The organism is Comamonas aquatilis, assembly GCF_965139575.1.
Classification (GTDB): Bacteria; Pseudomonadota; Gammaproteobacteria; order Burkholderiales; family Burkholderiaceae_C; genus Comamonas; species Comamonas aquatilis.
Genome location: NZ_CBCSIW010000007.1, coordinates 1 through 40,835, shown reverse-complemented (window position 1 = coordinate 40,835; position 40,835 = coordinate 1). Strand labels below are relative to the sequence as shown.

34 protein-coding genes, 5 tRNA genes and 1 other RNA gene are annotated in these 40,835 nt (G+C 59.3%); 23 read left to right on the top strand and 17 right to left on the bottom strand.

The genetic code is table 11. From position 1 onward, the window contains the following. The first annotated feature begins 20 nt into the window (after positions 1–20). The 10 genes from ACNAZA_RS10870 (at position 21) to ACNAZA_RS10825 (ending at position 7,868) form a co-directional block, all read left to right on the top strand. Positions 21–96 (top strand) — tRNA-Glu (locus ACNAZA_RS10870). Positions 97–144: 48 nt separating this feature from the next. Further along, positions 145–221 (top strand) — tRNA-Asp (locus ACNAZA_RS10865). Between the two features lie 301 nt (positions 222–522). Then, positions 523–915 (top strand): hypothetical protein, encoded by a 393-nt coding sequence (locus tag ACNAZA_RS10860; protein ID WP_415796588.1) that lies wholly within the window; start codon positions 523–525, stop codon positions 913–915. Positions 916–1,269: 354 nt separating this feature from the next. Beyond that, complete coding sequence (locus tag ACNAZA_RS10855) at positions 1,270–2,574, top strand: TolC family protein (protein WP_415796587.1); 1,305 nt, start codon at positions 1,270–1,272, stop codon at positions 2,572–2,574. A 23-nt stretch (positions 2,575–2,597) separates the two neighbouring features. Further along, the gene (locus tag ACNAZA_RS10850) at positions 2,598–3,818 is read left to right on the top strand and encodes an efflux RND transporter periplasmic adaptor subunit (protein ID WP_415796586.1); all 1,221 of its coding nucleotides are present in this window, start codon (positions 2,598–2,600) and stop codon (positions 3,816–3,818) included. Between the two features lie 4 nt (positions 3,819–3,822). Further along, on the top strand, positions 3,823–6,912 hold the full coding sequence (locus tag ACNAZA_RS10845) for an efflux RND transporter permease subunit (protein WP_415796585.1): 3,090 nt from the start codon (positions 3,823–3,825) through the stop codon (positions 6,910–6,912). A 123-nt stretch (positions 6,913–7,035) separates the two neighbouring features. Then, positions 7,036–7,371 carry a P-II family nitrogen regulator gene (locus ACNAZA_RS10840; RefSeq protein WP_415796584.1) on the top strand — a complete coding sequence of 112 codons (336 nt, stop codon included), beginning with the start codon at positions 7,036–7,038 and terminating at the stop codon, positions 7,369–7,371. 175 nt (positions 7,372–7,546) lie between these two features. Next, a tRNA-Ala gene (locus tag ACNAZA_RS10835) sits at positions 7,547–7,622 on the top strand. A gap of 45 nt (positions 7,623–7,667) precedes the next feature. Continuing rightward, positions 7,668–7,743 (top strand) — tRNA-Glu (locus tag ACNAZA_RS10830). 48 nt (positions 7,744–7,791) lie between these two features. Next, positions 7,792–7,868: transfer RNA gene (locus ACNAZA_RS10825), tRNA-Asp, on the top strand. Between the two features lie 109 nt (positions 7,869–7,977). Here the strand turns inward: ACNAZA_RS10825 and ACNAZA_RS10820 are convergent. Both ACNAZA_RS10820 and ACNAZA_RS10815 read right to left on the bottom strand, forming a co-directional pair. Next, entirely contained in the window at positions 7,978–8,736 is a 759-nt protein-coding gene (locus ACNAZA_RS10820) for a 3-hydroxyacyl-CoA dehydrogenase (RefSeq protein ID WP_415796583.1), read from the bottom strand. Positions 8,737–8,995: 259 nt separating this feature from the next. After that, entirely contained in the window at positions 8,996–9,550 is a 555-nt protein-coding gene (locus tag ACNAZA_RS10815) for a phasin family protein (protein ID WP_120966942.1), read from the bottom strand. A gap of 383 nt (positions 9,551–9,933) precedes the next feature. Here ACNAZA_RS10815 and ACNAZA_RS10810 point away from each other — a divergent pair, with 383 nt between their 5' ends. From ACNAZA_RS10810 to ACNAZA_RS10780, 7 genes are all read left to right on the top strand, one after another. After that, positions 9,934–10,404: an acyl-CoA thioesterase gene (locus tag ACNAZA_RS10810; protein WP_415796582.1), complete on the top strand. Its 471-nt coding sequence runs from the start codon at positions 9,934–9,936 to the stop codon at positions 10,402–10,404. A 227-nt stretch (positions 10,405–10,631) separates the two neighbouring features. Further along, positions 10,632–11,846 carry a nicotinate phosphoribosyltransferase gene (gene pncB / locus ACNAZA_RS10805; RefSeq protein ID WP_415796581.1) on the top strand — a complete coding sequence of 405 codons (1,215 nt, stop codon included), beginning with the start codon at positions 10,632–10,634 and terminating at the stop codon, positions 11,844–11,846. Between the two features lie 67 nt (positions 11,847–11,913). After that, positions 11,914–13,335, top strand: a complete 1,422-nt coding sequence (locus ACNAZA_RS10800) for a sodium:proton antiporter (RefSeq protein WP_415796731.1) — start codon at positions 11,914–11,916, stop codon at positions 13,333–13,335. 25 nt (positions 13,336–13,360) lie between these two features. After that, a complete protein-coding gene (locus tag ACNAZA_RS10795) occupies positions 13,361–14,350 on the top strand; it encodes a 2-hydroxyacid dehydrogenase (protein ID WP_415796580.1) in 990 nt (329 codons plus the stop codon). A 179-nt stretch (positions 14,351–14,529) separates the two neighbouring features. After that, a complete protein-coding gene (locus tag ACNAZA_RS10790; protein WP_120966947.1) occupies positions 14,530–14,937 on the top strand; it encodes a tautomerase family protein in 408 nt (135 codons plus the stop codon). Positions 14,938–15,410: 473 nt separating this feature from the next. Beyond that, complete coding sequence (locus ACNAZA_RS10785; RefSeq protein WP_415796730.1) at positions 15,411–16,910, top strand: DNA recombination protein RmuC; 1,500 nt, start codon at positions 15,411–15,413, stop codon at positions 16,908–16,910. After that, a complete protein-coding gene (locus ACNAZA_RS10780) occupies positions 16,907–18,100 on the top strand; it encodes an MFS transporter (protein WP_415796579.1) in 1,194 nt (397 codons plus the stop codon). Before ACNAZA_RS10785 ends, ACNAZA_RS10780 begins: the two co-directional genes overlap by 4 nt. Before the next feature lie 98 nt (positions 18,101–18,198). Here ACNAZA_RS10780 and lapB read toward each other — a convergent pair whose 3' ends face one another. The 9 genes from lapB to gyrA form a co-directional block, all read right to left on the bottom strand. Then, positions 18,199–19,356 (bottom strand): lipopolysaccharide assembly protein LapB, encoded by a 1,158-nt coding sequence (gene lapB / locus ACNAZA_RS10775; protein WP_415796578.1) that lies wholly within the window; start codon positions 19,354–19,356, stop codon positions 18,199–18,201. Then, the gene (locus ACNAZA_RS10770; protein WP_415796577.1) at positions 19,346–19,690 is read right to left on the bottom strand and encodes a LapA family protein; all 345 of its coding nucleotides are present in this window, start codon (positions 19,688–19,690) and stop codon (positions 19,346–19,348) included. The genes lapB and ACNAZA_RS10770 overlap by 11 nt, the downstream gene beginning before the upstream one ends. A gap of 109 nt (positions 19,691–19,799) precedes the next feature. Continuing rightward, on the bottom strand, positions 19,800–20,126 hold the full coding sequence (locus ACNAZA_RS10765) for an integration host factor subunit beta (protein WP_415796576.1): 327 nt from the start codon (positions 20,124–20,126) through the stop codon (positions 19,800–19,802). 107 nt (positions 20,127–20,233) lie between these two features. Further along, positions 20,234–21,919 (bottom strand): 30S ribosomal protein S1, encoded by a 1,686-nt coding sequence (gene rpsA / locus ACNAZA_RS10760; protein WP_120966952.1) that lies wholly within the window; start codon positions 21,917–21,919, stop codon positions 20,234–20,236. A gap of 183 nt (positions 21,920–22,102) precedes the next feature. After that, on the bottom strand, positions 22,103–24,163 hold the full coding sequence (locus ACNAZA_RS10755) for a bifunctional 3-phosphoshikimate 1-carboxyvinyltransferase/cytidylate kinase (RefSeq protein ID WP_415796575.1): 2,061 nt from the start codon (positions 24,161–24,163) through the stop codon (positions 22,103–22,105). Positions 24,164–24,257: 94 nt separating this feature from the next. Continuing rightward, entirely contained in the window at positions 24,258–25,142 is an 885-nt protein-coding gene (locus tag ACNAZA_RS10750; RefSeq protein ID WP_415796728.1) for a prephenate dehydrogenase, read from the bottom strand. 41 nt (positions 25,143–25,183) lie between these two features. Beyond that, entirely contained in the window at positions 25,184–26,284 is a 1,101-nt protein-coding gene (gene pheA, locus ACNAZA_RS10745) for a prephenate dehydratase (RefSeq protein WP_415796574.1), read from the bottom strand. Positions 26,285–26,413: 129 nt separating this feature from the next. Next, positions 26,414–27,523 carry a 3-phosphoserine/phosphohydroxythreonine transaminase gene (serC, locus tag ACNAZA_RS10740; RefSeq protein ID WP_415796573.1) on the bottom strand — a complete coding sequence of 370 codons (1,110 nt, stop codon included), beginning with the start codon at positions 27,521–27,523 and terminating at the stop codon, positions 26,414–26,416. Between the two features lie 121 nt (positions 27,524–27,644). Then, a complete protein-coding gene (gene gyrA, locus ACNAZA_RS10735; RefSeq protein ID WP_415796572.1) occupies positions 27,645–30,350 on the bottom strand; it encodes a DNA gyrase subunit A in 2,706 nt (901 codons plus the stop codon). A gap of 229 nt (positions 30,351–30,579) precedes the next feature. Between gyrA and ompA the strand changes: the two genes are divergently transcribed. From ompA to ACNAZA_RS10710, 5 genes are all read left to right on the top strand, one after another. Next, positions 30,580–31,230, top strand: coding sequence for an outer membrane protein OmpA (gene ompA, locus ACNAZA_RS10730; RefSeq protein WP_120966957.1), 651 nt, complete (start codon positions 30,580–30,582; stop codon positions 31,228–31,230). 85 nt (positions 31,231–31,315) lie between these two features. Beyond that, the gene (gene ubiG / locus ACNAZA_RS10725) at positions 31,316–32,029 is read left to right on the top strand and encodes a bifunctional 2-polyprenyl-6-hydroxyphenol methylase/3-demethylubiquinol 3-O-methyltransferase UbiG (RefSeq protein WP_415796571.1); all 714 of its coding nucleotides are present in this window, start codon (positions 31,316–31,318) and stop codon (positions 32,027–32,029) included. 5 nt (positions 32,030–32,034) lie between these two features. Continuing rightward, positions 32,035–32,700, top strand: a complete 666-nt coding sequence (gene gph / locus ACNAZA_RS10720; RefSeq protein ID WP_415796570.1) for a phosphoglycolate phosphatase — start codon at positions 32,035–32,037, stop codon at positions 32,698–32,700. Positions 32,701–32,712: 12 nt separating this feature from the next. After that, positions 32,713–33,089, top strand: a transfer-messenger RNA (tmRNA) gene (ssrA, locus tag ACNAZA_RS10715). Positions 33,090–33,307: 218 nt separating this feature from the next. Then, positions 33,308–34,558 carry a tyrosine-type recombinase/integrase gene (locus tag ACNAZA_RS10710; protein WP_415796569.1) on the top strand — a complete coding sequence of 417 codons (1,251 nt, stop codon included), beginning with the start codon at positions 33,308–33,310 and terminating at the stop codon, positions 34,556–34,558. Between the two features lie 49 nt (positions 34,559–34,607). Here the strand turns inward: ACNAZA_RS10710 and ACNAZA_RS10705 are convergent, their stop codons facing one another. The 6 genes from ACNAZA_RS10705 to ACNAZA_RS10680 form a co-directional block, all read right to left on the bottom strand. After that, entirely contained in the window at positions 34,608–35,303 is a 696-nt protein-coding gene (locus ACNAZA_RS10705) for a hypothetical protein (RefSeq protein WP_415796568.1), read from the bottom strand. A gap of 158 nt (positions 35,304–35,461) precedes the next feature. Then, positions 35,462–35,761 (bottom strand): helix-turn-helix domain-containing protein, encoded by a 300-nt coding sequence (locus ACNAZA_RS10700; RefSeq protein WP_415796567.1) that lies wholly within the window; start codon positions 35,759–35,761, stop codon positions 35,462–35,464. A 157-nt stretch (positions 35,762–35,918) separates the two neighbouring features. Further along, positions 35,919–37,097: a recombination directionality factor gene (locus tag ACNAZA_RS10695; RefSeq protein ID WP_415796726.1), complete on the bottom strand. Its 1,179-nt coding sequence runs from the start codon at positions 37,095–37,097 to the stop codon at positions 35,919–35,921. Between the two features lie 88 nt (positions 37,098–37,185). Beyond that, positions 37,186–38,247 (bottom strand): YqaJ viral recombinase family nuclease, encoded by a 1,062-nt coding sequence (locus ACNAZA_RS10690; protein ID WP_415796566.1) that lies wholly within the window; start codon positions 38,245–38,247, stop codon positions 37,186–37,188. Between the two features lie 135 nt (positions 38,248–38,382). Next, a complete protein-coding gene (locus ACNAZA_RS10685; RefSeq protein WP_415796565.1) occupies positions 38,383–39,366 on the bottom strand; it encodes a DUF932 domain-containing protein in 984 nt (327 codons plus the stop codon). Positions 39,367–39,467: 101 nt separating this feature from the next. After that, positions 39,468–39,839, bottom strand: coding sequence for a hypothetical protein (locus ACNAZA_RS10680; RefSeq protein ID WP_415796564.1), 372 nt, complete (start codon positions 39,837–39,839; stop codon positions 39,468–39,470). A gap of 519 nt (positions 39,840–40,358) precedes the next feature. On the opposite strand from ACNAZA_RS10680, the gene ACNAZA_RS10675 reads away from it, so the two are divergent. Next, positions 40,359–40,739, top strand: a complete 381-nt coding sequence (locus tag ACNAZA_RS10675) for a helix-turn-helix transcriptional regulator (RefSeq protein WP_415796563.1) — start codon at positions 40,359–40,361, stop codon at positions 40,737–40,739. The last annotated feature ends 96 nt before the right edge of the window (positions 40,740–40,835 follow it).

Here is a 40,835-nt window from a genome sequence, read left to right as displayed (position 1 = left end):
ATCAGAATCGTTCTAGGATTGACCCTATCGTCTAGAGGCCTAGGACATCACCCTTTCACGGTGAGTACCGGGGTTCGAATCCCCGTAGGGTCGCCAAGTTTGAGGCACTTGTAGCTACAAAGTAGCGAGCAAAGCTTCCTGCCAGGAGTGGTAGTTCAGTTGGTTAGAATACCGGCCTGTCACGCCGGGGGTCGCGGGTTCGAGTCCCGTCCACTCCGCCACAGTTTTCTTGAAGAAGCAAAAAGCCACCAGTATTCTGGTGGCTTTTTTGTTTTTGCTTCGCTTAAGTGCTGCAATGCAGCATATTTGCACTATGCTATCGACTTGCTAGCAGATTCCCCTGACTCTGCAAATGCTTTGGGCTATGCGATATCGTCACGATTCGTATCGGCCGGCGACAAAATTTTTCTTTTTGAGGAACTTTTACCGCTGTCGAAAGCACCATCAGTAGCAGGTTTTAGCGTCTGCAGGTTTCACTCTTTTAGGGCTTGTCCTTTCTTTTAGCGCTCACTCCTAGATTTCATGCGTTCGGCTCCGTCTTTTTTGCTGTCATTGCTGTTGTTTGTCGCCATAACCGGCGCACAGATCGTGGCTTTGTGGCCGACGGCTTCGCAGGAGGAGTTGGCTCCCATGCAGGTGGTCCAGTTGATGGAATCCGGAGTGGATGTGCTGCAGGAATTTGAGGACGATGTGGAGCTCGATTCCACCGAGTTCTCCATTCATCGCATTCCGCGCACGGTCGAAGTCAATCCAGCCCAGGAAGACAAGAACGAATTATTTGGCCCGCCAGAGCAAATTGCTGTGGCCGTGGCTGATGCCCAGGTCACGCCACAAGCGCATGTGGTGCACCTAACGACCCCTTGGCCCGACAGCATGTTGCGCCCGCCCATATCGGGCCTGCCAACGGCAGGCTAGCCCCGTATGCCTGAGTTCTGCCAGCCAGCGTGTTCGCTGGGCGGAACCCTCTAGGCGGCTTCAGGGCAAATCTCCTTTCTGATCACCAGCTTGTGGCGTTTGACGCCCGGGTCTGCGTCGTCTCGCTGTGCTGCGTTTGCGTCAGCAAGACCCAAGCCCGTCGGCTTTCCCCCGTCCTTTGTGGATTCTCAAGCAAGCGTTCTGCGTTTTGTTTCGAGCGCGGAAGTTGGCTCACTTCAATGTTTTCTCACTTTGTCTGCCATTTACGGGCAGCTATGTTCTATGTCGTATAGATCGATAGCGCCGGGTGTATTACCGGCCGAATCTTGTTTTTCCCCTTCAGGCGCAGGACGCTTGCAACGCTTGAATCGCATTGCGCTGCTCTGTCTTGCCATGGGCGCCTCGCAGTGGGCTCTGGCCCAGGATGTCCAAACCACATCGCCAGGCAATGCCACAGCGGTGCTTGGTGCCGCCAGCACACCGGCTGCTGTTCCTCAGCTCAGTCTCGATCAGCTGGTGCAAACCGTGTTGGATCACAACCCCGAGCTGCGCTCGGTTCAGCAGTCGAGCGTGACCGCACAGGCGGCGGTGGTGACGGCCGGTGCTTTGCCCAATCCCAAGCTCGAATGGAGTCAGGGCCAGAACAGCGCGCGCATTCCTTCCGGTACGCCAGGAAACGTCAGCACCATGGGCGTTTCCCTGCCCATAGAAATGCCATCGGTGCGTGCTGCTCGCGTGAATGCGGCCGAAGCCGGTCAACGTGCCTCGGTGCAGCAGATTGCGGCCTCGCGCAATGCGCTGGTGGCGCAAGTCAAGCTGCGGGCGTATGAAGCGGTGCTGCGCAATGCACAGGCCGATGCGGCCCATGACGCCGTCAAGCTGCTGGAGCAGGCCCATGAGCGCGTGCGTGTGCGCGTCTCCAGCGGCGAGGCGGCCCGCTACGAAATCATCAAGGCCGACGCCGAGCTGATCAACGCCCGCCAGCAGGAGCAGTCTGCCAAGCTGCTGGCCGAGCAGTCGCAGCTCACGCTCAACCGCATGGCCGCTGGTCAGTTGCCGGCGCGCTTCGATCTGAAGCTGTCCTTGCAGGACCCGGTGAGCAAGACGGGTTTGCAGAGCATCAACTGGCAGGCTCACCCCGAGCTGCTGCAGCTGCAATCGGAAGTGGACAAGGCCGAAGCCCAGAAGCAGGGTGCCAAGGCCAGTCGCTGGCCTGGTCTTGAGCTGCGTTATGCCCAGACCCGCGAGCCCGATATCCGCAACAACACCGTCGGCGTGACGGTGCAGATTCCGCTGTTTGACCAGCGCCGCGGTCCTATCGATGAAGCTGCCTCCGAGGCTGAACGTGCCCGGCTGCGCCTGGAAGGGCGCCGTGCCGAGCTGGAGCAGCAAATGCAGCAGGCCTGGAAGGTGATGGAAATGGCCCAGGTGCGTACCAAGGCCTTGAGCGAAGGTGCAGTGCGTCAGGCCGAAGCGGCCCTGCGCGTGGCTGAAGCCGCTTACCGCTTTGGCGAGCGCGGAATTCTGGATGTGCTCGATGCTCAGCGCGTGCTGCGCACCGTGCGCGCCGACCTGCTGGAAGCCCGCTACCAGCTGCAATCCGCTCGTATCGAGCTGGACTTCCTGGCCGGCCGCTATGCAGCGCCCGCCGCAATCTGATTCCAGTTTTTTGAATATTGCTTATGTCCTCCCATTCTTCTTTTTCTCAGACCGGCCGCAATCGCCCTGCATCCCTGGTCGCTGCGCTGGCACTGGCTGGCCTGGTGTCGCTGACCCTGACCGCCTGCGGCAAGGATGAGCAAAGCAGCGCCGCACCGGCGGCCGCTGCTTCGGCCCAGACCGAGCTCGATCCCATGGAGGTGGTGGTTTCGGCCGCCATGGCCAGCAACTTCAAGACGGCAGCCGTGGCACTGGCCGAAGTGGCCAGCGTGCAGGAAATCTCGGGCCGTATCGAAGCCAATGAGCGCAAGGTGGTGCGCATCGGTGCTGCCGTGACAGGCCGCGTGACCGAAGTGCTGGCCGAGACCGGCGACCGCGTCAAGTCGGGTCAGGTGCTGGCGCGTGTGGCCAGCCCCGAATTGACCACGGCCCAGCTGGCCTATATGCGTGCCAGCGCCACGGCCACCTTGGCTGAGCGGGCGGCTGAGCGCGCACGCCAGCTGATTGCTGCCGATGTGATTGGCTCTGCCGAACTGCAGCGCCGAGAATCCGAGGTACAGATTGCCCGCGCCGAATTGCGTGCAGCCGGCGATCAGTTGCAGCTCATGGGCATCTCGGGCGATGCGCTGACGCGGCTGCGCGGTCAGGGCAGCATCGCGCCCAATGCGGCCGTCACCGCTTCATCTGCAGGCATCGTGATCGAGCGCCAGGTCAGCCAGGGCCAGGTGGCACAACCCGGCGATCCACTGTTCACCGTGGCTGATCTGTCCAATGTCTGGGTAGTGGGGGCCTTGCCTGAGCAGATGGCCCGCAGCGTGCAGGTCGGTCAGAGCGTCCAGGTTGATGTGCCCGCCTTGGGATTGACGCCTGATGAAGGGCCGCTTTCCGGCAAGATCATTTACGTGGGCGATACGGTTTCGTCCGAAACCCGCACCGTCACCATCCGTACCCAGGTGGATAACAAGGACCATGCCTTGAAGCCGCAAATGCTGGCCACCATGCGTATCCAGGGTGCCATGGAAAAGACGCTGGCCATTCCCGCTGCCGCCGTGGTGCGCGAGAACGACAAGGACCATGTGTACGTGAAGAAGGCTGAGAACCATTACCGCCTCACGCCCGTGGATCTGGGTGGCGCCAGCGGCGGTCTGCGTCCGGTGCTCAAGGGTTTGAGCGAAGGCGTGCAAATCGTGGTCGAGGGCTCGTTCCATCTGAACAACGAGCGCAAGCGCGCTGAGCTGGAGTAAGCCCATGATTGCTTCCATGATTCGAGCTGCGCTATCGCAGCGGCTGGTGGTGATCGTGCTTGCGCTGGTGGTTTGCGGCTTTGGCCTGCGTGCTGCCATGAATCTGTCGGTGGATGCCTTCCCCGATGTGACCAATGTGCAGGTGCAGGTGGCGACTGAAGCGCCGGGCCGCTCGCCCGAGGAAATCGAACGTTTTGTGACGGTGCCGCTGGAAATCGCCATGACGGGCTTGCCCGGTGTGGTGGAGATGCGCTCGCTCAACAAAAGCGGCTTGTCCATCATCACCCTGGTGTTCACGGACGAGACCGATGTCTACTTTGCCCGCCAGCTGGTGACGGAGCGCCTGATTGAAGTCACTCCCCGCATGCCCGAAGGCATCGTGCCCGTGCTGGGCCCGGTGTCTACCGGTCTGGGCGAGGTCTATCAGTACACGCTGGACCATCCCGACGATGGTCAGCGCGAGCTGACCCAGGCCGAGCTGACCGAGCGCCGTACCATCCAGGACTGGGTGGCACGGCCGCTGCTGCGCTCCATCCCCGGTGTGGCTGAAATCAACTCCCAAGGCGGTTACGTCAAGCAGTACCAGGTGCTGGTCGACCCCGGTCGTCTGGCTCACTATGGTCTGTCCGTGCGCCAGGTGGTGCAGTCGGTGGCCGATAACAACGCCAATGCCAGCGGCGGCATCTTGCCCCAGGTGACGGAGCAGTATCTGATCCGCGGCGTGGGCATGATCCGCTCGCTGGAGGATATCGGTAACATCGTGCTCAAGGAGCAAGGTGGCGTGCCGGTTTATGTGCGCGATGTGGCGACGGTGCAAATCGATGCCGAGGTGCGTCAGGGCGCCATCATCAAGGGTGGTTATACCGAAAGCGTGTCCGGCATTGTGCTGATGATGCGTGGCGGCAATGCCAAGGAAGTGGTGACGCGCGTCAAGGAGCGCGTGGACGAAATCAATACCAAGGGCATGCTGCCCGGCGGCTTGCAGATCGTCTCCTTCTACGACCGTACCGATCTGGTGGATTCGGCTCTGTGGACCGTGGGCAAGGTGCTGATCGAAGGCATTTTCCTGGTGGTGGTGGTGCTGTTCATCTTCCTGGGTGATGTGCGCTCTAGCCTGATCGTGGTGGCGACGCTGATCATCACGCCGCTGACGACCTTCATCATGATGAACCGCTATGGCATCTCGGCCAACCTCATGTCTTTGGGAGGGCTGGCGATTGCCATCGGCTTGATGGTGGATGCTACCGTGGTGGTGGTGGAGAACGTGTTCCACAAACTCGGCCAGGCTGGCAACAGCATGGGCGAGCGGGTGCGCACCGTGCTGTCTGCCACGACGGAAGTGGCAACTCCCACCATCTTCGGCATCGCCATCATCATCTTGGTGTTCCTGCCCTTGATGACCTTGCAGGGCATTGAAGGCAAGATGTTTGCGCCTCTTGCGTTGACGATTGTGATTGCGCTGGCCGTGTCCCTGGCCGTGTCGCTGTTCCTGTCGCCCGTGCTGTGCTCGTACTTCCTCAAGGGCGGTGCCGACCACGACACCAAGCTGATCGCCTTCCTCAAGCGCCACTATCTGAAGCTGCTGGATGGCGCCACAGCGCGTCACCGCCTCACGCTGGCTGTATCCGTGGCTTTGCTGATTGCGTCGCTGGGCCTGTTCCCGCTGCTGGGCAAGTCCTTCATGCCCACCATGAAGGAAGGTGCGCTCACGCCGCAGATCAATCGGGTGCCCAGCATTTCCCTGGATGAATCCATCCGCATGGAAATGGCGGCCATGAAGGAAGTGGCTCAGGTGCCGGGCGTGAAGTCCGTGGTGTCCAAGCTGGGTCGTGGCGAATCGCCTGCGGATCCCGCCGGTCCCAACGAGTCCGACCCCATCGTGCTGCTGGATCCCGAGTCCGAGCGCAGCCAGGATGAGATCGACGAAGACATCCGTCAGCGTCTGTCCAAGATTCCCGGTGTACAGATCGTGCTGTCTCAGCCGATTTCCGAGCGCGTGGATGAAATGGTGACGGGCGTGCGTTCGCAGCTGGCTATCAAGGTGTTCGGCGATGAACTGGGCGAGTTGAAAGACATCTCCGAGCAAGTTGCCCGTATCTTGAAGAGCGTGAACGGCAGCACCGATATCCGTATCGAGCGCCTCTCGGGGCAACAGGCATTGACGGTGGACATTGACCGCAAGGCCATTGCCCGTCACGGGCTGAATGTGGCCGATGTGCAAAGCCTGCTGGAGTCGGCCATTGGCGGCAAGGATGTGACTACCTTGTATGAGGGCGAGCGTCGCTATGCCGTGGTGGTTCGCTTCCCCGAGGCTTTCCGTGGATCGCAGCAATCGATTGGCGCCACTCTGCTGACGACAGCGAACGGTGCGAAGGTTCCATTGAGCAGTTTGGCAAAGATCGAGCTGGTGGACGGTCCTGCGCAGATCAGCCGCGAAGGCGGCAAGCGCCGTGTGGTGGTGGGTGCCAATGTGGAAGGCCGAGACCTGGGAGGCTTTGTGACCGAGGTGGAGCAGCGTCTGGCACAGGAAGTCAAACTGCCCGACGGCTACTACTTCAAGTTCGGCGGGCAGTTTGAAAACATGGAGCGCGCCATGGGCACGCTGCAGGTCATCGTGCCGCTGACCATCGTGGCCATCTTCTTCCTGTTGTTCCTGCTGTTCAATTCCGTCAAACTGGCCAGTCTCATCATCTTGGTGCTGCCTTTTGCTTCGGTCGGCGGCCTGATCGGTCTGTTTGTCACGGGTGAGTACCTGAGCGTGCCGGCCTCTGTGGGCTTTATTGCGCTGTGGGGTATTGCCGTGCTCAACGGTGTGGTGCTGGTCACCAGCATCCGTCGTCTGCGCGAAGATGGCATGGCGGTGGCTGCTGCCGTGCGCGAAGGTTGCGTGCAGCGTTTCCGCCCGGTGATGATGACGGCGACCGTGGCCTTGCTGGGTCTGGTTCCCTTCCTGTTTGCCACCGGCCCGGGCTCTGAAGTGCAGCGTCCGCTGGCGATCGTGGTGATCGGCGGGCTGATCTCGTCCACCTTGCTGACTCTGGTGGTGCTGCCCACGCTGTACCGCTGGTTTGATGAAAAGCCGGTTGAGGCTTGATGGAGTGCCGCCCCCTGAACCGCTTTGCGGCTTCCACAAGGGGGACGATCCCATCGCTGCGGGGCGGCCCTGGCTCGATATCTCTGGCTTGGGTCGCCTGTGCGGCGAGAACTTTAGGAGATTGTGATGATGAAAGAAATCCGTGCCATCGTGCGACCCAGCCGTTTGGATCGTTTGCGTGCTGCGTTGCGCGACATTCCCAATTTCCCGGGTGTGACCATCTTCAAGGCCGAAGGCTTTACGGCGCCGGCGGCTGTGGACAAGCGAACGGTCAAGGACGAATTGACCGATTTTTCGGACAAGCTCATGGTCTGCGTGATCGTGGAAGAGTCCATGGTCGAGCCGGTCCGCGAGGCCATTGTGAGCGCCTGCCGCACAGGTCAGATCGGCGACGGTCTGGTCTGGACGGTAGATATTGGCGAGATGCACCGCATCCGCGATGGCGGCGCGGTGAGCTAATAAGCGCACTGTCGGCGTGATCTGAGGGATGCTCGGCAATATGTCTGGCATCCTTTTTTTCTGCCTGGGGGCGAAAAATCTGCCGACTTCGGGGAAAGGCCCGAAAAGCCTGTGCTACAATTTTTGTATTGCAGCAACAAGCTGATGTTTGAGAAAACACCGGTTTGCGGTTCAAGGGGGTATAGCTCAGCTGGGAGAGCGCTTGCATGGCATGCAAGAGGTCATCGGTTCGATCCCGTTTACCTCCACCAAAATTTAATGACGGCTGATTGAAAAATCAGAATCGTTCTAGGATTGACCCTATCGTCTAGAGGCCTAGGACATCACCCTTTCACGGTGAGTACCGGGGTTCGAATCCCCGTAGGGTCGCCAAGTTTGAGGCACTTGTAGCTACAAAGTAGTGAGCAAAGCTTCCTGCCAGGAGTGGTAGTTCAGTTGGTTAGAATACCGGCCTGTCACGCCGGGGGTCGCGGGTTCGAGTCCCGTCCACTCCGCCAGATTTAAAAGCCGCAATCAAGCAATTGATTGCGGCTTTTTCTTTGCCTGAAAAGCAACGGACGAAAAACAGGCCCTGTGAAGAGCCTGTTTTTTAATTTTGCGACCGGCTTATTTGGGGGGCATGCGGATGGCGCCATCCAGGCGAATCACTTCGCCGTTGAGCATGTCGTTTTCCAGAATGTGTTTGACCAGCTTGGCATAGTCTTCCGGTTTGCCAAGACGGCTGGGGAAGGGGACGCCGGCCGCCAGGGCATCCTGAACTTCCTGGGGCATGGTGAACAACATGGGCGTGCCGAAAATGCCGGGGGCAATCGTCATGTTGCGAATGCCGTTGCGAGCCAGATCACGCGCAATCGGCAAGGTCATGCCCACCACGCCGCCTTTGGAGGCGGCGTAAGCGGCCTGACCGATCTGGCCGTCATAGGCGGCCACGCTGGCGGTGGAAATCAGCACGCCACGCTCGCCCGTGTTTTCGGGCTCGTTCTTGGACATGGCGTCTGAGGCCAGGCGAATCATGTTGAAGGTGCCCACCAGATTGACCATGATGGTCTTGGTATAGACGGCCAGGTTGTGGGGGCCGTTTTTGCCCACGGTTTTTTCGGCAGGGGCGATGCCGGCGCAGTTGACCAGACCCGCAAGCTTGCCCAGGCTCAGCGCTTTCTCGACCACGGCTTGGCCGTCGGCCTCATTGCTCACATCGCAGCGCAGGTACACGCCGTCTATTTCGCGCGCTACGGCTTCGCCGCGTTCTGCATTCATGTCGGCAATCATCACCTTGCCGCCGTTGGCTGCCAGCATGCGGGCCGTGCCTTCGCCAAGTCCTGAAGCGCCGCCGGTCACAATGAATACGCGATCCTGAATCTGCATGAGCTGTCTCCTGTAGTTTTTGAGTTACGTTAACGTAAACGTCAATTATGCATGGTGAGCATCCATTCGTGATGGCGAAAAAAGCACAAAAAAAAGCCCGATCCAAAGAGATCGGGCTTGTAAGGGATCCGTGAAACGGGGGTTTCAGGAGGATCCAAGGAGACAACTTGTGCAGAGTCGAGAGTGAACTCGACCTGACATGTTTGCAATTATAGGGGTAAACCCTTGGTCTTGCAAATCATGTCATTTCGCCATGTTCTTAGCGCTTGGCGCCGGGGTTTGTGCTGGCCTTGACGGCTTCGGTTGCTGTGTTGGCAGCAGCGTTGAAGTTGGTTTCAGCCAGGTCGGAAGCTTGCTTGACCGCTTTTTGCACGGATTCAAAAGCGCCGTTGGCCGTGGAGACTGCGCTCTTCAGGATGGCCACAGCAGATTCGGTACCGGCTGGAGCGTTCTTGGCAGCGTTGTCCAGCAGAGCGTTGAAGTTCTTGCGGGCTTCGGCAGTCTGGTTTTCCAGAGTCTTGCCGATTTCCGTGCTGGTGCCGCTGGCGATGTCATACAGGTGACGGCTGTAGGAAGCAGTCTTTTCAGCCAGGGGCTGGAACAGGCTGGCTTGCAGGTTCAGCAGCTCTTGAGCATCCTTGACGCTCAGCACGGCTTGGGTGTGTTGGGCAGCTTCGGTCAGAGCGGCGCGCGAGGCGGTCACGTTCAGTTCCACCAGCTTTTCCACGCCTTCAAAGGCTTTGCTGGTCAGGCCAAACAAAGTTTCGAAGTTGGCTTTGTGGACGCTCAGGATTTGGTCAGGGGTCAGGCTCATAACTATCTCCAAAATTACAGATCTAAAAACAAAGGATCGACCGGAGGAAACATCTGCGCTGACATGATCATCTGGGCGTTAACCCGATATGTTGCAGTGCAGCATGGGTGCATTGTATGAACAGTTGTTTGAGAAATGCAAGCGATTTTTTGTTGCACTGCAACAAAATAGAGATGCAGGCCTAGATTGTTGCTAAGTTCATGATTTGTATTTGATTTTTATGTCTGCAATATGACATTAAAGTAGGGCGCAGCGCGTTTTTCCAGTTCGCCAAGGGTGTTTTCCTACACCCGGATCAGCGCTGCTTTGACCTGAAAGCAAGCCTGCACCCATGTCTCGTGGGTGCTGGTCGTCGTCGGCCCGCATTTGCACAATGCGGTTTCATGAATGCCACTCCTGCCTCCTCTCCCGCTCCGGTGCGTGCCCAGCCTCAGGCCAGAAGCAGTTACCCGGTCTTTCGCCAGATCGGCACACGCTGGTCTGATAACGATGTCTATGGCCATGTGAACAACGTCATCTACTACAGCTGGTTCGATACGGCGGTGAACGCGCACCTGATAGAGAGCGGGGCGCTGGATATTCATGCCGGGCAGACCATAGGCCTGGTGATAGAGACGCAGTGCAACTACTTTGCTTCGCTGGCCTTTCCGCAGACGGTGGAGGCCGGGATTCGCATGGCACATATGGGCAGTTCCAGCGTGCGCTATGAGATAGGGCTTTTTGCCCAGGGCGAGCCGCTGTCGGCGGCCGCCGGGCATTTTGTTCATGTGTATGTTGACAGCCAGACCCGCCGGCCCGTGCCTTTGCCGTCCAGGTTGCGCACCGTGCTGGAGTCTTTGCGCACTGGCGTTTAGATGATTTTTTGATTAATTTGATAGCTTCAAGCGCTTATGTATATTGGAATTAAGTTCGATTTAACCAATATTTTGGCTTTCACCGCATTGACGGGCGGGGCAGCCGTATGTAGCGTCAGGCAGGCATGGGGTTCAAGAGGGCGCCGCCCTGCGGAATCGCCTACACTCAAAGTCCGGCGGGGGCTTGTGAAATCCCTCGCTTTTCTCGACTCCTCGGACCGCTGTCCATGATCATCACCAGCCTGCTTGATACCGACCTGTACAAATTCACGATGATGCAGGTGGTGCTGCACCAGTTTCCCGGTGCGCAGGTGGAATACCGCTTCAAATGCCGCAACCGGGGCATGCAACTGGCGCCGTTTGTCAGCGAGATCCGCGAGGAAATCCGCTTTCTGTGCCAGCTGCGCTTTCAGGATGCCGAGCTGGCCTATCTGAATTCACTGCGCTTCATCAAAAGCGATTTTGTGGATTTTCTGGGGCTGTTCCAGCTCAATGAAAAATACATCACGGTGACGGCTCTGCCCAATGGGGAGATTGACATCACCATCAAAGGACCGTGGCTGCACACGATCTTGTTCGAAATCCCGGTGCTGGCCATTGTCAACGAGGTGTATTTTCGCAATACCCAACCGGTGCCCGCTTATCCCGAAGGCCGCAAGCGGCTGGACGAAAAAATCGCCTTGCTGCAGCAGCCCGGGCTGGAGACGCTCAAGATCGCCGACTACGGTACGCGCCGCCGCTTTTCCAGGGCCTGGCATGAAGAGGTGCTGCGCGTACTCTGTGCCCGCCTCGGAGCCGACCGGCGCCGGGGCCAGCTGGCAGGTACCAGCAATGTGCTGTTTGCCATGAAGCTGGGGCTGGTGCCGCTGGGCACGCTGGCCCATGAATACCTGCAGGCCTGCCAGTCGCTGGGCCCACGCCTGCGCGACAGCCAGATTTTCGGTTTCGAGACCTGGGCACGCGAGTACCGGGGCGATCTGGGGATTGCGCTGTCCGATGTCTATGGCATGACGGCTTTTCTGCGCGACTTCGACCTGTATTTCTGCAAGCTCTTCGATGGTGCCCGCCATGACAGCGGCGATCCATTCGACTGGGGCGAGCGCCTGATTGCCCACTACAAGGCCAACAAGATCGACCCACTGTCCAAGGTACTGATCTTCAGCGACGGGCTGACGGTGCCGCGCACCATAGAGCTGTTTGAGCGTTTCAACGGCCGCTGCAAGCTGGCTTTTGGCATAGGTACCAATCTCACCAACGATCTGGGCAATGCTCCCGAGCATGTGCCGCTGCAGATCGTGATCAAGATGACGCGCTGCAACGGTCAGCCTGTGGCCAAGCTTTCCGATACACCGGGCAAGAGCATGTGCGACGACGAGCGATATCTGGCGTATTTGCGTCAGGTATTCAGCATCCCTCAACCGCAGACAGAGCCTTCGGTTTGAGCTATTGAATAGCGAGCGAACCTGGTCTCTGGTGGAGAAGCGCTTCGTGAACAACTGCAGGCAGGTTTTGAAAAGCGGCGCGGCGGCCGCCGGCATCTGGACAGTGACCGGCGGCGCTCAGGCGGCGCAGCTCAATGCCACCAGCCTCTCCCTGGTCTGGGGCATTCCTTTTGCGGGCATGCTGCTGTCGATTGCGCTGTTGCCGTTGCTGGCAGCCCATTTCTGGCATCAGCATTTTGGCAAGGTCACGGCGGGCTGGGCCCTGGCTTTTCTGCTGCCGTTTGCCCTGGTCTTCGGTATGGGGACGGCAGTCGAGAATCTGGTCCACGCCCTGCTGGCCGAGTATTTTCCGTTCGTCATACTGCTGGCCGCCCTCTACACGGTGGCAGGCGGCATTTATGTGCGCGGCAATCTGCGTGGCTCGCCTGGGCTCAATACCGGTGTTCTGGCGCTGGGGGCGGTGCTGGCCAGTTTCATGGGCACGACCGGAGCCTCCATGCTGCTGATTCGCCCCTTGCTGCGCGCCAATGATGACCGCCGCCATCAGGCGCATGTGGTGGTGTTCTTCATTTTCATCGTCTCCAACGCCGGCGGTGCGCTCACGCCGCTGGGCGATCCGCCGCTGTTTCTGGGTTTTCTGAAGGGCGTGGATTTTTTCTGGACGCTACGCCATCTCTGGGGGCCGGCGCTGTTCATGAATCTGGCGCTGCTGGGGATCTTCTATCTGCTGGACCGCTATCTGATGCGCAAAGCAGACGAGACCGTGCTGCCCGACCCCACGCCTACGGTCGATGTGACAGGCTCCGTCAGCCATCTGGGCTTTAAAGGCAAGATCAATTTTGCCTTGCTGCTGCTGGTGGTGGGTCTGGTGCTGATGAGTGGTCTGTGGCGTACGCCAGCCGGTGTCGAGATTTTCGGCACGCACGTGGGTTTGCCGGGCCTGGTGCGCGACCTGGGGCTGATTGTGGTGGCTTTGCTGTCGCTCAAGCTCACACCGCGCGGCGTGCATGCGGCCAACGAGTTTGGCTGGGCCCCCATGCAGGAGGTGGCCAAGCTGTTCATAGGCATCTTTCTGACCATCATTCCCGTGATTGCCATGCTCAAGGCCGGTGCGGACGGACCTTTTGGCTTCATCGTGCGGGCCGTGACCCGTAGCGATGGCTCGCCCGACGAAACCATGTACTTCTGGGTCACGGGCGTGCTTTCGTCCTTTCTGGACAACGCGCCTACCTATCTGGTGTTCTTCAATACCGCCGGTGGTGACCCCGCCCATCTGATGACCGATATGGCGCTGACGCTGATGGCGATTTCTGCCGGTGCCGTCTTCATGGGCGCCAACACCTATATCGGCAATGCGCCCAACCTCATGGTCAAGGCAATTGCCGAGGACAGGGGCGTCAACATGCCTGGATTTTTTGGCTACATGATCTGGTCGGTCTGCGTTTTGCTGCCGCTGCTGGTGATCATGACGCTGATCTGGTTTCGCTAAAACAAACGACAAGGAGTACCGCCCAATGAATGCCAAGCCGCGCATCCTGATTGCCCGCGCCATCTCGCCCGAGGTGGTCGAGCGTCTTTCGCAGCACTTTGAAGTGCAGTCCAACCAGGACGATGTGGCCTGGAGCCAGCCTGAGCTGATTGCCCAGTTGCAAGGCAAGGATGGCGTGCTGACCACGGGTTCGCAAACCATCAATGCCGAACTGCTGGCGGCCTGCCCTCAGCTCAAGATCGTGGCCAATATGGCCGTGGGCTATAACAATTTCGATGTGCCGGCCATGACGGCTGCGGGCGTGCAGGGCACCAATGCCCCCGATGTGCTGACCGAGACCACGGCCGACTTCGGCTTTGCCCTGTTGATGGCCACGGCGCGCCGCATTACCGAAAGTGAGCACTATCTGCGTGCGGGCAAATGGAACGCCTGGCGCTATGACCTGTTTGCCGGGACCGAGGTGCATGGCAGCACGCTGGGCATCATTGGTATGGGCCGCATAGGCCAGGGTATTGCCAGGCGCGCAGCCTACGGCTTTGGCATGAGGGTGATTTATCACAACCGCTCGCGCCTGTCGCCCGAGCTGGAAGCCGAATGCAAGGCCGGTTATGTGGGCAAGCAGGAGCTGCTCAAGACCGCAGACCATGTGATGCTGGTGCTGCCCTACACCCCCGAAAACCACCACAGCATTGGCGCGGCCGAGATCGCGCTGATGAAGCCCACGGCCACGCTGATCAATATCGCCCGCGGCGGCATTGTGGACGATGGCGCGCTGGCCAAGGCCTTGCGCGAGCGCCGCATTGCCGCCGCCGGCCTGGATGTGTTCGAGGGCGAGCCCGCCGTGCACCCCGATCTGCTGACGGTGGACAACGTGGTACTCACTCCTCATATCGCCAGCGCCACACTGGGCACGCGTCTGGCCATGGCCGATCTGGCGGCCAGCAATCTGCTCGCATTTTTTGAAGGGCGTGCCGTGCTGACGCCGGTGAACCAGCCGCTGCCGCGCGCGGCTTGAAATCATGGGGCCGGCCTGGGCGGCGGGCTTTGAAATCCACGGGCTGAAAGCCTGTCGTGCCGATTAGCCCGGCCCTTGTCACATCAGTTTTTCAGGCCGGTTTTGGGGTCTGCCCAGGGCTGGAACGGCTGCTTGGCTTTGATAATTGCCGAGCTTTATTCACCTATCTCGAGCACCACATGCCTTTTATTCGTACCAGCGTCCACAAAGACACTCCCGCCGCCAAGCGCCACGCCATCGTCAACGGTATTCACCAGGCGCTGATCGATGCCATCGGCATGCCTGCCGACGAGCTGTTCAACATGGTCAACGACTACGATGAGCAGCAGTTCTTCTTCAGCCGCACCTTCAACGGCTACACCCGCTCCGAGCGTGTGGTGGTGGTGGAAATCACCATGCGCCGCGGTCGCAGCGATGCCATGAAGCGCGCGCTGTACGCCAATATCGCCACCAATCTGGAAAAAGAGGCGGGCGTGGCACCGAACGATGTGTTCATCTTCACGCATGAAAACGACTACTCCGACTGGTCGGTGGGCGGCGGCAAATTTGCCATGGCCATTGCCCAGCAAGTTGGCCCGAATTCCTGAGCGCGAACGCTTGGCCTGCCGGGCATCCCGCCCGATTTCAGCCGGTTTCGGACCCGATTTCAACCCGGGCTGAGCCTTCAGCTTCCATCTGACGCGTCCAGCCCTATCTAATTGTTGCAGAGGGCTGGACGCGCTCGCTTGGGTTGCGCCACGATCTGATAGATTTCATTGACGAGGCTTCGCGCTGCGAACGCTGCTCGACGCCGCCGGAAGCAAAAGAGTCGCACAAGACGCTTTTTATAAGGCGAATCATGCTCTGGTGCTTTATTCGTAAGCACTGATAGCTATTGAAATGGTAGTGCTGCAAGCGGGCTTGCAGTCAATGAAAGAATCGGTTGGACACGGTGAACTTGTGGTGGTTAGGGGCGCTCGTGGCTGCAGGCCTTGGTTTGCAGCTGGTTTTACTTTGGTGGTTGTTGGCGCTCAGACGTGCGGCCCAGGAAGGCCCGGACGCTCTGCGTTTGCAGGCCCAGATGCTGCAAGGTCTGCAGGCACTGGATTTGCGCCTGCAGCAGCTGGAGCGCAGCAGCCAGAGCACGCAGATGGCGGTGGCCAAAAGCGACGGGGCGCTGGACCGCGTCAGCAGCCATTTGCAAACCCATCTGGCTCAGGCCCAGCAAGATGCCCAGGCCGGTCGCCGGGAACAGGGCGCGGCCCTGGCCGCCTTCAGGGATGAGGTGACACAGCTGGCTGCACGTCTGGGCTCGGACAGCCAGCAGGCGCGCACCGCCCTGGCGCATAGCAGCAGCGAGCAGTCAGCGCATATTCAGCAGCGTTTTGAGGCGCTGGCACAAACCACGCGCGGCACGCTCGATTCACTCAAGGGCGATATCCTGCAGCAGCTTACCCATATCAGCACGCAGATGGGGGCCACGCTCAAGGACCAGCTCACCGCCAACGGCGAGCAACTGCGCCACCAATTCACGGTGCTGCAGGATGCTGTCACCCAGCAGCTGGGCGGCTTGGCCCAGGGCCAGCAGACCACGGCCGAGCAGCTGCGCGGCACGCTCAATGAGCGGCTGGCCACCATCCAGAGCGATAACGCCGCCAAGCTCGAAGAAATGCGGCGCACGGTGGATGAAAAACTGCATGCCACGCTGGAGTTGCGCCTGGGCGAGTCTTTCAAGCTGGTCAGCGACCGGCTGGAGCAGGTGCACAAAGGCCTGGGTGAGATGCAGACGCTGGCCGGCAGCGTAGGCGATTTGAAGCGGGTGATGACCAATGTGAAGTCGCGCGGCACCTGGGGCGAGCTGCAGCTGGGCAGCATCATAGACAACGTGCTCACGCCCGAGCAGTACGCCCGCAATGTGAAAACCGTTCCGGGCAGCGACGAACTGGTGGAATTTGCCATCCGTCTGCCGGGTCGTGGTGACGAGCAACCCGTGTGGCTGCCTATCGATGCCAAGTATCCGGTGGAGCATTATCAGCGCCTGCAGGATGCACAGGACAGCGCGGACCGCGTAGCCCTGGTGGCGGCCGGCAATGCGTTTGAAACCTCGATTCGTGCAGAGGCCAAGAAAATTGCGGCCAAGTACCTGGCGCCGCCGCACACCACGGATTTTGCCGTGATGTATCTGCCCACCGAGGGCCTGTTTGCCGAAGTATTGCGCCGCCCGGGTCTGGTAGAGGCTTTGCAGAACCAGCACCGCACCGTGGTCACCGGCCCGGCCAATCTGGCGGCCATGCTCAGCAGCTTGCAAATGGGCTTCAAGACGTTGGCGATCGAAAAGCGCTCCTCCGAAGTCTGGGGCGTGCTCGGTCAGGTCAAGACCGAGTTTGGCAAGTTTGGCGAGGTGGTGGAGGCGGCCCGCAAATCCATTGATGCAGCGGCACGCAAGTTTGATCAGGTCGGTGTGCGCACCCGCGCCATTCAAAAGCATTTGCGCGAGGTGCAGGAGCTGCCGGCTCCCGAGGCAGGCGGCTTGCCCCTGTTTCCCGCAGCCAAGGCGGATGTTGCGGAGGACGAGGAATGAACGCGGCCTTGCTGAGGCTGATCCTGGCGCAAATCTGCATTCATGCCTGTATGACGGGCATGCGCATGGCCACCCCTTTGCTGGCGCTCAATGAGGGCTATAGCGCGGCAGCCGTGGGCATGCTGCTGGCGCTGTTTGCGCTGACCCAGGTGTTTCTCTCCCTGCCTGCGGGGCGCTATGCGGACCGGCATGGCTTGAAAAAACCGCTGCTGCTGAGTGTCTGTGCTGCGGCACTGGGCGCCGGGCTGGCGGCGGCGTTTCCCATCTTTCCCGTGCTGTGTCTGGGTGCCTTGCTGACCGGAGGTGCATCCGGTGCGGCGCTGATTGCCTTGCAGCGGCATGTGGGCCGTTCTGCCCATGACAAGCAGGAGCTGCGCAAGGTCTTCAGCTGGCTGGCCATAGGTCCGGCCATCTCCAATTTCATAGGCCCGTTTGTCGCCGGCTTGCTGATTGACTATGCGGGCGGGCAGGAGGCCAGCCTGACCGGCTTCAGGGCCGCCTTCACGTTGCTGGCCTTGCTGCCCCTGGCGGCCTGGTTCTGGGCGCGCACCGTCAAGGAGTTGCCGCCGGTCGAGGTGGCTGCTGGCGGGCCCAAGGCCACGGCCTGGGATTTGCTGCAAAACCAGGGTTTCAGGCGCTTGCTGCTGCTGAACTGGGCGCTGTCCTCGTGCTGGGACGTACACACTTTCGTGGTGCCCATCCTGGGGCATGAACGGGGGCTGTCTGCATCGGTGATCGGCACCATCTTGGGCGCTTTTGCGATTGCAGCCGCACTGATCCGTTTGCTGATACCGGTGCTGAGCCGGCATTTGAGTGAGTGGGTGGTGGTGTTGGGCGCCATGCTGTCGTCTTGCGTGCTGTTCATGCTTTATCCGCTGATGCAGGGTGCCTGGGCCATGGGCTTGTGCTCGGTGTTGCTGGGCGTGGTGCTGGGCTCGGTTCAGCCCATGGTGATGAGTATGATTCACCAGATCACCCCGCCGGAGCGCCATGGCGAGGCTCTGGGCTTGCGCATGATGGCGATCAACGGCTCTAGCGTGATCATGCCGGTGCTGTTTGGCTCGGTAGGGACGGTGGTCGGAGTGGCGGCTCTGTTCTGGGCGGTGGGAGCCATGGTTGGCCTGTCATCCAGGCTGCCCTGGCTGATAGGGCGCGAAGACATGCCTGTAGGGGAGTGGAAACAGCACTAGCTTTGACGGGCTTGAGCAAGACTTCAGCTTAGGCTGCCGTCAAGGTTTGAATCCAGTCTTTCCATGAAAAAAGAGCGCCAGGGGCGCTCTTTTTAGTTTTACAGCTCTTCCACTCTGCGGGCCGGATAGCTGTCCCAGCTCTGGCAGCCGGGGCAGTGCCAGAAGTGGGTGCGCGCCTCAAAGCCGCAGGCGGCGCAGCGGTAGCGGGTCAGCGGCTTGGCCGCATGATCCAGCGCTTTTTGCACCGCGCCGTGGTATTGCTCCTCGGTCAATGTTTCGCCTTCCAGCCATTGGGCTGCAGCCACCAGAGATTTTTCAAGCTCCAGATGTTTGACCAGGCGTGCGCGGCCCGGGGCGTCAGGGTTGCCGGACTTCTTGTCCAGCGTCACCTGCGCTTGCAGCAGATCCAGCGAAGGGGTCTGAGCATAGTGCTTGGTCAGCAGGGCTTGCACGGCGGTGATTTCGCCCGTGGCATCGGCCACTTCCACCAGCAAACTGGCGGCCAGCGGCAGCGCGGCCGGGCTTTGCGCTGCCAGTTCCTGCAGCGTCTTCAAGGCGGCAGCCGACTGGCCTTGGCGGTGCTGCAGCTGGGCCATTTCCAGGCGCGGGCGCGGTGCCTGGGGGGCTGTCTGCACCGCTTGCTGCAATTGCTGCAAGGCCGGGTCCAGCTGGCCGCGGGCCACTTGTGCATTCGCGTCTTCGCAAAGATAGTGGGCCAGGCGGGCGCTGAAGTCGCCCTGGTTGGCGGCCTGCATCTTGCGGGCAATGCTGGCGGCCTGGCTCCAGTCGCGGGAGCGCTCGTAAATGGCCAGCAAGGCCAGACGGGCTTCGGCCTCATAGGCCGTGCCTTCCAGGCGATGCAAAGCGTCTTCTGCGCGATCGAGCAGGCCGGCTTTCAGAAAATCCTGGGCAATGGCGTGCTGGGCGCGGTCGCGGTCGCTGCGCGAGAGATCGGCCCGGCTGAGCAGGTGCTCGTGCACGCGAACGGCACGGTTGTACTCGCCGCGGCGGCGAAACAAATTGCCAAGGGCAAAGTGCAGCTCCGAAGTGTCGGGGTCGTTCTGCACGGCCTCGATAAAAGCGTCAATGGCCTTGTCCTGCTGCTCGTTAAGCAGAAAGTTCAGGCCTTTGAAATAGGCTTTGGGGGCTTGCCGGTTATCGGCACGCACCTGGCGCAAATCCCAGCGGGAGGCCAGCCAGCCCAGCACAAAAGCCACGGGAAAGCCCAGCAAGATCCAAGTCAGATTAAATTCCATGCACGTCGCTCGGCACGATTACGGGAGTGGTGGCCGCGGGGCTGCTGGCAGGCGCTGCAGGCGCGGTGTCACCGGGTTGGGGGGCTGTGATGGGCGTCTGGGCTGCGGCCTGTGCGTCACGGGCAGCGGCGCGGTGCTTCCACCAGCGGGGCACCATGCCCAGCACGCCCACAATCAGGCCCATGGCAAAGGCGGCCAGGACCACGAGCACCAGCGGCGCCGTCCAGCTTGTGCCAAAGAAGAAATGCACCGTGGCATCTTGCTGATTATTGAGCGCAAACGCGAACAGCGTGAAAAAAATGGCTGCCTTGAGCAGCCACAGAAGGTATTTCATGCTTCCCCTTATACCCTTTTAGCTTTGGAGTGATGGGTAGATTTTAGAGGAGGCCAGCCGCAGTGCCGTTCAGTAAGTCTCATGCTTTTTGCGGCTGTGTGCCGGGGCCTCAGGCCTGGGCGGTAGTCGGGCCACTGTCTTGCGTCAGCGCCTCGGGCTTGAGATCCACGGCTTCGCGCAAGGCCTTGCCTGGCTTGAAGTGGGGTACACGCTTGGAGGGCACCTGCACGGACTCGCCGCTGCGCGGGTTGCGACCGATGCGGGGAGGGCGGTGGTTGATGGCAAAACTGCCAAAGCCACGAATTTCAATGCGGTGACCGCGCACCAGGGCGTCACTCACGGCATCCAGAATGGTCTTGACGGCCTGCTCGGCATCGCGTTGGTTGAGTTGGCCGAAACGGGCGGCAAGTTCTTCGACGAGATCAGATCGGGTCATCGGACGATGGGATTAAAAAGAGAAAACAACAACGGGCGCACAAGGCGCCCGTTGTCTTCGACGCATGGCGCGGTCAGCAAGCGAGCTTGCCGACCGGCTGACGTGGATTACTTGTCGGAGTTGTCCAGCTTGGCGCGCAGCAGTGCGCCCAGGCTGGTCGTGCCGGCGTTTTCCTTGGAGGATTGAGCCGACAGAGAAGCCATGGCTGTCTGCTGTTCAGCGTGATCCTTTTGCTTGATGGACAGCTGGATGTTGCGGGTCTTGCGATCCACGTTCACCACCACAGCGGTCACTTCGTCGCCTTCCTTCAGCACGGAGCGAGCATCTTCCACGCGGTCGATGGAGATTTCCGAAGCGCGCAGGTAGCCGATGATGTCTTCGCCCAGGTCGATTTCAGCGCCCTTGGCATCCACGGTCTTGACCTTGCCGGTCACGATCTGGCCCTTGTCGTTCACGGTAGTGAACGTGGTGAAGGGATCGCTGTCCAGCTGCTTGATGCCCAGGGAGATGCGCTCGCGCTCAACGTCCACGGCCAACACGATGGCTTCGACTTCTTGGCCCTTCTTGTAGTTACGCACGGCGGCTTCGCCGGTTTCGTTCCAAGACAGGTCAGACAGGTGCACCAGGCCGTCGATACCGGCAGCCAGACCCACGAACACGCCGAAGTCGGTGATGGACTTGATGGGGCCCTTCACGCGGTCGCCGCGCTTGGTGTTCTGAGCGAATTCTTGCCAGGGGTTAGCCTTGCATTGCTTCATGCCCAGGGAGATGCGGCGCTTGTCTTCGTCGATTTCCAGAACCATGACTTCGACTTCGTCACCCAGCGACACGAGCTTGGTGGGAGCGATGTTCTTGTTGGTCCAGTCCATTTCGGAAACGTGCACCAGGCCTTCGATGCCGGGTTCCAGTTCCACAAATGCGCCGTAGTCGGCGATGTTCGTGACCTTGCCGAACAGACGGGTAGCCGAAGGATAACGGCGCGAAACGCCCATCCAAGGATCGTCGCCCATTTGCTTCAGGCCCAGGGACACGCGGTTCTTTTCGGTGTCGAACTTCAGGATCTTGGCCATGATTTCTTGGCCAGCTGTCACCACTTCGGATGGGTGACGCACGCGACGCCATGCCATGTCGGTGATGTGCAGCAGACCGTCGATGCCGCCCAGATCAACGAACGCACCGTATTCGGTGATGTTCTTGACCACGCCATTGACGATAGCGCCTTCCTTCAGGGTTTCCATCAGCTTGGCGCGTTCTTCGCCCATGGATGCTTCCACCACAGCGCGGCGCGACAGCACCACGTTGTTGCGCTTGCGATCCAGCTTGATGACCTTGAATTCCATGGTCTTGTTTTCGTACGGCGTCAGATCCTTGATCGGACGTGTATCGATCAGCGAACCGGGCAGGAATGCGCGGATGCCGTTGACCAGAACGGTCAGGCCGCCCTTGACCTTGCCGGAAGTGGTGCCGGTCACGAATTCGCCAGACTCCAGAGCCTTTTCCAGCGACAGCCAGGAAGCCAGACGCTTGGCGGTGTCGCGCGACAGGATGGTGTCGCCGTAGCCGTTTTCGATGGAGCCGATGGCCACGGAAACGAAGTCACCCACTTGGACTTCGAGTTCGCCCTGGTCGTTCTTGAACTCTTCCAAAGGCACGTAGGCTTCGGACTTCAGACCGGCGTTCACCACCACGAAGTTGTGCTCAACGCGCACGACTTCAGCGGTGATAACTTCACCAGGACGCATTTCGGTGCGTGTCAACGACTCTTCAAAAAGGGCGGCAAAAGATTCAGACATGTATTTCCTTGACCGCAAACAGGTTTCCGTCAGCACTATTGCCGAGCGTTTTTAAGGTTGTCTGCGGAGGGTTGTGGGATACACCCACGGGGTTAAAAGGTGAAAAACCTCTGTGTCATGCCGCTGAAAGCGCGCTGCGACACCGAGGGCCAGTGAACCAGATGCGGGACTGGGCCTGATAAATCAAGCGCGGCCAAACGGCTGGCGTTCCTGCCACCACGAGAGCACCTGGGCAACCACATCTTCAATGGTCATCTCGGAGCTATCGAGTTGCAGAGAATCCTCGGCAGGTTTGAGAGGCGCAGTGGCGCGATTCATATCGCGGGCATCGCGTGCTTCAAGGTCTGCCAAAAGGGTAGCTATATTAGCTGAAATTCCTTTGGAAATCAATTGTTTATGGCGGCGCTCGGCGCGACACTGGGCGGAAGCCCATAAATAGACCTTCAGCGGTGCATGGGGAAAGATGACCGTGCCCATGTCGCGGCCGTCGGCCACTAGGCCGGGCAGGGTCTGAAAGGACAGTTGCAGATCGACCAGGGCCGTGCGCACGGCCGGCAGGGCCGAGACGCGGGAGGCGTTCATGCCGGCTTCTTCGCTGCGAATTGCGGCGCTGATGTCTTCCTCGCCCAGCCATACGCGCTGCTGTGCGTCAAAGCGCACCGGCAGGTCCAAGGCCATTTCGGCAATGGTCTCTTCGTTGGAGTCATCCAGCGCCAGGCCGGCGCGCGAGGCGGCCAGGCCGGTGATGCGGTACAGAGCGCCGGAATCGAGCAGCTGATAGCCCAGGGCCTTGGCCACTTCGGCGGCAATCGTACCCTTGCCCGAGGCAGTGGGGCCGTCGATGCAGATCACCGGGATGTGCTGAGTCTCGGTCTGGCAGACGGAGAACAAGGCCTCGAAGTAATCGGGGAAGGTCTTGCCCACGCATTTGGGGTCTTGAATGCGCACCGGCAGCTTGGCCGGGTTGAAAGCTGCCAGCGAGAAGCACATGGCAACGCGGTGGTCGTCATAGGTATGGATGCTGGCAGCGCGCCAGTCGGATGCCTTGGCGGGAGGCGTGATGCGGATGTAGTCCGCGCCTTCTTCCACCGTGGCGCCCAGCTTGCGCAGCTCTATGGCCATGGCGGCGATGCGATCGGTTTCCTTGACGCGCCAGCTGGCGATATTGCGTAGGCTGGTCGTGCCGTCGGCGTACAAGGCCATCACGCCCAGCGTCATGGCCGCATCGGGGATGTGGTTGCAGTCGAGGTCGATGGCCTTGAGCGGCCAGTTGCCGCGCGAAACCTCCAGCCAGTTGGGACCGCTTTCCACCTGGGCGCCCATGGCACGGGCAGCCTCGATAAAGCGGATATCGCCTTGAATCGAGTCCTGGCCCACACCCAGAATGCGGATGCTTTTGCGCTCTGTCGCGTTGTCTGCATCCGCATCATCGGTCGTACCGGTGGCAATGGCGCCAAGTGCGATGAAGTAGCTAGCAGATGAGGCATCGGCTTCCACGTGGATGTCGCCGGGCGACCGGTAGCGGCTGCCGGCAGGAATCACAAAGCGCTGCCAGCTGTCGTTTTCCACGGCAATGCCAAAGCGCGCCAGCAGCTCCAGTGTGATGTGGATATAGGGCTTGGAGATCAGTTCGCCCACCACCTCGATGGTGATGGCCTTGTCCGTGGCCTGCAGCGGCAAGGCCATCAGCAGCGAGGTCAGGAACTGGCTGGAGACATCGCCGCGCACCTGAATCGGCGCATCGCTCCAGCGGCTGAAATCGGGCTGGCCGATCTTCAGCGGCGGAAAGCCTGGATCGCGCAAATAGTCAATGCGGCAGCCCAGCTGGCGCAGCGCATCCACCAGATCACCTATGGGGCGCTCGTACATGCGGGGCACGCCGGTCATCTCGAAATGGCCGCCCAGCACGGCCAGAGCCGCCGTCAGCGGGCGCATGGCCGTGCCAGCATTGCCCAGGAACAGCGTGGCCGCCGTATCGGCAGGCAACTGGCCGCCAATGCCGGTGACGGCTATGGGTTGGCCGGGCAGCACGGTTTCAGGCGTGATGTGGCAGCCCAGCTGCTTCAGTGCCGCCAGCATGACCTGGGTGTCGTCCGAATCCAGCAGATCGTGGATGGTGGTCGTGCCGTGGCTGAGCGCCGCCAGCAACAGCACGCGGTTGGAGATGCTTTTGGAGCCGGGCAGGGTGACGCTGCCCTGGGCAGAGTCCAGCGGGGGCAGGTCTAGGAATTCGGTGGTGAACATGGCAATCCCACAACGGAGTTTGGTGCCAGGGCAGCTTGCTCCTTTTTGAGGAGCTGCTTGCGCTTTTTCTGCCTGGGCTTGAGGCTTTAAAGGTTTAAATTTTGGCCGAACGCTTGCCCAGATGCCAGTGTGCGCGGGCGTCGCTGGCCAGCGTCAGGCGGTCTTGCAGACCCTGGCCGTCTTCGGCGGCGATCAGCGATTCCAGTTGGTCCAGGGCGGCGCGGAAGTTGCGTGACTGTGACAGCACCTGCTCGCGATTGGCCAGCAGCACATCGCGCCACAGCTTGGGCTCGCCGGCCGCAATGCGGGTGAAATCTCGGAATCCGGGGCCGGCCAGGGAGAGAATTTCATCGGCAGCCGGCTGGTTGAGCACGCTTTGCATCATGGCAAACGCCAGCAGATGGGGTAGGTGGCTGACGGTGGCCAGCGTGCCGTCATGCGCCTCGGGCGACATGGCGCGCACATGGCAGCCCAGGGCCTCCCAGAGCTGCTGGGCGCGGCTCAGGTGGGCGGTCAGCGTACGCTCGGTAGGCGTCAAGATGACTTGGGCGCCCCGGTAGAGGTTGACATCGGCGTGCTCCACGCCCGCCACTTCCTTGCCGGTGATGGGGTGGGCGGGCACAAAGCTGCCCAGCTGGTCGCGCAGCGCCGAGCGTGCGGCCTGCACCACATCGACCTTGGTCGAGCCCACATCCATGATCATCATCTGGGGTGTGACCAGGTGCTTGATGGACTTGAGCGTGGCTTCGGTGGCGGCCACCGGCACGGCCAGCAGCACCAGATCGGCGCCGGCAGCGGCCAGCAGGGCCGAGGGGGCTTCCACATCGATCACGCCCATCTGGCGGGCGCGCTCGGTGGTGGAGGGAGATTTGCTGTAACCCACCACGCGCTTGACCAGGCCGGCTTTTTTCAGGGCCAGGGCAAACGAGCCGCCCATGAGGCCGCAGCCGATCAGGCCCAGCTGTTCAAACGGGACCATCTCGGCATCAGCGGTTTTCTGCGTCATGCTCAAACCCTGCATCACTTGGCCACAGGGTAGGTGCCCAGCACTTTGTAGAAAGCGCACAGGCCTTGCAGATCCTGCAGCGCGGCAGCCACATTGGACTGGGCGGGGTGGCCTTCGATGTCGATGTAGAAGTAGTACTCCCACTGGCCGGTGCGGGCCGGACGCGATTCGAAGCGCGTCATGGAGACGCCGTGCTTTTTCAGTGGCACTAGCAAATCGTGCACGGCACCGGCGTGGTTGGGCACGGAGATGATGAGGCTGGTGCAGTCATGGCCGCTGGGGGGCGCCGTGTTCAGCGTATGCGGCAGGCAGATGACGGCAAAACGCGTGCGGTTGTAGGCGTCGTCCTGAATCGCGTGGCTGACGATGTGCAGACCAAACTGCTGGGCCGCGCGCTCGCCGGCAATGCCGGCCCAGTTGGGGTGCAGAGCGGCCAGGCGTGCGCCTTCGGCATTGCTCTCCACCGGGCGGCGCTCGGCATGGGGCAGATGCTTGGACAGCCAGCTCTGGCACTGGGCCAGCGCCTGGGGGTGGGCGGCCACGACTTCAATGCCTTCCAGATCGGCGCTGGTGCGCATCAGGTTGTGGCGGATCAGCATGCTGACTTCGCCCACCACATGGCAGGGCGTGTGCAGGAACATGTCCAGCGAGCGCGTGACCACGCCTTCGTTGGAGTTTTCCACGCCGACCACGCCGTACTGGGCGCTGCCGGCGGCAGTGGCATGAAAGACTTCCTCGAAGCTGGAGCAGTACATCAGATCGGCGGCGCCGCCAAAGTACTGAATCGCCGCTTCTTCACAGAAAGTGCCGGCCGGGCCGAGCACGGCCACGCGCTGGGGCGATTCCAGGGCCAGGCAGGCCGACATGATTTCGCGCCAGATGGCGGCCACGTGGGCGCTTTTGAGCGGGCCGGGGTTGTTGGCCTTGATCTTCTCGATCACCTGGGCCACGCGGTCCGGACGGAAAAAGGCCGAGCCTTCTTTTTTCTTGAGTTCACCCACTTGCTCGGCCACGTGGGCACGCTGGTTGACCAGCTCCAGCAGCTGGCGGTCCAGCGAATCGATCTGGGTGCGAAGCGTCAGCAACTCGGGGCTGGCTTGGGGTTCTGTGCTCATGAAATCCTCAAAATTCGTAGCGGCTGGCGCAAGCATTCATTGATTTTCCCAATGAAAATTTCGCAATGTGCATGCGATACCTGCGCAAGCTGCTCACTTTTTATTGCTTCGTATGCGAACGAAGACGCATCAGGCCTGACGCTGCTCAAAGTCCTGCATATAGGCGATCAAGGCCTGCACGCCCTCGATGGGCATGGCGTTGTAGATGCTGGCGCGCATGCCGCCCACGGACTTGTGGCCCTTGAGCTGCAGCAGACCGGCTTGCTTGGCGCCGGCCAGGAAGGCATCGTTGCGCGACTCGTCACGCAGGAAGAAGGGGATGTTCATGCGCGAGCGGCAGTTCTCGGCAATCTTGTTCACGTAGAAGGCGGATTGGTCCACGTAGTTGTAGAACAGATCGGCCTTGGCGATGTTGCGCGCTTCCATGGCGGCCACGCCGGTCAGATCGCCTTCTTTCTGGCGCTTGAGCCATTGGAAAGTCAGGCCGGCCACGTAAATGCCCCAGGTGGGCGGCGTGTTGTACATGCTGCCGTTGTCGGCCACGGTCTTGTAATCAAAGGCGCTGGGGCAGATCGGCAGAGCGTGGCCCAGCAGGTCTTCGCGCACGATGACGATGGTCAGGCCGGCAGGGCCGATGTTCTTTTGCGCGCCGCCAAAGGCCAGGCCCACGCGGCTCCAATCGATGGCGCGCGAAGCCACATGCGAAGAAAAATCGATGACCAGCGGGGCGTCCGAACCCAGGGCCTTCAGATCGGGCAGCTCGTGAAACTCCACGCCATGAATGGTTTCATTGCTGCAGATGTGCACATAGCTGGCGCCGCGGCTCAACTGCCAGCCGCTCGCGGCGGGGATGGTGGTGTAGTCGCTGTCCTTGGCGGTGGCGGCGATATGGGCTTCGCTGGCGTACTTGGTCGCTTCCTTGGCGGACTTCTGGCTCCAGCTGCCGGTGACCACAAAATCCACCACGCCGGCGCGCGAGAGGTTCATGGGCACGATGGCGTTTTCGGCAATGCCGCCGCCTTGCATGAACAGGATCTTGAAGTTGGCGGGAACGGCCAGCAGCTCGCGCAGATCGGCTTCGGCCGCTTCGTAAATCGAGACGAACTCCTTGCCGCGATGGCTCATTTCCATCACGCCCATGCCGGAGCCGTTCCAGTCCAGCATCTGGGCTGCAGCTTGCTGCAAGACTTCTTCGGGGATGGCGGCGGGGCCGGCGGAAAAGTTGTAAGGGCGGTTCATCGGATTTACGCTCAAATCATGTGTCTGTGCTTGAACATCAAGCGCAGACAGCTATCAAAATCATTGCGCCACGAGCGCGAACCCGTGGCGCTGAAGCTGCGATCAGCTTCGGTGGTGGCGATCAGGCCTGGTCGCCGGAATCCTCGCTGCCGGCGTCGGCTGCGGGGGCGGCGCTGTCGCCAGCTGTCTCGTCGCCTTCAGCGACTTCGGTCTCGTTCGCATCATTTTCCACAATGCGTTGCAGACCGATCAGCTTGGCACCTTCGTCCAGGTTGATCAGCGTCACGCCTTGGGTGGCACGGCCCAGTTCGCGGATTTCCGCGACGCGGGTGCGCACCAGCACGCCGGTATCGGTGATCAACATGATCTCGTCTTCGGGCGCGACCAGGGTGGCCGCAACCACCTTGCCGTTGCGCTCGGATTGCTGGATCGCAATCATGCCCTTGGTGCCGCGGCCGTGGCGTGTGTATTCGCTGATGGCTGTGCGCTTGCCGTAGCCATTTTCGGTGGCCGTCAACACGCTTTGCGAGCCTTCGGCCACATTGCCTGTGCCGTCGTCGGCTTCGGCAACCAGCATGGCAATCACGCTTTGGTGATCTTCGATGTTCATGCCGCGCACGCCGCGTGCATTGCGGCCCATTGGGCGCACATCGTTTTCATCGAAGCGCACGGCCTTGCCGCCGTCGCTGAACAGCATCACGTCATGCGCGCCATCAGTCAGTGCCGCACCGATCAGGAAGTCGCCCTCATCCAGGCCCACGGCAATGATGCCGGCCTTGCGGGGGTTGCTGAACTCGGTCAGTGCGGTCTTCTTGACGGTGCCCATGCGGGTGGCCATGAAGACGTAGTGATCTTCGGGGAATGTGCGGTTGTCGCCGGTCAGCGGCAAGACCACGTTGATCTTCTCGCCGTCTTGCAGCGGGAACATGTTGACGATGGGGCGGCCGCGCGAACCACGCGAGCCCGAGGGCACTTCCCAGACCTTGAGCCAGTACATGCGGCCGCGGTTGGAGAAGCACAGCAGGTAGTCGTGCGTGTTGGCGATGAAGAGCTGATCGATCCAGTCGTCTTCCTTGGTCGCGGTAGCCAGCTTGCCGCGCCCGCCGCGCTTTTGCGAGCGGTACTCGGACAGGGGCTGGCTCTTGATGTAGCCGGTGTGCGAGAGCGTCACCACCATATCGGTGGGGGTGATCAGATCTTCGGTCGAGAGGTCCTGCGCGCTGTACTCGATGGTGGAGCGGCGTGCGCCCTTCTTGGACTGGCCGAATTCGGCCTTCACGGCATTGAGCTCTTCACCAATGATGGTGGAAACGCGCTCGGGCTTGGACAGGATATCCAGCAGGTCTTCGATGACCGACATGACGTCCTTGTACTCGGCCACGATCTTGTCTTGCTCCAGACCTGTCAGGCGCTGCAGACGCATTTGCAGGATTTCCTGCGCCTGGGTCTCGGACAGACGGTACAGACCGTTTTGCTGCATGCCGTATTCGACTTCCAGGCCTTCGGGGCGGTAGTCGTCGGCATTGACCACGCCGCCATCGGTGCGCGTGCGGGTGAGCATCTCGCGCACCAGCTTGCTGTCCCAGGACTTTTCCATCAGTGCGGCCTTGGCCACGGGAGGCGTGGGCGCGTTGCGGATGATGGCGATGAAGTCATCGATATTGGCCAGGGCCACGGCCAGACCTTCGAGCACATGGCCGCGATCGCGAGCCTTGCGCAGCTCGAACACGGTGCGGCGTGTCACCACTTCGCGGCGGTGCTGCAGGAAGACTTCGATCAAGTCCTTCAGATTGCACAGCTTGGGCTGACCATTGATCAGCGCCACCATGTTCATGCCAAAGGTGTCTTGCAGCTGGGTGAGCTTGTAGAGGTTGTTGAGCACCACTTCAGGCACTTCACCGCGCTTGAGTTCGATCACCAGACGCATGCCGGACTTGTCCGACTCGTCCTGGATGTGGCTGATGCCTTCGATCTTCTTCTCGTGCACCAGCTCGGCCATGCGCTCTTGCAGCGTCTTCTTGTTGACCTGGTAGGGCAGCTCGTCGACGATGATGGACTGGCGCTGGCCGCGGTCGATGTCTTCGAAGTGGCACTTGGCGCGCATCACTACACGGCCGCGACCGGTGCGATAGCCTTCCTTGACGCCATTGATGCCGTAGATGATGCCGGCGGTAGGGAAGTCAGGGGCCGGCACGATTTCCATCAGATCTTCAATGGAGGCTTCGGGGTTCTGCAGCAAATGCAGGCAAGCGTCCACCACCTCATTGAGGTTGTGCGGCGGAATATTGGTGGCCATGCCCACGGCAATGCCCGAAGAACCATTGACCAGCAAATTGGGCAGACGGCTTGGCAGCACCAGCGGCTCGCTCTCGGAGCCGTCATAGTTGGGGCCGAAATCCACGGTTTCCTTGTCGATATCGCCGAGCATTTCGTGGGCGATCTTGGACAGGCGGATTTCCGTATAACGCATGGCAGCGGCACTGTCGCCGTCCACCGAGCCGAAGTTGCCCTGGCCGTCCACCAGCATGTGGCGCAGGGAGAAATCCTGGGCCATGCGAACGATGGTGTCGTAGACCGCGCTGTCGCCGTGAGGGTGGTACTTACCGATCACGTCACCGACGATACGCGCCGACTTCTTATAAGGACGGTTCCAGTCGTTATTGAGTTCGTGCATGGCGTACAGGACGCGGCGGTGCACGGGTTTGAGGCCGTCGCGCGCATCCGGAAGCGCCCGGCCCACGATCACGCTCATGGCGTAATCGAGATAACTGCGACGCATCTCCTCTTCTAGGCTGATGGGCAGAGTTTCTTTAGCAAACTGGGTCATGTCAGGCGATACTTTGACGGCAGGAAAACAACCATTTTAGGTCGAATGGCGTGTGGCAGTAGAGCAACATAACTTAGGAATTACATAGCTGTACTACTTGTTGGTGCCTAGTTGACAACACGTCTGCATGTTACGTATGGCACAATCGTTTCAACGTTTTTGGTGATGGTCACTGATAACGTCAACAGATTCGCAGCCCTGCTGCGGCTTTTTCCCCAAGAGGAGAACCATGAAGAAACTGAACAAAGTGGCGATGTTGTTTGCCTCTGCTGCCCTCGTGACGGCCGCCGGCGCACAAGTGAAGGCTGCTGATGGTGGCAAGACTATCGACAACTGGCAAAACGGCACCAGCGAGCTGGTGTGGAAGAACGGCACGAACGAACTGTGCTGGCGCGATGCCAACTGGACTCCTGCTACCGCCGCTGTTGATTGCGACGGCGCACTGAAGGTTCAGGCTCCTGCTGTGGCTCCTGCTCCTGCTGTTGCTCCTCCTCCTGCTGTTGTTCCTGCTCCCGCAGTTGCATCCAAGGTCACTTACTCTGCTGACGCTTTCTTCGACTTCGACAAGTCGGTGCTGAAGCCCGCTGGCAAGGCCAAGCTGGATGACCTGACCGGCAAGATCAAGGACATCAACCTGGAAGTCATCATTGCCGTGGGTCACACCGACTCCGTTGGCTCTGACGCTTACAACCAGAAGCTGTCCGTGCGTCGTGCTGAAGCTGTGAAGGCTTACCTGGTGTCCAAGGGCATCGAAAAGAGCCGTGTTTACACCGAAGGCAAGGGCGAGAAGCAACCTGTTGCAGACAACAAGACTGCAGCCGGCCGCGCTCAAAACCGCCGCGTGGAAATCGAAGTTGTGGGCACACGCGCTGCTCAGTAATCTTTCGATTGCTACCCAAGAAAGCCCCGGTAACGGGGCTTTTTTTATGCCGAAACGCCTGATCAAATAGCCGACAATGAGCGCCATGAGCAACACAATCAATGCCGATCCGGCGGAACTGGAAAAGTTTTCAAGCCTCGCTCACCGCTGGTGGGACACCGAGAGTGAATTCAAGCCTCTGCACCAGATCAACCCCTTGCGGTTGGACTGGATCAATGCCCAGGCCCCATTGAGTGGCAAGCGCGTGCTGGACGTAGGCTGTGGCGGCGGTATTTTGGCGGACTCCATGGCGCGAAAGAGTGCTGAGGTCATGGGGATTGACCTGGCGACCAAGGCTTTGCGTGTGGCCCAGCTGCATGCGTTGGAAAGCGGCACGCCCAATATTCAGTACCACGAAGTCAGCGTGGAGCAACTGGCCGAGGAGCGACCGGCGTCTTTCGATGTGGTGACCTGCATGGAAATGCTCGAGCATGTGCCTGATCCGGCCTCCATCGTCCGTGCCTGTGCCACCTTGGTCAAACCCGGCGGCTGGGTGTTCTTCTCCACCATCAACCGCAATGCCAAGGCATTCGGGCTGGCCATCGTGGCGGCAGAATATGTGCTCAAGATGATCCCCAAGGGCACGCATGAGTATGCCAAGCTGATTCGCCCCAGTGAACTGGCCCGGTTCGCACGGGAAGCCCATCTCGATGTTCAATGCAGCAAGGGGCTGGAGCACAATCCGGTCTCGGGTCGCTACTGGCTGAGCAATGACACTTCGGTCAATTACATGTTGGCAACCCGCCGTCCTCAGGAGTGAATGCGATGTGGAGCGATGTGAAAGCCGTGCTGTTTGATCTGGACGGTACCTTGATAGACAGCGCGCCGGACTTGGGTGCTGCAGCCGACCAGATGCGTGTGAAGCGCGGCATGCCCTCACTGCCTCTTGAGGCTTATCGCCATATGGCGGGTGCCGGTGCGCGCGGCATGCTGGGCATCGCTTTTGGCATGACCCCGGACTCGCAAGGCTTTGCCGAGATGCGCGAGGAATTCTTCGTCAATTACGAACGCTGTATGACAGAGCGCACCTATGCGTTTGACGGCGTGCCGGAGCTCATCGCGGCGCTGGAAGCCGAGTCGCTGGTCTGGGGTGTGGTGACCAACAAATCCATGCGCTTCACCAACCCGCTGACCGAGCAGATGCCCTTGTTCAACAAGGCGGGAGCGGTGGTCAGCGGCGATACCACGGCTCACGCAAAACCGCATCCTGCCCCTCTTTTTGAAGCAGCAAAGCGCATCAATATTTCTCCGGAGTGTTGTATTTATGTCGGCGATGATGAGCGTGACATCCAGGCTGGCAAGGCTGCAGGCATGAAAACCGTGGCTGCCTGCTATGGATACCTGGGTTCTGCCGCCGAAATATCCCAATGGGGAGCCGATGCGCAAATCAATTCACCCCTGGAACTCTTGAAATTGCTGGGAAGAGGGTAAAATAGCGTTTATGGGGCTGTCCTGGTTTCGACGTGGGTTCGGGATCGGTGTGGTGCATGTCGAGCTTGAGTGACGCTCGTAAATCTCCATTCAAAAAACTAACTGCAAACGACGAACGTTTCGCACTCGCCGCTTAATCCGGTGAGCCTTGCAACAGCACGCTGATGGGCTGGGCAAGGGGGTAGCAATACCTCCAGGCTGCAAGGGAATTTTCATTAGCTGGCTGGGTATCGGGCTTCTTGGTACTTGGCGAGATTTAAGGAAGCTGGCTATTCAAGTAGCGTGCGTCTGCGCGATTTGGATGGCGAGATCTAAATCAGAACGCTAAACATGTAGATCTGCTCGACGAAGGCTTACGGACGCGGGTTCAATTCCCGCCAGCTCCACCATCCACCCGTACAAAGGGGTTCAATGAAGTTCATTGAACCCCTTTTTCTTTTTGTAGATCAATGACTTATCGTCTTTTTGTGTCTTAAGTGATTTCGCTACTGCCAATGCATACATGGGGAACAGGTGGGGGAACATGCGGGGGTAATGGTAAATTTACCCCCTATTGTTCCCCCTTTCCCCTCTGTGGAAGGCCTTTTTAAAGAGGATTTGTTCCCCTATGTTGACCGATGCACAGTGCCGAAACGCAATTTGTTCCCCCGGCGCCAAGCGAGAGCGTTTTTCCGATGCAGGTGGTCTGTATCTTGAGGTCAGCCCAGCAGGATCTCGGCGTTGGTTCTGGAAGTATCGAAAAGACGGTAAAGAGGGGCGGCTGGCGTTAGGCAGTTATCCAAAGGTCAGTTTGACTGCTGCCCGGAAAGCTAGAGACGTTGCTCGGCTGCAGAAATCAGAGGGTGTTGATCCTGCCAAAGCGCGTAAGATGGAAAAATTGGTCAACCCAACTGGAGGGGGTGACACATTCAAAGCTGTAGCGCTGGAGTGGTATGGCAAGCAGGTGCCTCGTTGGAGCCCTGGTCATGCAGAACGGATGCATCGTCAACTAGAGCGTGATTTGTTTCCGTATATCGGTGAGCGGGAAATGACGCAGATTCAGCCCATGGAATTGTTGTCGGTGCTACAGAAAGTGGAAGCGCGTGGGGCTATGGAGACCGCTGACCGTGCACTAATGCTGGCGCGGCAGGTCTGGTGTTACTGGTTGCCTACAGCTAGCAATACACAGCGTGATATCACCGAGGGTTTGAAAGCACGTTTGACTCCATATCGAGGCAAGAACTTTCCTGCCATTGTGGAGCCCCTGCGTTTTGGTGAGCTCATGCGTGCGATGTACGCCTATAAAGGCGGCCCTTTTGTGCGTACCGCGCTTTTGCTCGCTCCACTGCTTTACCAGCGCCCGATCAACCTTCGGACGATGGAATGGGGGGATCTGGATTTGGAAGCTGCGCTTTGGACTATTCCCAGCGCTAAGATGAAGCGTACCGTTCAGGAAAAAGAAAACGGTGAGCCGCATGTTGTGCCTTTGCCCAAACAAGCGGTGGCGATGCTTTGTGATCTGCAGCCCCTCAGTGGACGCGGCCGTTATGTTTTTCCTGGTCAGCGAGATCATGACCGGCCCATGTCAGATAATTCGGTGCGTACAGCTTTGTATAGCCTGGGGTTTGGCAAAGAGCAAAGCTGGCATGGTTTTCGGGCGAGTGCAAGAACCATGTTGGTCGATCAGCTTGACCTCGATCCGCTGGCGATTGAGGCGAATTTGGCGCATGCCGTCAAGGATGCGAATGGACGCAGCTATAACCGGACGAAGTACTTGGCAAAGCGCTTCGACCAGGTTCAACAATGGGCGGATTACTTGGATCGCTTACGCGAGGGTGCTTCCGTGATCGAGTTTCCACAAAAAAACAAAGTCATGTGACACAAGCCAGCGCATAGGGCGCTGGCTTGTCTGTTACGGGTAGCTGCGTTTAACTTGCGCTAAGTGCTCGCCATCCGTTCTCGGTCTTGCGCATGGTCATAGAGCCCTTCATCTGGATCTCGCGTTGTTCAAACCAGTGACTGAGGTCGTCAGTTTGGTTGGCTGCTTGCGCTTGGCCTTGCAACATGCCTTCGGTGAATTTGTACGAAGTACCAGGGCAGCCTTGACGATAGAACTTGGAAACTGCAGCACCGACTTGGCCCAGGAACTGGGGACTGTAGTTCCCCCACTGATCTCGAAAGGCCTGTTCATAGGCCTTGAGCTCTTCTTGTTTTTGCCGCAAGGGTTCAGGTGGATTGAGGCGCCAAGCATTGAGGGCGGCCGAGTGCTGCTCTTGGGGTGTCAGTACCCGAGTGGCGGATATACCCTGAGAATGATGTAGCTGCCCATCGTCAAACTGCTCGTAGCGTGGAGCGGATTCATCTTCCAGAGCTTCAATTTGTTTGCGCAGTGCAGCGACCTTCTTGTCTCGCTCGGCATAGGCGACTTTGGCCTGAGAAGAGCGCTCCTGCTCTTGCTGCCAAATCGTCTTCATTTCCTTGAGCTGGCCTTCATCCTTGAGCGTAATGCCGTAGGTGTATTCCACTCGGTAGTAGCCATCCTCCTCGTAGCCGTTGGTCTTTTTGATATCCACGACCTTGATGTTTTCGCAAGATGCGAACTTGGGTTTCAGGAACTTTTCCACGTCCCCAGTGCTAGGTGAAGAGTTGCAGCCCGCTAAGGCCAAAGCTGAGCAAAGAAGTAGTAACTTTTTCATATATCCCTCTCTTGGGCATTTGTCTTAAATGAGAAACCTACATCTGCCCGCACCTCAACGGCAGAGGCTGGATGCAGATGTGTGCTTTAGCGTGATTGCCGGTGGATGCCTTGCAGATAGTGCGGTGCAAAGCCTTGTAGGTGCACAGTTTTCAGCTGCGTATTGATGTCCCTGAAATGCGTATCTAGAGCCAAGAAGAAATCGGAAGGCTTCATATGCAGGGCGGCGATGATGCGTTCCATATTGGCCAGCGTCACATTGCGCTCGCCACGCTCAACGCCGCCCATATAGCTGCGATCCAAGCCGCAGTAATGTGCAAAACCTTCCTGAGAAAAACCGCGCGCTTTTCGACACTCACGCACGGCCTGCCCGAATGCCTTGAGCACGGGAGAGCGGTCTGCATCGGTCATTGGTTTGCTTGCCATAGAGCGCAATGGTTACGATTCGTAGCATGCTTGGCCACAGTGCAAATGCACACGGCGATATCGATCACGGTGTTAAGAAGCACGGCTTTCAGTGCGACGGTCTACGAATCCACTGTCTTTACGGATACGGACTATGCGTACCATTTCGCGACTTGGCTTGAGAGCCAGTGGCCCAAGGGCCGCTTGCTTTCGCAGTCGCAGGAACTGTGGAGGCTTGGCTCTCTTCGGGATAGAACTCCTCCACAATCTCGGCCGCTTCATCGGGCGAGTCTTCAAAACTGCCATTGGCATAGCCCAGGCGTGCAGCAGCATCCAAAGCCGTTTGATCAACCCCCGCGACCAGTCGTTGACCGGCAAGCTCTTTGGCCTGAACAATGGCCTCGTTGAGAGACAAGCCCGTGCGCACCACCAGATCGGCGTAATAAATGGCAGAGCGATGCGACTGTGTAGTCGACTTGCCCCGCAGCTTGAGCTCCAGCGGCATGCAGGCCAGATAGCCACCCGAGACCGCAGCAAAGTACTGCAGCCTGGCGGTCAAGGTTCGGATGCTGTTGAACCCCGTTGTGCGAAACACAAAGCTGCCCAGCTCATCGCTGTCGCCGATGGCCAGATTCAAACGCCCGTAGGGCTTGCAGCCATCCTTGCCAAATGCGCACGCATCAGGCCCAGGGCAAGGCATGGACTCCAATCCCTTGCTCGTCACCCGCTTGCAGCTCTCGCCATCGCCCACGCACACCGGTCTCGCCGTCGTGCGATCAAACAAGGTGTAATGGGCTCGCAGGTTCAGATCGGGATCATTGAACAGTACCCGAACCGGAATGTTGCGCAGCTTGCGCCGTGCTTGCGTGGCCGCAGGCGAAGGCACTGTGGAAGCCACTGTTTCACCAGCAGCATCGCCAGCGTTGGCAATGCCCATCTTCTCCTTGAGAGATCGACGACCTACACGCGCAGCCGTTTGGACCGTATTGGAGGATCGAATTGCTTCACCGGGACTGCCAGGGCCAGTATCTGCACTTGAACTGGCACTTGCATGCCCACTTATGCCCTGGGCATCGTCCAAAACACCATCAGGCACGGAAGGCGATGAGCCTTCCTTTATGCCGCCGTGTGATTGGGCTGCTGCTAAGCGCAGGGCTTCATCAAGCGGATGCAAGATCCATTGTCCACGAGACTGCACCTGCGTGGTGATGGTGAATTCGTCATCTTTCTCCGGTAGACGCTTGCCATTGCGCTCCACCACCTTACCGATGGCAATCCGGCCAATTACAGGGGGCGTGATCATCAAACCTTTGATCATGAGGTGCTCCAAAAAACAAAGCCCTCCAGGGCAAAGCCAAGGAGGGCAGGGGTGTGGATGTAGAAATTGTGTTTCGTCCCAAGCCGTTTCACTGCTCAGGCTCGTTGACACAAAACCGGCGGGAACCCGCGCGTACGCTCAGATAGCGCTGAGCTAGGGTGGGGTTCTCCTGCACAAACTGGCTGGTATTGAAGGCCTGACCATCCTTGCTGCGTTTCCAGGTCACGGAGCCACCCGAAGCGAACAAGGCCTTGCTGGCTTCGCCCATCTGCATCTGAATGCGCTGGCGCAAACGGGCCTCACGCTTTTGCACCGCATCCAGATCGCTACGGACCTGAAGCAGTTCATCGAACGTGAGGTTGAGCTCTTCGTCGTCGCTCAGATCTACCTGATCACCAGCGCCGGATGGAAACAGGCAGCGCAAAGCCTTCTCTGCACTGTCTGAGCCGTCGCCTGCGGGTGCTACACCTTGCTGGACCATGTCCCAGAATCGCTTTTCCAGCGTGATCAGGCGGGCTATCAAAGCCTCATCCCGCTCGATCCGAAAAATGCGCAGCTCCTGCCCACCGACCAGCACCACCACATCAGCGGCCTGCTTGCCGGTTACGGCCAACTGGTGCATGACTTGCAATTGCACATACTCTGGAACCCCATCACGCCACAGGCGGGCTCCATGGATACCTGCCGTCTTGCATTCCAGAATCTGCACATCCGCAGCGCCCACGACCTCGCGGTCCACATTGGCCAGCATCCAGGGATGCTCAGGATGCTGCAACACCGCATTTACCCGGCGCACCTTGTTGCCTGTGCGCTTGGTGTAGTGGGCCGCCACAATGGGCTCCAGCAAAGTGCCCCAGAACATGGGACTGGTGTCGTCCTGCGGATCGACGGCCGGCAAGAGATTGCCCTTGCCCGCCTTTTGCATCCACAGCTCCAACTGGGATTGATAAGGATTGAGGCCAATGGCGGCTGCTGCATCCGAGCTACCAATACCGGTACGGCGAATCTCCAGCCAGTCATCACGCTCCATATCCTTGGTGGACACCAGGCGCAAGGCTGCGCCCTTGCGCAGCGGGCGTGAAGAAGGGAGTGAAGAAGAGGGTGAGGATGCACCGTCCAGATTGCCATTCTTGAGAACATGCACAGACATAGAAAGCTCCTGACCCGCCAATTGCGGGCATAAAAAAGCCACCTCAAAAGGTGGCTTGGGTTGGAGGAAAGATGTGAGGGAAGAAGAGAAGTAAGACGTCCAAAGACGGCCAACAAAGCCAACGGCTAGTCACGATCAGGCCACCAGTTGCAGCGCATGATCCAGAGCCCGCTGCTTGATGACCGCACCTTGACCAAACCAGGCACTGTCCAGGCGGTTGTCCTGGCTGCGAGCCTGCTTTTCATGATCGACAAACTCCGTCACGGAGCACAGCAGTCCCCAAGCCGTGTCCTTGGCCGCATGCATCTCGGCCCCACGGCCATGGCCCTCATAGAGCATCTGCACCTTCTTGAGCGCCCGTTCATTAGTTAGCCCCACTGATAAATCCGAATGGGAGTCTGTATTGCAGATCACCTTGAGGAAATAGTTCATCGCCTCGTGAGTCTTGATCTTGCGCTCGGCCAAGGTCTTCATGCGATACATAAAGCTGTCCCATTGACCCACGGCCACGCCCAATTGGCGCTTGACCGCCTGGGCATCAAAGGTCGTGCTGTGTGGCACCTTGACGGCGCCGACACCGTCACGCAGTGCAATCGTCAGCGTGTTGTTGCACACCACCCGCACCGTCGTCGGCATGGCCACCGTAGCAAGCGTTCCGTCACAGGACGTAGCCAACAGCAAATAGCCATTGACCACATCTTTGCCCTTGAGCGCTGCTGACTTGCCCGTACGAGCCAAAGCCCAGAACTTGCGACCGGCCTTGAGCACGCCAGCCGTTTCCAATTCATAGCCTGCCACTTCCGTCAGGTCCCGGTAGAACTCCAGCACCTCACGAGGCTGCACCACCTGGTAACGACTCCCCACCACCGACAAAGGCGCTTGCGTGTCACTGCGGTACAGCACCTTCTGTTCGGGAAACTCTTTGGGTTCAGCATACAAGCTGGAAAGTCCAGACCCACCATCAGAAGCGAGATACCGCACAGGTGTTTCTTGAATGCGCCAATCCATGCCGGCGGCCTGGGCCCAGACATCAATGCCTTGTTTGGCGGGCAGGGCATGGCCCAGTTCATGCCAAGGGGTTTGGCCGGCATAGGCCATGGCTTCTACGAGATGTGCCATAAGAAAACTCCTTCGTTAAGAGATACGAAAACTAAAAGGTTGAACAGGGAATAGTGGGGAAACGATCAGGACAATGCTTTGGAAAGCACCAGCTGAAGCCCTTAATCGTCCGAGCTGCCAAAGCTGGACTGAGGTGTCGATTGGGCGAACGAGTGCCCGCATTCCAGGCACTTGAGGTTGTCCAGCATCAGGGAGTCAATCGTTCGGCCTACGGATGTACCGACTTCGCAGCCAATGGCAGTGCCTGCGAGGCCACCCAGAACGGCCCCCGCAATACCGCCGACGGATGAGCCGACAGGGCCGGTGATCAGCCCCGAAGCAATTCCTATCTGTGCGCCACGCAGGGCTCCGACAAAGCCGCCAGTGGCGCCAGCAGCGCAGCCTATGGCTCCTGCTGTTTTACGTGCCCAGTTCCGTGAGGTGATCCGGGGACTAAGGCACACAGGACAAAGAGTGGGTGAAGAAAGAGGCATCAAAGCTCCTTGGTGAAAAGACAAGAAGCCAGGCGCTGGACAGCCTTCGCTGAGGAGGGCGAATCACCATGGCCTGGGGGCAGACCCATGTCTGCTCAGGCGGGTGATATGTGGTTGAAAAAAAGTGGATTGCAGTTCGAAGTGCTGCCTTGCCTTGTGGTTTTCTTGCGAATGCAGCTGTCAGCGTCTCAATCGGACGCTTGAGAGCACCTCAGGTACCTGGTCATCGAGCCACGCGTTTGCATGATCGAGCAGGCTAAAAGCTTCCGTTTCGCATGACGTTGCTGAGTGTTGTTTTTACTCGGGCGTGGAACTAAATGTTCGGACTTTTAGCACGTTCGCATGGATTGCAGAACAAACCTTTGTGCATGTCAAAACCCAGCTTCAAGGTGCTATCAAAAAGCATGCCTCTAGTCAACGTAGCTGCTTGACGTGAGACGCTGCGGCAAGCAGCTGCGTAGATGTTCTGGCGTGCCTTCGGTCCAATGGGCTTGTTTTCAACACAGGCACGAAGCCGCCATGTATCAGTCCTTTGCCATCCCTGATCGCTCCATCGAGAGCGATGTTCGTGAGTCGAAGAATGTGACATCCACCAGCGTTCCGGTGGATACGGAGATCAAGCAAATTCTGCCCAAGCAGGCCCAGGAGCAGACCTCGCAGCCCAAGACAGCGCTGGAGCGTGCACTTTGCGATCCCAAGTGCGTAATTCGTTTAAAGACCTTGCTGGAAATACTGGGCCTGTCTCGCTCAACGGTGTACCTGCGTATCAACCCGCAGTCCAAGTACTACGACCCGATGTTCCCCAAGTCGATACCCCTTGGCATGAAGGCGAAGGGCTGGGTCCTGGAAGACGTTCATGCATACATCACGCATTTGCGCAATCAAGCAGAAACCTCTTAATTCAGGGGTGCTAAATATTTAATTACTTAAAAATATCAATACCTGTCTGAAGCTGGAGATGTATTGATAAATATCCCGAAGATCTCAGTTGATTAT

Excerpts from the sequence above, each read along its gene's own strand:
- ACNAZA_RS10820 (WP_415796583.1), bottom strand. The coding sequence starts at position 8,736 with ATGCAGATTCAGGATCGCGTATTCATTGTGACCGGCGGCGCTTCAGGA.
- ACNAZA_RS10815 (WP_120966942.1), bottom strand. The coding sequence starts at position 9,550 with ATGAGCCTGACCCCTGACCAAATCCTGAGCGTCCACAAAGCCAACTTC.
- ACNAZA_RS10685 (WP_415796565.1), bottom strand. The coding sequence starts at position 39,366 with ATGGCACATCTCGTAGAAGCCATGGCCTATGCCGGCCAAACCCCTTGG.
- ACNAZA_RS10795 (WP_415796580.1), top strand. The coding sequence starts at position 13,361 with ATGAATGCCAAGCCGCGCATCCTGATTGCCCGCGCCATCTCGCCCGAG.
- ACNAZA_RS10780 (WP_415796579.1), top strand. The coding sequence starts at position 16,907 with ATGAACGCGGCCTTGCTGAGGCTGATCCTGGCGCAAATCTGCATTCAT.
- ACNAZA_RS10850 (WP_415796586.1), top strand. The coding sequence starts at position 2,598 with ATGTCCTCCCATTCTTCTTTTTCTCAGACCGGCCGCAATCGCCCTGCA.
- ACNAZA_RS10860 (WP_415796588.1), top strand. The coding sequence starts at position 523 with ATGCGTTCGGCTCCGTCTTTTTTGCTGTCATTGCTGTTGTTTGTCGCC.
- pheA (WP_415796574.1), bottom strand. The coding sequence starts at position 26,284 with ATGAGCACAGAACCCCAAGCCAGCCCCGAGTTGCTGACGCTTCGCACC.
- ACNAZA_RS10770 (WP_415796577.1), bottom strand. The coding sequence starts at position 19,690 with ATGAAATACCTTCTGTGGCTGCTCAAGGCAGCCATTTTTTTCACGCTG.
- ubiG (WP_415796571.1), top strand. The coding sequence starts at position 31,316 with ATGAGCAACACAATCAATGCCGATCCGGCGGAACTGGAAAAGTTTTCA.
- ACNAZA_RS10675 (WP_415796563.1), top strand. The coding sequence starts at position 40,359 with ATGTATCAGTCCTTTGCCATCCCTGATCGCTCCATCGAGAGCGATGTT.
- ACNAZA_RS10765 (WP_415796576.1), bottom strand. The coding sequence starts at position 20,126 with ATGACCCGATCTGATCTCGTCGAAGAACTTGCCGCCCGTTTCGGCCAA.
- ompA (WP_120966957.1), top strand. The coding sequence starts at position 30,580 with ATGAAGAAACTGAACAAAGTGGCGATGTTGTTTGCCTCTGCTGCCCTC.
- ACNAZA_RS10695 (WP_415796726.1), bottom strand. The coding sequence starts at position 37,097 with ATGATCAAAGGTTTGATGATCACGCCCCCTGTAATTGGCCGGATTGCC.
- rpsA (WP_120966952.1), bottom strand. The coding sequence starts at position 21,919 with ATGTCTGAATCTTTTGCCGCCCTTTTTGAAGAGTCGTTGACACGCACC.
- ACNAZA_RS10845 (WP_415796585.1), top strand. The coding sequence starts at position 3,823 with ATGATTGCTTCCATGATTCGAGCTGCGCTATCGCAGCGGCTGGTGGTG.
- ACNAZA_RS10785 (WP_415796730.1), top strand. The coding sequence starts at position 15,411 with ATGCTGCAAGGTCTGCAGGCACTGGATTTGCGCCTGCAGCAGCTGGAG.
- ACNAZA_RS10710 (WP_415796569.1), top strand. The coding sequence starts at position 33,308 with ATGTTGACCGATGCACAGTGCCGAAACGCAATTTGTTCCCCCGGCGCC.
- ACNAZA_RS10755 (WP_415796575.1), bottom strand. The coding sequence starts at position 24,163 with ATGTTCACCACCGAATTCCTAGACCTGCCCCCGCTGGACTCTGCCCAG.
- ACNAZA_RS10750 (WP_415796728.1), bottom strand. The coding sequence starts at position 25,142 with ATGGTCCCGTTTGAACAGCTGGGCCTGATCGGCTGCGGCCTCATGGGC.
- ACNAZA_RS10690 (WP_415796566.1), bottom strand. The coding sequence starts at position 38,247 with ATGTCTGTGCATGTTCTCAAGAATGGCAATCTGGACGGTGCATCCTCA.
- pncB (WP_415796581.1), top strand. The coding sequence starts at position 10,632 with ATGATCATCACCAGCCTGCTTGATACCGACCTGTACAAATTCACGATG.
- ACNAZA_RS10790 (WP_120966947.1), top strand. The coding sequence starts at position 14,530 with ATGCCTTTTATTCGTACCAGCGTCCACAAAGACACTCCCGCCGCCAAG.
- gyrA (WP_415796572.1), bottom strand. The coding sequence starts at position 30,350 with ATGACCCAGTTTGCTAAAGAAACTCTGCCCATCAGCCTAGAAGAGGAG.
- ACNAZA_RS10680 (WP_415796564.1), bottom strand. The coding sequence starts at position 39,839 with ATGCCTCTTTCTTCACCCACTCTTTGTCCTGTGTGCCTTAGTCCCCGG.
- serC (WP_415796573.1), bottom strand. The coding sequence starts at position 27,523 with ATGAACCGCCCTTACAACTTTTCCGCCGGCCCCGCCGCCATCCCCGAA.
- ACNAZA_RS10810 (WP_415796582.1), top strand. The coding sequence starts at position 9,934 with ATGAATGCCACTCCTGCCTCCTCTCCCGCTCCGGTGCGTGCCCAGCCT.
- lapB (WP_415796578.1), bottom strand. The coding sequence starts at position 19,356 with ATGGAATTTAATCTGACTTGGATCTTGCTGGGCTTTCCCGTGGCTTTT.
- gph (WP_415796570.1), top strand. The coding sequence starts at position 32,035 with ATGTGGAGCGATGTGAAAGCCGTGCTGTTTGATCTGGACGGTACCTTG.